The sequence below is a fragment of the Cryobacterium sp. TMT4-10 genome (genome assembly GCF_004403275.1).
GTDB lineage: Bacteria > Actinomycetota > Actinomycetes > Actinomycetales > Microbacteriaceae > Cryobacterium > Cryobacterium shii.
Genome location: NZ_SOGU01000035.1, coordinates 57,672 through 113,895, shown reverse-complemented (window position 1 = coordinate 113,895; position 56,224 = coordinate 57,672). Strand labels below are relative to the sequence as shown.

General features: G+C 67.6%; 56 protein-coding genes, 1 tRNA gene and 1 pseudogene (1 of these 58 running past the window's edge). 41 read left to right on the top strand and 17 right to left on the bottom strand.

All coding sequences use genetic code 11. The features are described 5' to 3' along the window. Nucleotides 1-39 precede the first annotated feature (39 nt). Both E3T42_RS05465 and E3T42_RS05460 read left to right on the top strand, forming a co-directional pair. Nucleotides 40-576 carry a Fur family transcriptional regulator gene (locus E3T42_RS05465; protein ID WP_134368162.1) on the top strand — a complete coding sequence of 179 codons (537 nt, stop codon included), beginning with the start codon at nt 40-42 and terminating at the stop codon, nt 574-576. Next, nucleotides 573-2,069, top strand: a complete 1,497-nt coding sequence (locus tag E3T42_RS05460) for a catalase (protein ID WP_134402615.1) — start codon at nt 573-575, stop codon at nt 2,067-2,069. Before E3T42_RS05465 ends, E3T42_RS05460 begins: the two co-directional genes overlap by 4 nt. A 130-nt stretch (nt 2,070-2,199) precedes the next feature. Here E3T42_RS05460 and E3T42_RS05455 read toward each other — a convergent pair whose 3' ends face one another. The 8 genes from E3T42_RS05455 to E3T42_RS17480 all read right to left on the bottom strand — a co-directional run bounded on the left by E3T42_RS05455 (nt 2,200) and on the right by E3T42_RS17480 (nt 10,527). Next, nucleotides 2,200-2,622: a DUF302 domain-containing protein gene (locus E3T42_RS05455; protein ID WP_134368160.1), complete on the bottom strand. Its 423-nt coding sequence runs from the start codon at nt 2,620-2,622 to the stop codon at nt 2,200-2,202. 131 nt (nt 2,623-2,753) lie between these two features. Beyond that, nucleotides 2,754-3,596 carry an SDR family NAD(P)-dependent oxidoreductase gene (locus tag E3T42_RS05450; protein ID WP_134368159.1) on the bottom strand — a complete coding sequence of 281 codons (843 nt, stop codon included), beginning with the start codon at nt 3,594-3,596 and terminating at the stop codon, nt 2,754-2,756. Between the two features lie 30 nt (nt 3,597-3,626). Next, nucleotides 3,627-3,986, bottom strand: a complete 360-nt coding sequence (locus E3T42_RS05445; RefSeq protein WP_134402614.1) for a Fe-S oxidoreductase — start codon at nt 3,984-3,986, stop codon at nt 3,627-3,629. A 221-nt stretch (nt 3,987-4,207) separates the two neighbouring features. Beyond that, nucleotides 4,208-5,656, bottom strand: a complete 1,449-nt coding sequence (locus tag E3T42_RS05440) for an NAD(P)/FAD-dependent oxidoreductase (protein WP_134368157.1) — start codon at nt 5,654-5,656, stop codon at nt 4,208-4,210. Nucleotides 5,657-5,737: 81 nt separating this feature from the next. Further along, nucleotides 5,738-6,556 (bottom strand): crotonase/enoyl-CoA hydratase family protein, encoded by an 819-nt coding sequence (locus E3T42_RS05435; protein ID WP_241975854.1) that lies wholly within the window; start codon nt 6,554-6,556, stop codon nt 5,738-5,740. 129 nt (nt 6,557-6,685) lie between these two features. Then, nucleotides 6,686-7,519, bottom strand: a complete 834-nt coding sequence (locus tag E3T42_RS05430; RefSeq protein WP_134402613.1) for an arginase family protein — start codon at nt 7,517-7,519, stop codon at nt 6,686-6,688. A gap of 120 nt (nt 7,520-7,639) precedes the next feature. After that, nucleotides 7,640-8,371 carry a PspA/IM30 family protein gene (locus E3T42_RS05425; RefSeq protein WP_134368155.1) on the bottom strand — a complete coding sequence of 244 codons (732 nt, stop codon included), beginning with the start codon at nt 8,369-8,371 and terminating at the stop codon, nt 7,640-7,642. Between the two features lie 80 nt (nt 8,372-8,451). Continuing rightward, nucleotides 8,452-10,527 carry a TPM domain-containing protein gene (locus E3T42_RS17480; RefSeq protein ID WP_134402612.1) on the bottom strand — a complete coding sequence of 692 codons (2,076 nt, stop codon included), beginning with the start codon at nt 10,525-10,527 and terminating at the stop codon, nt 8,452-8,454. Nucleotides 10,528-10,763: 236 nt separating this feature from the next. Between E3T42_RS17480 and E3T42_RS05415 the strand changes: the two genes are divergently transcribed. From E3T42_RS05415 to E3T42_RS05405, 3 genes are all read left to right on the top strand, one after another. After that, entirely contained in the window at nt 10,764-11,561 is a 798-nt protein-coding gene (locus E3T42_RS05415; protein WP_134402611.1) for a gamma-glutamyl-gamma-aminobutyrate hydrolase family protein, read from the top strand. 300 nt (nt 11,562-11,861) lie between these two features. Next, the gene (locus E3T42_RS05410) at nt 11,862-13,193 is read left to right on the top strand and encodes a M20/M25/M40 family metallo-hydrolase (RefSeq protein ID WP_134402610.1); all 1,332 of its coding nucleotides are present in this window, start codon (nt 11,862-11,864) and stop codon (nt 13,191-13,193) included. A gap of 15 nt (nt 13,194-13,208) precedes the next feature. After that, on the top strand, nt 13,209-13,610 hold the full coding sequence (locus E3T42_RS05405; protein ID WP_134402609.1) for a DUF1294 domain-containing protein: 402 nt from the start codon (nt 13,209-13,211) through the stop codon (nt 13,608-13,610). 135 nt (nt 13,611-13,745) lie between these two features. On the opposite strand, the gene E3T42_RS05400 is transcribed toward E3T42_RS05405, so the two are convergent. Further along, entirely contained in the window at nt 13,746-14,129 is a 384-nt protein-coding gene (locus E3T42_RS05400; RefSeq protein ID WP_134368150.1) for a DUF1304 domain-containing protein, read from the bottom strand. Between the two features lie 136 nt (nt 14,130-14,265). On the opposite strand from E3T42_RS05400, the gene E3T42_RS17010 reads away from it, so the two are divergent. The 3 genes from E3T42_RS17010 (at nt 14,266) to E3T42_RS05390 (ending at nt 16,131) form a co-directional block, all read left to right on the top strand. Next, on the top strand, nt 14,266-14,715 hold the full coding sequence (locus E3T42_RS17010; RefSeq protein WP_198418094.1) for a sulfatase-like hydrolase/transferase: 450 nt from the start codon (nt 14,266-14,268) through the stop codon (nt 14,713-14,715). After that, nucleotides 14,691-15,488 carry a sulfatase-like hydrolase/transferase gene (locus E3T42_RS05395; RefSeq protein ID WP_198418093.1) on the top strand — a complete coding sequence of 266 codons (798 nt, stop codon included), beginning with the start codon at nt 14,691-14,693 and terminating at the stop codon, nt 15,486-15,488. The genes E3T42_RS17010 and E3T42_RS05395 overlap by 25 nt, the downstream gene beginning before the upstream one ends. Before the next feature lie 229 nt (nt 15,489-15,717). Continuing rightward, entirely contained in the window at nt 15,718-16,131 is a 414-nt protein-coding gene (locus tag E3T42_RS05390) for a GreA/GreB family elongation factor (protein ID WP_134368148.1), read from the top strand. A 172-nt stretch (nt 16,132-16,303) separates the two neighbouring features. Here E3T42_RS05390 and E3T42_RS05385 read toward each other — a convergent pair whose 3' ends face one another. Next, nucleotides 16,304-18,322: a glucose PTS transporter subunit IIA gene (locus E3T42_RS05385; RefSeq protein ID WP_198416058.1), complete on the bottom strand. Its 2,019-nt coding sequence runs from the start codon at nt 18,320-18,322 to the stop codon at nt 16,304-16,306. A 261-nt stretch (nt 18,323-18,583) separates the two neighbouring features. Between E3T42_RS05385 and E3T42_RS05380 the strand changes: the two genes are divergently transcribed. The 4 genes and pseudogenes from E3T42_RS05380 to E3T42_RS17580 all read left to right on the top strand — a co-directional run. Further along, on the top strand, nt 18,584-19,027 hold the full coding sequence (locus E3T42_RS05380) for a VOC family protein (protein WP_134402608.1): 444 nt from the start codon (nt 18,584-18,586) through the stop codon (nt 19,025-19,027). A gap of 45 nt (nt 19,028-19,072) precedes the next feature. Beyond that, nucleotides 19,073-19,972, top strand: coding sequence for an FAD-binding oxidoreductase (locus E3T42_RS16675; RefSeq protein WP_166805306.1), 900 nt, complete (start codon nt 19,073-19,075; stop codon nt 19,970-19,972). After that, on the top strand, nt 19,941-20,672 hold the full coding sequence (locus E3T42_RS17240; protein WP_241975853.1) for a hypothetical protein: 732 nt from the start codon (nt 19,941-19,943) through the stop codon (nt 20,670-20,672). Before E3T42_RS16675 ends, E3T42_RS17240 begins: the two co-directional genes overlap by 32 nt. After that, nucleotides 20,653-21,357, top strand: a pseudogene (locus E3T42_RS17580) (class I SAM-dependent methyltransferase); the annotation flags it as partial. The gene E3T42_RS17240 and the pseudogene E3T42_RS17580, both read left to right, overlap by 20 nt. A 267-nt stretch (nt 21,358-21,624) precedes the next feature. Here E3T42_RS17580 and E3T42_RS17575 read toward each other — a convergent pair. Both E3T42_RS17575 and E3T42_RS05365 read right to left on the bottom strand, forming a co-directional pair. Next, nucleotides 21,625-22,203: a helix-turn-helix domain-containing protein gene (locus E3T42_RS17575; RefSeq protein WP_134368188.1), complete on the bottom strand. Its 579-nt coding sequence runs from the start codon at nt 22,201-22,203 to the stop codon at nt 21,625-21,627. Nucleotides 22,204-22,530: 327 nt separating this feature from the next. Then, nucleotides 22,531-22,725, bottom strand: a complete 195-nt coding sequence (locus tag E3T42_RS05365; RefSeq protein WP_134368187.1) for a nitroreductase/quinone reductase family protein — start codon at nt 22,723-22,725, stop codon at nt 22,531-22,533. Between the two features lie 180 nt (nt 22,726-22,905). On the opposite strand from E3T42_RS05365, the gene E3T42_RS05360 reads away from it, so the two are divergent. Beyond that, entirely contained in the window at nt 22,906-23,349 is a 444-nt protein-coding gene (locus E3T42_RS05360; RefSeq protein ID WP_241975851.1) for a DUF6326 family protein, read from the top strand. Nucleotides 23,350-23,460: 111 nt separating this feature from the next. After that, entirely contained in the window at nt 23,461-23,976 is a 516-nt protein-coding gene (locus tag E3T42_RS05355) for a GNAT family N-acetyltransferase (RefSeq protein WP_134402607.1), read from the top strand. Between the two features lie 52 nt (nt 23,977-24,028). Here the strand turns inward: E3T42_RS05355 and E3T42_RS05350 are convergent, their stop codons facing one another. After that, nucleotides 24,029-24,481 (bottom strand): hypothetical protein, encoded by a 453-nt coding sequence (locus E3T42_RS05350; protein ID WP_134402606.1) that lies wholly within the window; start codon nt 24,479-24,481, stop codon nt 24,029-24,031. A 234-nt stretch (nt 24,482-24,715) separates the two neighbouring features. Between E3T42_RS05350 and E3T42_RS05345 the strand changes: the two genes are divergently transcribed. The 3 genes from E3T42_RS05345 to E3T42_RS05335 all read left to right on the top strand — a co-directional run bounded on the left by E3T42_RS05345 (nt 24,716) and on the right by E3T42_RS05335 (nt 28,012). Then, nucleotides 24,716-26,569 carry an ABC transporter ATP-binding protein gene (locus E3T42_RS05345; RefSeq protein WP_134368142.1) on the top strand — a complete coding sequence of 618 codons (1,854 nt, stop codon included), beginning with the start codon at nt 24,716-24,718 and terminating at the stop codon, nt 26,567-26,569. Continuing rightward, nucleotides 26,566-27,522 carry an NUDIX domain-containing protein gene (locus E3T42_RS05340; protein WP_134368141.1) on the top strand — a complete coding sequence of 319 codons (957 nt, stop codon included), beginning with the start codon at nt 26,566-26,568 and terminating at the stop codon, nt 27,520-27,522. The genes E3T42_RS05345 and E3T42_RS05340 overlap by 4 nt, the downstream gene beginning before the upstream one ends. A 61-nt stretch (nt 27,523-27,583) precedes the next feature. After that, nucleotides 27,584-28,012 (top strand): GNAT family N-acetyltransferase, encoded by a 429-nt coding sequence (locus E3T42_RS05335; protein WP_134368140.1) that lies wholly within the window; start codon nt 27,584-27,586, stop codon nt 28,010-28,012. An 859-nt stretch (nt 28,013-28,871) separates the two neighbouring features. Here E3T42_RS05335 and E3T42_RS05330 read toward each other — a convergent pair. Together E3T42_RS05330 and E3T42_RS16670 are read right to left on the bottom strand one after the other, a co-directional pair. Beyond that, a tRNA-Arg gene (locus E3T42_RS05330) sits at nt 28,872-28,943 on the bottom strand. A gap of 141 nt (nt 28,944-29,084) precedes the next feature. Further along, nucleotides 29,085-29,723 carry an iron ABC transporter ATP-binding protein gene (locus E3T42_RS16670; protein WP_166787088.1) on the bottom strand — a complete coding sequence of 213 codons (639 nt, stop codon included), beginning with the start codon at nt 29,721-29,723 and terminating at the stop codon, nt 29,085-29,087. A gap of 70 nt (nt 29,724-29,793) precedes the next feature. Between E3T42_RS16670 and argS the strand changes: the two genes are divergently transcribed. The 10 genes from argS (at nt 29,794) to pdxH (ending at nt 42,504) form a co-directional block, all read left to right on the top strand. Then, nucleotides 29,794-31,470 (top strand): arginine--tRNA ligase, encoded by a 1,677-nt coding sequence (gene argS / locus E3T42_RS05325; protein ID WP_134402605.1) that lies wholly within the window; start codon nt 29,794-29,796, stop codon nt 31,468-31,470. A 2-nt stretch (nt 31,471-31,472) separates the two neighbouring features. After that, nucleotides 31,473-32,249 (top strand): DUF2993 domain-containing protein, encoded by a 777-nt coding sequence (locus E3T42_RS05320; protein ID WP_134367637.1) that lies wholly within the window; start codon nt 31,473-31,475, stop codon nt 32,247-32,249. Nucleotides 32,250-32,337: 88 nt separating this feature from the next. Further along, on the top strand, nt 32,338-32,625 hold the full coding sequence (locus tag E3T42_RS05315) for a hypothetical protein (RefSeq protein ID WP_134367639.1): 288 nt from the start codon (nt 32,338-32,340) through the stop codon (nt 32,623-32,625). Nucleotides 32,626-32,796: 171 nt separating this feature from the next. Continuing rightward, nucleotides 32,797-34,251, top strand: coding sequence for a diaminopimelate decarboxylase (gene lysA, locus E3T42_RS05310; protein ID WP_134367759.1), 1,455 nt, complete (start codon nt 32,797-32,799; stop codon nt 34,249-34,251). Then, nucleotides 34,248-35,585: a homoserine dehydrogenase gene (locus E3T42_RS05305; RefSeq protein WP_134367641.1), complete on the top strand. Its 1,338-nt coding sequence runs from the start codon at nt 34,248-34,250 to the stop codon at nt 35,583-35,585. Before lysA ends, E3T42_RS05305 begins: the two co-directional genes overlap by 4 nt. Continuing rightward, the gene (gene thrC, locus E3T42_RS05300; RefSeq protein WP_134367643.1) at nt 35,585-36,706 is read left to right on the top strand and encodes a threonine synthase; all 1,122 of its coding nucleotides are present in this window, start codon (nt 35,585-35,587) and stop codon (nt 36,704-36,706) included. The genes E3T42_RS05305 and thrC overlap by 1 nt, the downstream gene beginning before the upstream one ends. Further along, complete coding sequence (thrB, locus tag E3T42_RS05295; protein WP_134367645.1) at nt 36,703-37,656, top strand: homoserine kinase; 954 nt, start codon at nt 36,703-36,705, stop codon at nt 37,654-37,656. The genes thrC and thrB overlap by 4 nt, the downstream gene beginning before the upstream one ends. A 450-nt stretch (nt 37,657-38,106) precedes the next feature. Continuing rightward, nucleotides 38,107-40,665 (top strand): transcription termination factor Rho, encoded by a 2,559-nt coding sequence (rho, locus tag E3T42_RS05290; protein WP_134367647.1) that lies wholly within the window; start codon nt 38,107-38,109, stop codon nt 40,663-40,665. Then, the gene (prfA, locus tag E3T42_RS05285) at nt 40,665-41,744 is read left to right on the top strand and encodes a peptide chain release factor 1 (RefSeq protein WP_134367649.1); all 1,080 of its coding nucleotides are present in this window, start codon (nt 40,665-40,667) and stop codon (nt 41,742-41,744) included. Before rho ends, prfA begins: the two co-directional genes overlap by 1 nt. Nucleotides 41,745-41,862: 118 nt before the next feature. Further along, nucleotides 41,863-42,504 carry a pyridoxamine 5'-phosphate oxidase gene (gene pdxH / locus E3T42_RS05280; RefSeq protein ID WP_134367651.1) on the top strand — a complete coding sequence of 214 codons (642 nt, stop codon included), beginning with the start codon at nt 41,863-41,865 and terminating at the stop codon, nt 42,502-42,504. Nucleotides 42,505-42,512: 8 nt separating this feature from the next. On the opposite strand, the gene epsC is transcribed toward pdxH, so the two are convergent. Together epsC and cysK are read right to left on the bottom strand one after the other, a co-directional pair. Next, nucleotides 42,513-43,091 carry a serine O-acetyltransferase EpsC gene (gene epsC, locus E3T42_RS05275; RefSeq protein ID WP_134367653.1) on the bottom strand — a complete coding sequence of 193 codons (579 nt, stop codon included), beginning with the start codon at nt 43,089-43,091 and terminating at the stop codon, nt 42,513-42,515. Nucleotides 43,092-43,118: 27 nt separating this feature from the next. Then, nucleotides 43,119-44,057, bottom strand: a complete 939-nt coding sequence (gene cysK, locus E3T42_RS05270; protein ID WP_134367655.1) for a cysteine synthase A — start codon at nt 44,055-44,057, stop codon at nt 43,119-43,121. 134 nt (nt 44,058-44,191) lie between these two features. Between cysK and prmC the strand changes: the two genes are divergently transcribed. The 14 genes from prmC to E3T42_RS05200 all read left to right on the top strand — a co-directional run. Continuing rightward, complete coding sequence (gene prmC, locus E3T42_RS05265; protein ID WP_134367761.1) at nt 44,192-45,034, top strand: peptide chain release factor N(5)-glutamine methyltransferase; 843 nt, start codon at nt 44,192-44,194, stop codon at nt 45,032-45,034. Nucleotides 45,035-45,091: 57 nt separating this feature from the next. Then, nucleotides 45,092-45,892, top strand: a complete 801-nt coding sequence (locus tag E3T42_RS05260) for an L-threonylcarbamoyladenylate synthase (RefSeq protein ID WP_134402604.1) — start codon at nt 45,092-45,094, stop codon at nt 45,890-45,892. 3 nt (nt 45,893-45,895) lie between these two features. After that, entirely contained in the window at nt 45,896-47,119 is a 1,224-nt protein-coding gene (locus tag E3T42_RS05255) for an MraY family glycosyltransferase (RefSeq protein ID WP_134367659.1), read from the top strand. Beyond that, the gene (locus tag E3T42_RS05250) at nt 47,116-47,589 is read left to right on the top strand and encodes a hypothetical protein (protein WP_134367661.1); all 474 of its coding nucleotides are present in this window, start codon (nt 47,116-47,118) and stop codon (nt 47,587-47,589) included. Before E3T42_RS05255 ends, E3T42_RS05250 begins: the two co-directional genes overlap by 4 nt. Before the next feature lie 173 nt (nt 47,590-47,762). Next, nucleotides 47,763-48,551, top strand: coding sequence for a F0F1 ATP synthase subunit A (gene atpB, locus E3T42_RS05245; RefSeq protein ID WP_134367663.1), 789 nt, complete (start codon nt 47,763-47,765; stop codon nt 48,549-48,551). Nucleotides 48,552-48,601: 50 nt separating this feature from the next. Then, entirely contained in the window at nt 48,602-48,835 is a 234-nt protein-coding gene (atpE, locus tag E3T42_RS05240; protein WP_134367665.1) for an ATP synthase F0 subunit C, read from the top strand. Nucleotides 48,836-48,864: 29 nt separating this feature from the next. Continuing rightward, nucleotides 48,865-49,413, top strand: coding sequence for a F0F1 ATP synthase subunit B (locus tag E3T42_RS05235; RefSeq protein WP_134367667.1), 549 nt, complete (start codon nt 48,865-48,867; stop codon nt 49,411-49,413). Continuing rightward, nucleotides 49,413-50,207 carry a F0F1 ATP synthase subunit delta gene (locus E3T42_RS05230; protein ID WP_134367669.1) on the top strand — a complete coding sequence of 265 codons (795 nt, stop codon included), beginning with the start codon at nt 49,413-49,415 and terminating at the stop codon, nt 50,205-50,207. Before E3T42_RS05235 ends, E3T42_RS05230 begins: the two co-directional genes overlap by 1 nt. Before the next feature lie 87 nt (nt 50,208-50,294). After that, nucleotides 50,295-51,932, top strand: coding sequence for a F0F1 ATP synthase subunit alpha (atpA, locus tag E3T42_RS05225; protein ID WP_134367763.1), 1,638 nt, complete (start codon nt 50,295-50,297; stop codon nt 51,930-51,932). Nucleotides 51,933-52,056: 124 nt separating this feature from the next. After that, nucleotides 52,057-52,959, top strand: coding sequence for a F0F1 ATP synthase subunit gamma (locus E3T42_RS05220; protein ID WP_134367671.1), 903 nt, complete (start codon nt 52,057-52,059; stop codon nt 52,957-52,959). Nucleotides 52,960-52,978: 19 nt separating this feature from the next. Next, the gene (gene atpD, locus E3T42_RS05215) at nt 52,979-54,442 is read left to right on the top strand and encodes a F0F1 ATP synthase subunit beta (protein WP_134367673.1); all 1,464 of its coding nucleotides are present in this window, start codon (nt 52,979-52,981) and stop codon (nt 54,440-54,442) included. A 2-nt stretch (nt 54,443-54,444) separates the two neighbouring features. Next, nucleotides 54,445-54,711: a F0F1 ATP synthase subunit epsilon gene (locus tag E3T42_RS05210; protein ID WP_134367675.1), complete on the top strand. Its 267-nt coding sequence runs from the start codon at nt 54,445-54,447 to the stop codon at nt 54,709-54,711. A gap of 5 nt (nt 54,712-54,716) precedes the next feature. Then, on the top strand, nt 54,717-55,487 hold the full coding sequence (locus E3T42_RS05205; RefSeq protein WP_134367677.1) for a YaaA family protein: 771 nt from the start codon (nt 54,717-54,719) through the stop codon (nt 55,485-55,487). A gap of 57 nt (nt 55,488-55,544) precedes the next feature. Further along, a protein-coding gene (locus E3T42_RS05200) for a malate dehydrogenase (protein ID WP_241975861.1) crosses the window boundary here: on the top strand, nt 55,545-56,224 show its 5' portion. It continues 292 nt past the right edge of the window; 680 of the gene's 972 nt are visible here — the first part of the coding sequence; its start codon is at nt 55,545-55,547; its stop codon lies off the right edge, out of view.

Here is a 56,224-nt window from a genome sequence, read left to right as displayed (position 1 = left end):
TTGTTTTGAGGGAATCAAAACAACTGTTAGCGTGGAGGCATGACGGGGACAGAGGTGACGCAGGCCGGGGCGCCGGAGCCCCTCGACGCGAGCATCCGTGCGTCGAACCTCAAGGTCACCGCGCCCCGCCTGGCCGTGCTCCGGGCCTTGACGGATGCCCCGCACTCCACGGCAGAACGGCTCTTCACTGCCGTGCGGCTGCAGCTTCCCGGCACGTCCCTGCAGGCGGTCTACGGTGTTCTGGCGGCCTTCACCGCTGCCGGAATCGCGCGCAAGATCGAGCCCGCCGGGTCCTCGGCCCTGTTCGAGCGCCGGGTCGGCGACAACCACCACCACATCGTCTGCACCCGCTGCAACGCCGTGCACGATGTGGACTGCGCCGTGGGCGACGCCCCCTGCCTCACTCCCGCCAACGCGTCCGGCTTCGCCGTGCACACGGCCGAGGTCACCTACTGGGGCCTCTGCCCCGACTGCCAGAGCGAAGCGGCCGGCACCGACCCCACCCCGATCGGCGCCACGCCGGTCGACCCCACACTTACCGCACCTGCCCAGCTGTCGAACAAAGGAGCACGATGACTATCAAGCCCACCACCACGCAGACGGGAACCCCCGTCGCCAGCGACGAGCACTCCCTGACCGTCGGAACCGACGGTGTCACGGCCCTGCACGACCGGTACCTGGTCGAGAAGCTAGCCCAGTTCAACCGGGAGCGCATCCCGGAGCGCATCGTGCACGCCAAGGGCGGCGGAGCACACGGCGTCTTCGAGGTCACCGGGGACGTGTCCGCGTACACCCGCGCCGCGGTCTTCCAGCCCGGCACCACCACCGAGACCCTGCAGCGCTTCTCCAGCGTCGCCGGCGAGCAGGGCAGCCCCGACACCTGGCGCGACGTGCGCGGCTTCTCGGTGAAGTTCTACACCTCCGAGGGCAACTACGACATCGTCGGCAACAACACCCCGGTGTTCTTCATCCGCGATGGCATCAAGTTCCCCGACTTCATCCACTCGCAGAAGCGCCTGCCAGGCTCCGGCCTGCGCGACGCGACCATGCAGTGGGATTTCTGGACTCTGTCCCCGGAGTCCGCGCACCAGGTCACGTACCTGATGGGCGACCGCGGTCTGCCGCGCTCGTGGCGCGAGATGCCCGGCTTCGGCTCGCACACCTACCAGTGGATCAACGCCGCCGGTGAGCGCTTCTGGGTCAAGTACCACTTCACCTCCAACCAGGGCAACATCGAGATGGAGGGCTCGGAGGCCGAGCTCATCGCCGGCGCCGACGCCGACTACTACCGTCGCGACCTCTCCGACGCCATCGATGCCGGCGACTTCCCCTCCTGGGACGTGTCGGTGCAGGTCATGCCCTACGAAGAGGGCAAGACCTACCGCTACAACCCGTTCGACATCACGAAGGTCTGGCCGCACGCCGACTTCCCGCTGATAAAGATCGGCACGCACACCCTCAACCGCAACCCGGAGAACTTCTTCGCCGAGATCGAGCAGGCGGCCTTCTCCCCGGCGAACTTCGTTCCCGGCATCGCGGCCAGCCCCGACAAGATGCTGATGGCGCGCATCTTCTCCTACCCGGACGCCCAGCGATACCGCGTCGGCACGAACTTCGCCGAGCTGCCCGTCAACGCGCCGAAGTCGCCGGTGAATAACTACTCGCAGGATGGCGCGGCGCGCCACCACTACAACCCGCCGACCGCGCCGAACTACGCGCCAAACTCGCTCGGCGGCCCGGTGGCCGACCCGCTGCTCGCGGCGGAAGGCGGCTGGGAGAACGACGGCGAGCTCCTGCGCGCCGCGGCGAAGCTGCGCAGCGATGACAGCGACTTCGGCCAGGCCGGCACGCTGTACCGCGACGTCTACGACGACGCGGCCAAGGCACGTTTCCTGGACACGATCACCGGCGCCATCAGCGGGGTCCAGCGCCCCGAGGTGACCGAGCGGGCCATCGCGTACTGGACCAGCGTCGACGCCGACCTCGGCGTGAAGCTGCGCGCGAACCTCGCGACCTGGGCCGAAGCCGACCTGCTGGCCGAGGCCGCATCCGGTTACCCCGTCGAGTAGCGGGACCCGCGGCACCGCGGCATCCGTTCGCACGCAACGCCCGGTCTCTCTCGAGGCCGGGCGTTGCGCGTGCCCGGGGCGCCGCCCGGATGGGCACGCGGAGGGGCAGGCACGCGTGGAGTCGCCGGCTTCAGGCGCGGGCCGGGCCGCCCTGCACCGCGAGGAGGGCGGCCCGCAACCGGCTGTCCGCATCGGCCGCGACGGACGCGATCTCCGGGGCGTGGCTGAGCTGCACCATGATGGCTGGATTGATGGCTTGCACGGTGGTGGCTTCGGCGTCGGGACCGCGTCGCACGACCACATTGCAGGGGAGCAGGGCGCCGATCTCGGGGTCGGCCATGATCGCCCGCCGTGCCAGCCCCGGGTTGCAGGCGCCGAGAATCAGATAATCGCCGACCGTCTGGGCCGCGTCCGCGCCGAGTTTCTCCGCGAAGGTGGCGTGCACGTCGATTTCAGACAGCACCCCGAAGCCCTGGGCGGCGAGGGCCACCCGGGTCAGCTGGACCGCCTCGTCGAACGGTGCGTCCACCGTGATCGTGTGTGCGTAGGTCATCGTGTCCTCCTGTCGGCCGGGCCCGCGTTCAGGGTCGGGCGGCCTGTTCTGGAACCATCATGCGCGCCAGACCACCCGCGCGCCACCGCGCCGGGTGACCAACACGAATCCGGTGTGAATCGCGCGTGGATCTAGCCGGGCAGGGGCGCGGCGTGCCCGGTGACCAGGGCGGCGCTCTGCTCCCAGAGCGCCGCGGCCAGGGCAGGGTCGTAGGCCTGCTTGTTGGCCTTCTGGATGACGCGCTTCTCGTAGTACTCGCCTGACACCCAGTCGGTCCCGGGCTTCGCGGTCGCCAGCCAGACCAGGGTGTCGGCGCCCTGTTCCGCCCCGAGCAGCAGTCGCTTGAGCGGGGTGCGGTAGATCAGCCGCATCAGGGTGGTCGACCCGGTGGAGAAGCTCGTCGCGACCACGCCGGGGTGGAAGGCGGCCGTGCTGATTCCCTGGTCGTGGAAGCGGTGGTGGAGCTCTCTGGTGAAGAGGATGTTCGCGAGCTTGCCGTCGCCGTACGCCTTGTTGGCGGAGTACTTCGTCTCGGCCTGCAGATCGTCGAGGTCGATCTTTCCGAAGAGCAGGTTGGCGGCGCTGGACGTGTTGATCACCCGGGCCTGGCTGGCGACGAGCCGCTCCATTAGCAGCGTGGTCAGCAGGAAGGGGGCCAGGTGGTTGACCTGGAAGGTCAACTCGTAGCCATCGACGGTCGTTTCGCGATTGCCCATGATGCCGCCGGCGTTGTTGGCGAGCACGTCGATCCGGGGGTAGCGTTCCAGCAGCTGCGCCGCGAGGGTGCGCACCTCGTCCAGGCGGGCGAAGTCGGCGACGAAGAAGTCCGCGCCGAGCTCCGCGGCCACGGCGGCGGTCTTGGCGGGGGAGCGGCCCACGATCACGACGCGGTCGCCGTCCCGGCCGAGGGCGCGGGCGGCGGCGGTGCCGATCCCGTCGCTGGCGCCGGTGATCAGGATTGTTCGTGCGGTCATTCTGGTCCCCCTGGGTCGAGTGATTCGGTGTTACCTGGCATAGCCGCCCTTCTCGAGGCCGGCTTCGATCTCGAAGCGGTTGCGCAGCGGATTGCGGCCGGCCACCAGGTAGAGCAGCGGAAAGACCATGCCGAAGCGCTGCCACTGGCGTTTGTGCACGGCCTCGTGCTCGAGGATCGCCGTCGACACGTTCTGGTTGGTCAGGTAGCAGGCGCCGACGCAGGATCCGCCGCGGCCGAAGGTCCAGGCGGGCATCCCACGGAAGACGACGAGGCCGCCTCGGCGCTCGACCGTGCCGGTGCTCCAGATCGAACCCCAGACCAGGCCCACCGTGGTGGCGTAGAGGTAGCCGGCCCGGCTGATGGGGGAGTCGAACAGGATGCGGCGCACCCCACCAGCGTAGGCGGCCCCCGCGGCAGAAGGCTGAGTATCCGATGATCCTCGACGGTGACGCTCGACTGTGACTCCGCGGCGCAGGTTGAGCGTGGCGGCGGTGGTTCTAGCCCGCGCCCGCGTCCACAACGTGCGCCGCGACGGGCGGGAGCCTTCGGGGCACGAGGGCGAGGGGGCCGAGGGGACGGGGGACGGCGGCCGGCGGCCCGGCCCGCCGATCAGGGGCGCCCGTACTCCTCGAGCAGGCGCAGCCAGACCTCGCTCAGGGTCGGGTAGCTCGGAACGGCGTGCCACAGCCGGCGGATCGGCACTTCGCCGACCACGGCGATGGTCGCCGCGTGCAGCAACTCCGCGACATCCGGCCCGACGAAGGTGACGCCGAGCAGAACCTCGCGGTCCAGGTCCACGATGGCACGCGCCGACCCGGTGTAGTCGTCGGCGTGCACGGATGCCCCGGCCACCCAGCCGAGGTTGTAGTCCAGCACCCGGATGTGGAACCCTGCCCTCTCGGCAGCGTCCCGGGTCAGCCCGACAGACGCGACTTCGGGGTCGGTGAAGGTGACCTGCGGCACGGCCGCATGGTCGGCGGTGGCGGCGTGGGTGCCCCACGGTTGGTCGTCGACGGGCGTGCCGGCGGCCCGGGCCGCGATCACATCGCCGGCCGCCCGCGCCTGGTACTTGCCCTGGTGGGTGAGCAGGGCCCGGTGGTTGACGTCGCCGGTGGCGTAGAGCCAGGCCCCGGCCAGCTCGGGGGAGGAGCCCTGCACGAGCAGGGTGTCGTCGACCTCGAGCCAGTCGCCCGGGACGAGGCCGACCGTCTCCAGCCCGACGTCCCGGGTGCGGGGCAACCGGCCGGTGGCCACGAGCACCTCGGTCGCGGTGACCCGGGTGCCGTTGGAGAGGGTAAGGGTCACGTCGCCGTCACCGTTGCGGGCGGCCCCGGTGGTCGAGACGCCGGTGAGCACGGTGACGTCGCCGGCCCGCAGCGCCGCCGTGACGAGTTCGCCGGCGAAGGGCTCCTGTGTGCTCAGCAGGCCTCCGCGCACGATCATGGTGACCTCCGCGCCGAGGGAGGCGTACGCGGTGGCCATCTCGGCGGCGACCACGCCGCCGCCGATGATGGCCAGGCTGTCCGGGATGCCCCGGGCGCTGGTCGCCTCGCGGCTGGTCCACGGCGAGACGGAGGCCAGGCCGGGGATGTCCGGCAGCAGGGCCGCGGATCCCGTGCTGATGACCACCGCGTGCGTGGCGGTCAGCACGGTCGCCCGGCCGTCGGCGGAGGTCACGGTCACCTCGCGCACGCCGCTGAGGCGGGCGTGGCCGCGCACCAGGGCGATCCCGGCCTTCTCCAGCCAGCGAACCTGGCTCTCGTCCGACCAGTCGTGCGTGATGGCGTCGCGGCGGCGCAGCACCGCCGCGACATCCACGTCGCCGGTCACAGCCTCGACGGCCCCGCCCACACGCCGGGCTGCGGCCAGGGCGGCGCCGCTGCGCAGCAGGGCCTTCGACGGCATGCAGGCCCAGTAGGAGCACTCGCCGCCGACCAGTTCGGCCTCGACGATGACGGTGCGCAACCCGGACGAGCTGGTGCGGTCGGCGACGTTCTCACCCACGGCGCCGGCGCCGATCACGATCACGTCATAGGTGCTGCTGCTGGCGGCGGGCATCCGTCTCTCCTCGGTCAGTGGTGCGGTCAGTACTTCGGTCAGTGCGTCGGTCAGTGCGTCGGTCGGTGCTTCGGGAGCGGCTCAGCGGCCGACGAAGGTCGCGGGCTTCCGGGTCACGAAGGCTTCCATGCCGATGAGGGAATCTTCGGTCGCGGCCAGGCGGGCCAGGGCTGGCTGCAGCTCCGCCTCGGCGGCCGCGGCGCCGTCGCGCACGGCGGTGCGGGCGTTCGCGAGGGTCGCCTGCACGGCGAGCGGCGCCTGGGCGGCGACCCGCTCGGCCAGTTCCAGCGCACGGTCGAACTGGGTGCCGTCCGGCACGACCTCCTGCACGAGACCGATCCGGTGAGCCTCCGCGGCGTCGAACATGTCGCCGGTGAGGAGCCAGCGCATCGCATTGCCCCAGCCGGCGGAGCGCGGGAAGCGAATGGTGGCGCCGCCGAACGGCAGGATGCCGCGGGCCACCTCGATCTGGCCGAACCGGGTCGACTCGGCCGCGACGGAGATGTCGCTGGTGAGCATGAGCTCGATGCCGAGGGTGAGGCAGGTGCCCTGCACCGCCATCACCACCGGTTTGGACACGCTCCGCCCGTCGACCTGCCACGGGTGGATGCCGCCTTCGGGCACCATGTCGAGGCCGTCCGGCCCGATCCTCGGCCCGACGTCCGCCAGGTCGAGACCGGCCGTGAAATGGTCGCCGACGGCGTAAACGAGGCCGACCCGCAGCTCGGGGTCGCGTTCGAGCTCACCGTAGGCGAGGGCCAGCTGCTGCAGCAGGGCGAAGTCGGCGGCGTTGCGCTTCTCCGGTCGGTTGAACCCGATCAGGAACACATGTCCGCGCCGCTCCGTGATGATCCTTGGTTCGGAACCGGACTGCTCGGAACCGGAAATCTGCTCGTTCACGGATGCCTCCTTTGGCGTCGTGACGCTCGGCGCGTCGGTCCTATGCTACGGGTGTGCCGCCGGGTCGGTGAGCGCAAGGCCGGGTCAGAGCGGGTTAATGGGGCCTCGGTCGAGACCGGGCCGACTTCGTCAGCGGGTCAGGGCGCCGATGATGCGCAGGATGCTGGGGAGGTCGTCGCTGGCCGCTTCCGGTGACGACGGCGAGAAGCCGGCGATGGTGGCTCCGGCCAGCTCGAAGTTCGCCCGCAGGGCGGTGATCGCCGCGTTCAGCGCCTCGACGCTCAACCCGAACGGGTACAGGTCGGCCAGGCCGCCCAGCACGGACGGGTCCAGCACGTTCAGGTCCAGGTGCAGGTAGAACGCCGTTGCCCCGGTGGCGAGCACGGCGGCGACCAATGCATCGGGGGTGTCCAGGTCCTCGATCGGGAGGCTCACGATCCGGAGTTCCTGAATCAGGTCGGCTTCGGCCGGGTCGATGTCCCGGGCGCCGCCGATCACGACCCGCTCCAGCGGGATGCGGTCGGCGGCGCCGAGGGTCAGACCCTCGGCCCCCTCGCCGGTGATGGCCCGCAGCACCATGCCGGCGAACCCGCCGGAGGGCGAGGACTCCGGGGTGTGCAGGGCCGGGTGCGCGTCGAGCCAGACCAGGGCCAGGTGACCCGGATGCTCCCGCGCGGCGTGTTCGACGGCGGCGAGGGAGATCCCGTTGTCGCCGCCGATCGTCAGCACCGCGTCGGTGCTGCCGCGGAGCGTGGCCGCGAGGCGCTCCCGCACCGTGACCAGGGTGGAGAAGCGGTCGATGCCGGTGCCCTGCGAATCTCCGGCCTCGACCGGCACGGGAACCTCCCGGGTCGCCGACGAGGGAAGGTCGCCCCGGATCGCCTCCGCCCCGTCACTCAGGCGCATCGCGCGCGGAGAAACCGAACCCTGCCACTGCGGCACAACAACGAAGGTGGGAGCCATCTCCTCAGTATGCTCCAAGACCCTGATTCCGCGGGAGATTTCTGCGGGCACAGAGACGGGCGCCGGCGGGATGTTCCCGTCGGCACCCGGTTGCGCCCCGAGCGGAGGCCCGGAGCGTTGCTACTGCGTGATGGAGCTGGTTCCGCCGGCCTTCATGGCGGCGAGCCGGGCGTCGACCTCGGAGAGCTCGCCGAGGTCTTCGAGGCTTTCGAACTGGGCGTCCAGGCTCGATGCGGCCAGCTCGTTGGCACCGCGCACGCGGGCTTCCTCGCGGCGGATCTTGTCTTCGAAACGGCTGACCTCGCTGGTGGGATCCATGATGTCGATGCTCTTGACGGCATCCATCACCTTGGTCTGCGCCTCGGCGGTCTTCGAGCGGGCGATCAGTTCGTTGCGCTTGGAGGAGAGCTGGTTCAGCTTCTCCTTCATCTTGTTCAGGCCGTCCTTGAGCTGGGCGACGACGGCGGTCTGCGAGGCGATCTGCGGCTCGGCCTGCTTCGCTTCCTTCTCGGACTGCATCTGGCGTCCGAGGGCCACCTTGGCGAGGTTGTCGAAGCGGTCCGCGTCGGCCGCGTTGCCGGCCGAGCGCAGTTCATCCGCTTTGCGGCTGGCTGCCAGGGCCTTGCTGCCCCACTCGCTCGCCGCCTCGACGTCTTCGCGGTAATCGTCCTCGAGCAGGCGCAGATTGCCGATCGTCTCTGCGATGGCGCTCTCCGCGTCGGCGATGCTGTTGGTGTAGTCGCGCACCATCTGGTCGAGCATGCGCTTCGGGTCCTCCGCGGAGTCCAGAAGCGCGTTGATGTTCGCCTTGGCCAGCTGGGAGATGCGGCCGAAGATTGACTGTTTCGTCATTGCGGTGTCCTTTCGAATGTCCGGATGAACGGATGTTTCCATTGTGTCGGGAAGTGGTGTGAAACGGATGTGCCCGGCGCCTAGAACCTGCCCCCGCCGCCGCGGCGTGACCGGGCGCCCGCGCCGCCGAAACCGCCGGGGATGCCGAAGCCGCCGCCCCCGCCTCGGCGACCGCCCCCGCCCCCGCCGCCGAACATGCCGCCGCTCCGGCCGCCTCCGCCGCCGGACAGGATCGAGCTGATCAGGATGCCGCCGAGGATGGCGCCCATCGTGCCGTTGTCGCCGCCTCCGCCTCCGTAGCCGGCACCGCGGGCGCCCTGACCGGCGAACCCGTCCACATCGTTTCGGGCGCGGGCGATGGCGTCCGCGGCGAGGGCGTTGGCGCGCTGGGAGGCCGCGAGGGCTGCGGGAGGGTCGGTGGCCGCCGTGGATTCGGCTTCGACCAGGAGCCGTCCCGCCTCGGCCAGCCGGGTCCGGGCCTCCGCGCCGACGGCCCCGCGGCGGGCGGTGATGAAGTCCTCCGCGGCCGACACCCGGCCGCGCGCCGCCAGCAGGTTCTGGTTCAGGGCGGCCTGGGCGCGCTGGGCCTGGGCGACGGCGTCCCGCACGCCCTGCAGCGCGGCATCCATCTGGGTGTTGGCGGCGTCGAGCAGGCGCATCAGTTCCAGCGGATTGACGTGGCCGGCGCCGAGCCGGGTTGTGACCTCGGCCAGCGCCTGCTCGGCCTGCTCGATCGCTCCGGGCAGCGCGGCCGACGCGGGGGTGTCGGTCGGCAGGCCGCGCGCCGTGATGATGTCGGACTGCAGCTCGGCGACCGTGCCGGCGACGCTCTGGTCGGCCGCCTGCAGGTCGGCACCCAGCCGGTCCACCGCGTCGAGCAGCAACGTCGCCTGGTCGACGGATTCCTCGGCGGCACGGATGCCGACGGCGGCGGCGGCCGTGTCGCCGCCGGCCAGCCGCGTTCCGCCCTCGGTCAGCGCGGTCGAGGTGAACGCCAGCCGCTCCCGGGCCTCGCGGGCGTTGTCGGCGACCGTGCCCAGCACTTCCTCGGAGTAGCGGGCCCCGAGCGCAGCGAGGGCGGCCTCGGCGGACGCCACCCGGTCGGAGACGGCGGCGGCCTTCCGGGCGACGGATGCCGCCATCTCCGGCGCGTTCTTCTCCAGCTGGCGCAGCTCGTCGAAGCTGTCGGCCTGCGCGTCCAGGGCGGCGTTGGCCTGGCCGCAGAGGTCGATGATCGCGCCGTACCAGGCCCGCTTCTGCTCCTCGGAGTCGGGGATGGCGTCGTCGAGCTGCTGCTGCAGTTCGAAGGCCTGGGTGAGCTGGGCCTTCGCCGTGACCAGGGTGGCCTGGAAGGCATCCGTGGCGGCGGCGCCGTACTGGGCGATCGCGAAGCCGAGTTCCTGCTCACTGGAACGGATCGCGTCGTCGGTCTGCACCAGGGTGCTCGCGGCGCGCCGTTTGAGTTCGGGGGTCGGCAGCGCCGGGAGCCCGGTCGCCGGAGCGCCCCCGGCGGACAGGGCGCCCTTGCGGCGGCCGCGGAGGACGAAGTACAGCACCAGGCCCACGATCAGGAGCACGATCACGGCGATGACCACGAACGCCAGGACGAGGAAGCCGCCGCCCCCGCCGGCCCCGCTGCCGCCGGGGGCGCTACCCGGCGTGATCGCGGGCGCGGTGACCGGTTGGCCCTGCAGGCTGGCGGCGAGGCCGTCGGCGGCCCCGATGGCGGCTCCCGCCCAGTCGTTCTCGCGCAGGGCCGGTTCGATGGCGACGGTCTCGACCTCGGTCAGCTGGGCATCCGTCAGGGCGAAGTCGGGTGCGACCGACAGCTGGTACTCCCGGTCGCCGGTGGCGACGGCCAGCAGCACGTCGTTCGTGCCCAGCCCGTTGTTGTCGGCGGTCTTGTCGGCCCACTGCGTGCGGTCTGAGACGCCGGTGAAACTGTCGACGTAGACCACGAAGAGGTCGGTTCCGGTGTCGGCATACAGCTTGTCCAGGGCCGCGGTGACCTCGTCGCTGCGTTCGGTGACGGCACCCGCCGGGTCGGCGATGTGGCTGGCCCCGAACGTGACCGGGTCCTCGGCCCACGCGACCGTGGGAGGGGCGCAGACGCAGGCCGCTGCCACGACTACCGGGATCAGCCACCGTGACCGCATGGGCCCACTTCCTCACACAGTATCGATGCTCAGGGGTTCCTTTTTCGAGCATAGAGCGGTGTGCGGGGCGAGTCCACCGTGCGCGGCGCGCTGCGGGTGCGCGGCCGGTGCGCGGTTGCGCGGGCTGCGTTGCGCCCGGTCTGTTGCGCCCTGTTACGGCTCCGCGGGGCCCGCGGGCGGGTTCCCTGCAGACTGGTGCGACACCCCACCCCCGGAACCGGCAGCGGAAGGCGACCATGACCTCAGCATTCAGCTCGCCGCCCTACCCCGCCTCCGCTCCCGCCTCCGCGCCGCGGCTGGCCGTCGTCGAAGTCACCCGTCACCGGCCCGACCTGCCCGAGTACCACGCCAAGGTGCAGGTGCTGATCGGGAACGCCGTGACCGCCGGGGAGCGCGGCGGCTGGCAGGTCACCCGGGTGGCCGCGGCCGACCTGACCACCCCCGAGCTGCTCACGGCGACGGATGCCTGCGACGCCATCCTGATCATGGGCGGTGAAGACATCGCGCCCCGGTTCTACGGCGGCTACACCGGGTACGGGGGCGAAACCCGCCACTACGAGACGGCGGATGCCGGCCAGATCGCCCTCGTGCGGCGGGCCCTGGACCGCGGCACCCCGCTACTCGGCATTTGCCGGGGCCTGCAGATCATCAACGTGGCCCTCGGCGGCACGATCGTGCAGCACATCGAGGACGGCATCCACCGCAACGTGGGAGTGCCCATCGACCGGATCCTGAGCGAGCACCCGGTTCGGCTGATCGCCGGCAGCACACTACGGGGCAGCCTCCGCGCCACCCGGATCTCGGTGCAGAGCGCGCACCACCAGTGCGTGGGCCGGCTCGGCGAGGGCCTGTCGCCGGCCGGCGTGGCCCCGGACGGTCTGGTCGAGGCCATCGAGCACGCCTCCGCCCCGATCACGGGCGTGCAGTGGCACCCCGAGGCCCCGGATTCCCCCGCCGAGCAGCTGCCGCTGCTACTGGCCGCCCTGCAGACCCAGCTGGCCCCGGCCCGCGTCGCCGAGCAGCTCGCCGCCTGAGCCCCCTCGCCGCGCACGCCACCCCGCACCCCAAGCCCCGCCCCTAACGAATTCGACGGAGATTTTGCCCCAATCGGGCCCGAACACCCCTGAAAACGCCCTTTTTCGGCAAAATCTCCGTCGAATTGGTTCGGCGCCCACCCGGCGGGCGGACCGGTGCCGGAACGGGCGCACCGGATGCCGCGCCTCGGCATGCGACGCGTCATCCGCCGGCGACGGCACCGGGTAGAGTTCAGGCACTTCCGAAAGGACCGGTCCCATCATCGAACCGAATGCCGTGCCCAGCGGCCGCACCCGCGCATGAGCGACCAGGAAGCCCTCACCCGGCAGACCATCAACCTGCTGCGCGACCTCATCCGCAACGCCTGCGTCAACGACGGCAGCCCCGATTCGGGCGGCGAGATCCGCAGCGTGCGCACGCTGGAAGGGTTCTTCGCCGGGTCCGGGCTCGACCTCGAGGTCGTCGAACCGCACCCGGGACGCGCGTCCCTGATCGCCCGCATCCCCGGCACCGACCCCACGGCGCCCTCGCTCGCCCTGGTAGGCCACCTCGACGTGGTCCCGGTCAGCGACGGCGGCTGGACCCGCGACCCGTTCACGGCCGAGATCGTCGACGGTGAAATCTGGGGGCGCGGCGCCCTCGACATGCTCTACCTGACCGCCAGCTACGCGGTCGTCACCCGCGCCATCGCGACGGGTTCGTTCCGCCCCCGCGGCGACCTCATCTTCGCGGCCGTCGCCGACGAGGAGGACGGCAGCCGGCTCGGGGTGGAATGGCTCACCGAGAACCGGCTCGACCTGATCGACGCCGACTACGTGCTGACCGAGTCCGGCGGCGCCATGGTCGGCCCCCGGCCGTTGATCTCCGCCGCGGTCGGCGAGAAGGGCATCGCCGGGCGACGCCTGGTCGTGCGCGGCACACCGGGTCACGGGTCGGCCCCGTGGGGCGCCCGAAACGCCGCCGTGATCGCAGCGGATGCCGTGCAACGGCTGGCCCGTTACCGCGCCCCGGTGCAGATCACCACCGACTGGCGGCACTACGTCGCGGCCCTGCACCTGGACGCACCGCTCGCCGAACGGCTGCTCGACCCCGCCCGGATCGATGACGCCCTGAACGAACTCGGCGTGCTGGCGGGCTTCGCCCACGCGTCGACGCACACCACCATCTCGCCCAACATCGTGCGGGCCGGCGTCAAGGACAACGTGATCCCGGCGCTCGCCACGATCACCCTCGACATCCGGGTGCTGCCCGACATCGCGGCCGCCGACGTCGACGCCTACCTGCGGGACGCCCTCGGCGACCTGGCCGACGACGTCACAATCGAGGGGGACGACTTCGCCGCCGCCACCCGGTCCCCGGTCGACACGCCGCTGTTCCACTCGCTCGGCAAGGCCGTGCGCCGCGCCTATCCCGACGCCGACCTGCTCCCGGTGCTCAGCGTCGGCGGCTCCGACGCCCGCTTCTACCGCCGGCGCGGCATCCCCGCCTACGGGTTCGCGCTGCTGAGTCGCCACTGGGACTACGGCACGTTCCGCCAGCTGTTCCACGGCAACGACGAGCGCATCGACATCGGTTCCATCGCTCTCACCGTCGCAGCCCTCGACACCGTCGTGCGCGACTTCCTCGACTGACCCGTGAATCGAACCATGCAGACCAGGCGGCGACGGATGCGCTCCCGCGCCAACTCCGGAGCCGTCTCCTACCTCGCCATCCCCGCGTTCCTGGCGATCTACCTGGTCGTCGGCCTGTACCGGCCGGTGCCGCTCTGGGTCGCCGGGCTCTACCTCGTCGTGAGCGTCGCCTGCTTCGTCTTCTACGCGGTGGACAAGTCCGCCGCACAGAACGGCCGCTGGCGGGTCTCGGAGAGCACTCTGCTCCTGCTGGGGCTGGCCGGCGGCTGGCCCGGCGCGATCGTCGCTCAGCAGACGCTGCGCCACAAGACCCAGAAGGCCAGTTTCCGCTCCGCATTCTGGGGGAGCGTGATCGTCAACGCGGTGGTCTTCGTGGCCTGCTTCTCGCCGCTGCTCTACGGGGTGCTCGCCGGCTGACAGGCTCGCTCAGTACCCCGGCTCGCTTGCGAGCCCCGCCGAGTTCGACACTTGCGGTCGAGTTCGACCGGCGTGCGAGGCGAACTCGACCGGAACGGGCGAACTCGGCGCGCGCCGGGGAGCGCGGGGCCGGTTTCAGCGCGCCAACGCGAACAGCACGAATCCGATCAGCGGCAGCGTGCCCTGGATGAGCGCCGCCCGTAGGTAGCCGGGTCCGGTCGTGGTGAGCACGGTGGCCGCGAGCACCATCGCGCCGGTCGTGAAGAGGATCAGGGCTGCGCCGGCGGCAGTCTCGCCGCTGAAGTACAGGACCAGGCCGATGGCCGCACCCACGCCGAGGAACAGATTGTAGAAGCCCTGGTTGTAGGCCAGGGAACGGGTGGTGTCGGCATCCGCCTGGCTGGTCAAGTTGAAGCGTTTCCAGGTGGCCGGTCTGGTCCACCAGACGCTCTCCATCAGGAAGATGTAGCCGTGCAGGATGGCGGCGAGGGCGACGAAGACGCCGGCAAGGATGCTCATCCGAGCGGCCTAAGGGGACGAGGCCGCCGCCGGTCCAGAAGCGCCGTAACCACTTGACACCTTTTCCCCGCGTGCAACCCTGCTAGATGTCTCAGTCTTGGCGCCGCGCCTGGTCTCGAGCGACCTGGAGGATGTCATGGGAATTGTGGAATACGAGCCCGGAACGCCGTTCCCCGGCGTGATCGGCCGAACGGCCGACGAGTCGAGTCCGGCCTGGCCGGCGCCCATCCGGGCGAAGAAAGATGCCCCGAACGTGCTGACCATCGTGCTGGACGACACCGGCTATGGCCAGCTCGGCTGCTACGGCGGCCCGATCGCCACACCGAACTTCGACGCCCTCGCGGCATCCGGGGTGCGGTACAACAACATGCACACGACGGCGCTGTGCTCGCCGAGCCGTTCGTGCATCGTCACCGGGCGCAACCACCACAGCAACGGCATGGCCGCGATCACCGAGCTCGCCTCGGGGTACCCCGGCTACGACGGGGTCATCCCGTTCGAGAACGGATTCCTCTCCGAAATGCTGCTCGAGCAGGGCTACAACACCTTCATGGTGGGCAAATGGCAAATGGCAAATGGCACCTGACGCCGAGCAACCAGGAGACCGCCGCCGGTCCGTACACCCGGTGGCCGCTTGCCCGGGGGTTCGAACGTTTCTACGGCTTCCTGGGCGGCGATACCAGTCAGTGGTACCCAGACCTGGTCTACGACAACCACCAGGTCGACCCGCCGAAGACCCCGGAGGACATGGTCCCCACCCTGCTCGACCTGCTCGAGGTCAAGCCCCCGGCCACCAGCAGGGGCGTCACCCAGTCGCCCCTGCAGGGGGTGAGTTTCGTCGACACGCTCAACGACCAGTCGGCGCCCACCCGGCACCACACCCAGTACTTCGAGATGCTCGGCCACCGGGCGATCTACCATGACGGATGGCGCGCCGTCTGCCCCTGGCCTGGCCCGTCGTTCGCGGAGGCCGGGATGCCCTTCGGTGAGTCCATCACCGCGGAGAAGCTGTCCGAGCTCGACGCGACCGGCTGGGAGGTCTACCGGGTGGCGAGCGTCCCGGCGGAGCCAGGTTCGCGGCGCACCCTGTGGACGCCGGCGCAGCATAGAACGTGCGCCGGCGCCCATAAGGTGCGCCGTGACACCGCCGCGAGCAAAAGCCCGCGCGTCCGGCACAGCGGAGTGGCGCACACTGGATGGATGACAGAAATCGGGTTCGACGGTGATGGGCTGGCCTGTCCCGCCTGCGGCGTCGAGATGACGGAGGACGGCGTGGACACCGCCGAGGGGCTCGAGTCCTGTCATCGCTGTCCGCGATGCCGCCTGGTGGTCGTCGTGCCCGGCCTCTGGTCGACCTGAGCCAAATCTCCGCCGAGCCGTGACTTTCGCCCCCTTCTCTTAAGCTTTAAGGAGATCTGCTCACGGCTCGGCGGACCCGACAGGGGTGCTGCGGCCCAACGGCGTGCGTGAACGAACACGCCCACTCAGGCCGATTCCGCCTGGATCACGCCTCACGCGAGTAGCCTGTTGCATTCATCATTGCGCGGAGCAATGGCCGTTCGCGAAGTTCGAAGTTACGGAGCAACCCATGACCGCCGAATCAGTCTGGATACCACCCAACGCGCTCGCTCACTTGACGGAGGAACTCGCGCGCCTGGCCACCCACCCCAATCCCGACCGCGCCACCCTCGAGCGGGTGCGCGAACTGCGCAAGACCCTCAGTCAGGCAGAAGCCTCGATCAAACCGGATGACGGCCTGGTGGAACCCGGGATGAGGATCACGGCGATGATCTCCGGGGACACCCGCGCCACGGTCTTTCTTCTCGGCCAACGGGAACTCGTTGCACTCGACCCTAACGTGGGAGTCGATGTCTACTCCCCGTCGTCCCCGGTCGGCCAGGCCATCATCGGAAGCCGGGTCGGCGACATCGTCACCTACGACACCCCGGCCAGAGCCGGCATTCAGATCGAGATTCTGGCGGCCGCTCCCTACAAAGGATAGTCGGAGAGAAAATCCACAGGCGCGGGCGGCCGTTCCTGACCGAGCCGGCCACATTCATCCGTGGGCTTGAGTCTGAAGCGCCTGTCGCGGAACCACCGCCGGTCTAGACAGCAAAAGGTGGGCAGAGAATTCTCTGCCCACCTTTTGACTGGGGGTGTCCTACTGAGTTGTCTTACTTGGCAGCGACCGTGATGAGCGGGGCTCCGGCCGTCACCTGACCAGAGGATACCTCGTCGATCGAGCCGAACTTGCGGGGGTTCGTCACCAGGACCGGGGTCACCAGCGAGTAGCCGGCATCCTCGATCACCTTGCGGTCGAAGGTCACCAGCGGAGTGCCCGCCTCAACCCGGTCCCCCGCGGCTACCTTCACGTCGAATCCCTTGCCGGCCAAGTTCACGGTGTCGATGCCCACGTGAATGAGCAGTTCCACACCGCTGTCGAGCAGCAGGCCGAAAGCGTGACCGGTCGGCTGAGCGACGACGACCTTGCCCGCAGCGGGTGCATAGACGGTGTCCTCGGTCGGATCCACTCCGACTCCGATTCCGACGATGCCCTTGCTGAACACGGGGTCGGGAACGTCGGCGAGCGGAACCACGATACCGGCGACCGGTGAACCGATCGTTGCCAGCAGGGTGGCGACTGCGGTCGCCGTGCCGGTGCCACCGGCAACAACCGGTGCTGCAGCGTTCGAGGCAAATGCCGCGTCTTCATTCGACTCAGCGGCCAGGGCGATCGCAGCGGAAGCTTCCGCCTTCTGCTCGGGAGTCTTGTAGCCGGAGATGATCACGAGGACCATCGCGGTGATGAAGGATGCAGCGACGGCACCCGCATAGAGCGGGATGTTGTCGAACGCGGGGATGGTCAACAGCGAGGTGAAGACGAATGCGCTTGTCTTCACGCCACCGCCGAGGCCGATGATGACGCCACCGACGAGGCAACCGACGAGCATGCGCGGGTAGATGCGCTTGAACCGCAGGTGGATTCCGTAGAGCGACGGTTCAGAGATGCCACCGAGGAGGCCGGCCGCGAGCGCGCCCGTTGCCGTCTGCTTCATCAGGCGGTCCTTTTCACGGATGGCGAGGAACAGCACGCCGGCAGTTGCGCCGAAGCACGCGAAGTTCCATGCACCCATGGGGCCCTGGATGAAGTCATAGCCGAGGGACTGGATGTTGAGAAGCATGATCGCGTTCAGGGGCCAGTGCAGGCCGAGCGGAACCATGAACGGGTAGGCCAGCGGAATGACAACCGCGAAGATGAACGGCGAGAAATCGTTGATCGACTTGAGGAAGTTACCGAGACCGGCACCGCCGTAGACGCCCATCGGGCCGATCAGGAAGGCGGTCAGCGGGATCATGATCAGCATGCTGAGGAACGGCACGAAGATCAGCTGCACGCTGGACGGAATGATCTTCTTGAGACCCTTCGTCAGTAGACCGAGCACAGCGGCCATCATCAGCGGCGGGAAAACCTGCGAGCTGTAGTCTGTGACGGTCAGCGGCAGTCCGAAGATCTGAACGACGGATGCGTGGCCGCCGAAGACGGATTCTGCACCTGCCGTCTGTCCCAGAGCGGCGAAGCCCGGCAACATGACGACGGCCATGATTCCGAATCCGACCCAGGGGTCGGCGCCGAGCCGCTTGGAAGCGTTGTAGGCAACCATGAGCGGCAGGAAGACGAAAACGCCCTGCCACATCAGGTTGATGAACTGCCAGGACGGGTCGAGGGTCACGCCCGGGGCGTTCCAGGCCGGAATGACGCCGAGGGTTGCCATCAAGGCCATGAACGTGATGAACAGGGATGCGCCCAGCAGCGCGCCCAGGATCGGGCGGAAGGAGTCGGACAGGATCTCGAAGAAGGTGTCGAGCGCGGCGAATTTTCCGCGGGGGCCCTTCGCGCGCTCCGCGGCCTTCACATCGGCAATGCTGTCGCCCGTGCCGTGATTCTTCATCTCGGGAAGCGCCATAATGTCGTTGTAAACGGTCTCGACTGCTCCGCCGATGACAACCTGGTAGCGGTTGCCCGTCTGCGGAACCGCACCCAAGACCAGGGGTATCGCCTCAACGGCCGCTTGATCGATCCCCGATGCGTCCTTCAGCGTGAAACGCAGTCGGGTGGCACAGTGGGTGAAGCCGACGATGTTGTCGGCCCCTCCAATACTATTAATTATGTCTGCAGCGGGTTTCGATGCCACCTGGGGCTCCTTAGGGTGTTGACGCGAGAGATGTGATTCCCGCATGGTGCAGCTCTGCACGACGGTTCTGGCGAGCAGAGCAGATCGTGTCGAGTAACACGTATCATTAGCAATGGTAACGGTTTATTCGCCTACCTGAGAATTTCCCTTGTCAAGGCCTTGTCGATTGGAAGTCGTGGGCGCGGGTCTCGGCCAGAGACACGGACGAGCTCCGGGTCGCAGAAAACGCGTGCGATCAGGACGGCATGACACCATAACTGGATGACTACCGGGATAGACCCAGGGCTGGTGCCGGAACTTTTTGTGCGGAACATTAAAGCCAGCATCGGATTCTGGTGTGCGCTCTGTGGCTTCGAGATTAGGTACGACCGCCCGGACGAAAGCTTCGCGTACATCACCCTGGGAATGGCCCACCTGATGCTCGAACAGGCCGACGTCGGGAGAAGCTGGATCACGGGGCCGCTCCAGGTCCCTTACGGACGGGGCGTCAACTTTCAGGTGGCCGTGCCCGACGTCGAGCCGATCCTGGCGGCATTGCGCGAAGCCGACGTCTCGCTGTTCATGCAGCCCGAGACCAAGTGGTACCGCATGGCCGACCAGGAAGCCGGTGTGCGTCAGTTCCTCGTCACCGATCCCGACGGATACCTGATTCGGTTCCAAAGTTCAATCGGCCGGCGCGGCCGCACTGACGGAGGACTAGCTTGAACGCGTGTCCCCTTCCGCGATCGACGCACCGCTCACGCTGCCGGCGTGGAGCGCCTTCTGGAGAGCTATCGAGCGGTGCCGCCGACGGCGTCCGTTCGACTCGCCAAGCCCACCTCGAACCTGTTCCGGTCACGCACGAAGCCGAACGCCAGGGGCCTCGATACCTCGGGTTTGACGGAAGTGATCGCGGTGGACCCGGATGCGCGCACGGCCGACGTGAGCGGCATGTGCACCTACGAGAGTCTCGTCACTGCGACTCTGATTCACGGGCTGGCGCCGCTGGTCGTGCCGCAGCTGAAGACGATCACCCTCGGCGGCGCGGTCACCGGCCTCGGTATCGAGTCGACCTCGTTCCGCAACGGCTTGCCGCACGAGTCCGTGCTGGAAATGGACATCCTCACCGGTGCGGGTGAAGAGGTCACCGCCTCGCCCGACGAGCACGCAGACCTTTTCCGCGCCTTCCCGAACTCTTATGGCACCCTCGGCTACGCGGTGCGCTTTCGAATCGAGCTGGAGCCGGTGGCGCCGTTCGTCGAGCTCCGGCATCTGCGGTTCCACGCGCTCGCTGACCTCGTCGCGGCGACGGATGCCATCATCGCAACCGGTGTGCTGGACGGAGCTCGCGTGGACTACCTCGACGGAGTGGTGTTCAGCGCCGAAGAGAGCTGCCTCTGTGTGGGCACGCAGACCGCGGCGCCCGGGCCGGTGAGCGACTACACCGGCCAACAGATCTACTACCTCTCCATCCAACACGATTTCGGCATCAGGCACGACCGGCTCACGATCCACGACTATCTGTGGCGGTGGGACACGGACTGGTTCTGGTGTTCGGAGGCGTTCGGCGCCCAGCGGCCACGCATCCGAGCGCTCTGGCCGCGCACGCTTCGGAGCAGCGGTTTCTACTCGAAAACTGATGCGCTACGAACAACGATTCCACATCGGTGATCGCATCGAGCGCCTCCACGACCGCCCGCCCCGTGAACGCGTCGTGCAGGACGTCGAGGTGCCGATCGAGCGATGTGCAGACTTCCTCGGCTGGTTTCTCGACACCGTGCCGATCCAGCCGATCTGGTTGTGCCCTCTGCGGTTACGCGGCCACAGCGGCTGGCCGCTCTACCCGATCCGGCCACAGGAGACCTACGTCAACGTCGGCTTCTGGTCCACGGTGCCGAGAAACCAGACGAGGAAACTCACCCTCTCCGAGATCCTGGAGATCCTCACCGGCGGGCAGCTTCCACTCCGATTCACCGCCTACGACGGGAGTTCGGCGGGCCCGCCCGACGCCCCGCTCGGACTGGAGCTGAGAACGCCGCGGGGTACTTACTATCTGGCAACCGGCCGCGGAGACCTGGGCCTGGCCCGCGCGTACATCGCCGGGGACCTCGAGGTCCACGGGGTGCACCCCGGCGACCCCTACGAACTCCTCAGGGCCCTCGCCGGCGACCTCGTCTTCAAGCTGCCGCCGCCGCGAGTGATGGCCACCATCATCCGTTCCATCGGTCTGGAGAACCTGCGCCCGATCGCGCCGCCCGCCCAGGAAGGGCCGCCGCGCTGGCGCCGCGTCGCCGGGGGGACTGCGGCACAGCAAGACCCGGGATGCCGAGGCCATCCACCACCATTACGACGTGTCGAATACCTTCTATGAGTGGGTGCTCGGGCCGTCGATGACCTACACCTGCGCGTGCTACCCGCGCCCGGACGCATCGCTGGAGGAGGCGCAGGAGAACAAGTGCCGGCTGGTTGTCGAGAAGCTGCGGCTGAAGCCCGGTGATCGGCTGCTCGACGTCGGGTGCGGCTGGGGCGGCATGGTGCGCTATGCCGCTCGCCGAGGCGTCGAGGCCACCGGCGTGACGCTGTCGGAACAGCAGACCGCCTGGGTGCAGCGGGCCATCGCCGCAGAGGGCCTGACAGGTCTGGCCGAGGTCCGGTTCGGCGACTACCGAGACATTCAAGAGACCGGTTTCGACGCCGTGTCGTCGATCGGGCTGCTCGAGCACATCGGTGTGCGCAACTATCCGTCGTACTTCGATTTTTTGCAGTCACGGATGCGTCCCGGCGGCCTGTTGCTCAACCACTGCATCACCCGGCCGGACAACCGATCCGAAGCGTCCCCTCGCGGGTTCATCGACCGCTACGTGTTCCCGGATGGCGAGCTCACCGGCTCGGGCCAGATCATCAGCGCCGCGCAGGATGTCGGGCTGGAGGTGATGCACGAGGAGAACCTGCGCACCCATTACGCGATGACACTACGCGACTGGTGCACCAATCTGGTCGAGCACTGGGATGAGGCGGTCGCCGAGGTGGGGCTGCACACGGCGAAGGTGTGGGGCCTGTACATGGCTGGGTCGAGGCTCGCCTTCGAGACCGGTGGGATCCAGCTTCACCAGGTGCTGGCGGTCAAGCCGGATGCCGGTGGCGGCGTCGACCTGTTGTCCGTCACGTTGAATGACGATGAGGCTTCATCCAGTTTGACGATGAGTTTTGGGGGTGTGGTCGGCACGGTGACGTGGTGGTCGTCAGCGGTGACGGCGGGGATCGTCGTGGTCGTCACGATGACGGCGGTGTTCGGGCACGCGAGAGCGCCCCAGCGCTGGATCTCAGGTGCGCAAGGGTGGGGGCAGGAGCCGGCCTCGGGTGAACATGCCGATCAGCGTCCACACTGGCAGCGGGGAATCCCAACGCTGCTGGCAGGCCAGCGCCGCGCCGGCGAGGAGATTCAGTGCGTCCCCGAGCGGAGTCGGCCAGACCAGGTCGCGGTTCAGGATGTCAGGATCGGCACGGTACGCGTGCTGCACGCCCTGTTCCTGCAACCAGTCGGCGTGTGGTTCCCGCGCCCGCCGCAGCCAGCGGCGCACCGTGGAGACCGGGCGGCCCAGCTGGGCCGCGATCGTGCGGTGCCCGTCGCCGCGGGCCTTCGCAGCCAGGGCCGTGCCGATCACCTGGGCCGTGTCTGCCCGGCGCAGAACCAGTCCGGCGGGCAGCAGCACGTGCGTGGCCGCGCAGGAGAAGCAGCGGGCACGGCGGGGTCGCACCGTGACCGGTGCCTCGCCGAGGCTGCGCACCCTGCGGATGCGGCCATACCCGTGCGGGCGTAACGCCCCGGGACAACCGGGACAGCCCAGCTGCCCCGCGTCGAGCAGGGCCTCGGCCTGCTCCGGCGAGGCGACCACGATCATCGCGTCCGGCTCCATTCTGCTGCCACAAGGTCATGCCAGCAACTCTTGACTACCACACCCGGCCGGGGAAGGGGCCACCTCGTGTTGACGATGTGGCGGCCGCCGTCACCGCGCCGACCAGCCCGGCCAGGCTCAACGCGACGACCCCGGCCCGAGCCTTCCTCCGAGACCATCGCTGCTCGTCACGATGACGCCGCCGACGTCGACAACCCCATCGTCACCCACCGCGACGCACAACCCCGGCCTCATCGTCACCCACGGAGACGTACAACACGTCGACCTGCCGCTGCGGCCGTGGTGGACGCCCTAGTCCGCCAAGGGAGTCGCTCACGTCACCGGTTCGAAGACCTCCACGGCCGTCTCCGTCGGCCTACGACGGGCGTACCCGTCGAGGTCCTTGTCCAGCGACCGCCACCGGGCCCATAGCCGGTCCCGCTCCGCTCCCGTCGCGGCGTGGGCGACGACCTGCCGTTTCCCGTCGGCGAGCTGGACCCGAGCCTTCGGATGCGCCTGGAGGTTCAGCCACCATGCGGGATAAGTGGCTTACGCCCCGGCCGTTTGAAACCTCCACGGCGGGACCCTTGTCCCCTCGCCGAGCACTCGTCCTTGTGAGACCATGCAGATGGCCGCCCTTGAGGCAACCCTCGGGGCGACTCTTCGGGCGTCGCCGCCCGTGGTGCCCAACGAGAGGATCAGATCCCCGTGACCACGACATCAACCAGGCAGTACCGAGATACCAAAGTCGATGTGAAACTCGTGCTCTGCGCTCTGTGGATCGCGATACTGTTCGTGTTCGCCTACGTGGATATCTTCGGGTTTCTCCGCGCTGATGTTCTCAACGCTGCGCTGGATGGCAAGGTGGCGACCACGGGATTCGCGATCAACCAGGTATTCCTCATCTTCACCCTGATCTACATCCTGCTTCCGGCCCTGATGGTGGTCCTGTCACTCGTGCTCAAACCACGAGTCAACCGGACCGTCAACATCGTCGTTAGCGTCCTCTACATAATCACCATCATCGGTTCGACCATCGGCGAAACGTGGTTTTACTACTTCCTCGGTAGCTTCATCGAAGTGATACTCCTCGTCGCCATTGCCCTGACCGCCTGGAAGTGGCCGCCACCTGAGATCGCACCCCGACGCTAAGCCGCTCGACGCGGACTCTGGCACGCCCCAGATCGAGCCGGCCCCACTCGCGAAGCGCCTCATCGTGATTGTCGTTCCTCACGCCGTCGCACCAGTCGGTATGGTCGGGGCATGACTATCGAGCTGCTCGCCGTATCCGCCGACGACTGGCGGGCCTGGCGGTCGGTGCGGATCGCGGCGCTGACCGACGCGCCCGGCGCCTTTGGCTCACGCCTGCAAGACTGGGCAGACGCGCCGGATGGCCGCTGGCGTGAACGCCTGTCGATCCCGGGATCGATCAATCTCCTGGCCGTCGACGTCGACGGGAGCGCTCCTGTCGGCATGGCCACTGGTACCCCGGCCACGGACCGCGGCAGCCGCGCCGAGCTCATCTCAATGTGGGTCGACCCCGCCGTTCGCAGTCGTGGTGTCGCCACTGCGCTCATTACTGCGATCGCACGCTGGGCAGCGAGCACTGGCGCGGCGACGCTGGCCCTGTCCGTGAGGCCGAACAATGTCGAAGCCCGACGAGCCTACGAAAGAAACGGTTTTACCGTCTCCGACGAACTCGGCGATCTGCTCCCGGGTGGCCAGCGGGAGCTCGTCATGCTCCGCGATCTCAGCCTCGAGCGCACCGTGAGCGACTAACGGCAGCTGCCGAACACGATTCGAGGTATCCGGAGACTGGATCTGCACGGGTTCACGAGAGGGTTGCGTTCGATGATCTCGGTTCAGGCGGTAGAGGAGCACGGTGGACGGGCCGTGCGAGGATCAGAACGCTAATGAGGGCAGTAGCGGCAATTGGTACCGCCAGGAAGTAGCTCAGTTGCGGGAAAAGTGTGTTTCCCGCGAAGAAGGTGAGGCCCCCAACCAGAGCCGCCGGGATGGCGACCAGAATGCAGGCCCATAGCGGGACGCGCATCAAGCGCGCCCAGCCCGCACCGACGAATAGGCCGATCGAGCCGCCAAGAATCAGCAGGTTGCCCGTCCGAGCTTCCGCGAGTTCCTCCCCGGTGGGTTCGAAGTGGAGCGTCATGTGTGCACCGCGACCCAACAGCACAGTACAGGAAACGACGAGGGCCGACCACGGAATGAGGATCCCTGCCCAGGCCATGACTGAGCCCGCGTACCAGCGTCTGACCTGGATGTCCATGCGTTCAGGGTATCGACGACAGAGATATCCGTGCGTGTAATTTGGGCCGCATATTTCGAACCTTCAGCGGGGACCCACTGTCGGCGGGGTGCTTGTGGAGCACTCGGGGAATTGCCATTACACGGGCGATGTGGGCCGGGGTTGGACGATCCGGACGATCCGGATAACTTCAGAGCGGAGGAAGTCTCATTTTATTCGTTCTGGGTGGGCAGGTTGCTAAGAAGGAGGCTCCTCGTGTTTATCCCCTTGTGGCGGTTCCGGCATTCCATGGCGCCGAGAGCCTGGGCGTTGACCGGGGGCGTCGGCCTCGTTATTCTGGCTGCGGTCATGCAGGTGGCGTTGCCCTGGCCCTTGAAAGTAGTCGTGGACAACGTCCTCCAATCCTCGGGCAAGCCCCCGGAGAACGCCCTGCTGCGGGTCTTCGGCGCCGAAGGGATGGACCGCCTGCAACTGCTGACCGTCGCACTCGCGGGGCTGCTGGTGTTCACCCTGATCTACGCCGGCGCCAGCTACCTCGGGTCACGGCTGTTGAATGGCGTCGGGGAGAGGATCACGGCCAGCATCCGGGTTGACGTGTTCGCCCACCTTCAGCGATTGTCGCTGTCTTTCCACGACAAACAACGCCTGGGCGACCTGGTCACTCGAACGACGACGGACGTTGACTACCTGCGCACCATGATCATCTCGATGATGGCGGTGCTCGTGCCCAACGTCCTGATTCTGGGTTTCATCGCGACCATCTGTCTGGTCGTGGACCCTGCCTTCGCACTGATTGCGCTTGCCGTCGCGCCACTCCTGTTCGCCACGGTGCTGGTCTATCGGCCGCGAGTGAAGTCAGCCTCACGGGCGGCACGAAGCAAGGACAGCGATATCGCGTCAGCAATGACGGAGACCTTCTCCTCGGTGCGGGCAATGCAGTCATCAACCAGCGAAGGGCGCCATGAGGCCGACTTCCGGGATCGGAATATCGCACGGATGAACGCGGGCCTGCGGCTGGTCAGACTCCAATCGGCGCTCTCACCACTGGTGGATGTCATCGTTGTCCTCGGAACAGTCCTCGTTCTCTGGGTGGGTGTGGGCCGGGTGCTGGACGGCACGATGACGCTGGGTTTGCTGCTGGTCTTCCTCGCCTATTTAAAGGCGCTCTACGATCCGATGAAGGAACTGGCCAAGCTGACCACGGTCATCAGCCGGGGTCAGGTGAGCGCAGAACGGCTGCTCGAGATCCTCAGCACGGCCCCGGCAATTGTGGACCGCCCCGGCGCCAGGCCGGCCCCGCGGCTGAAAGGCGCGGTCGAGCTCAGGGAGGTGAGCTTCGGCTACGCCGGTTCCGAGATTCTGCACGCGATCAACCTTCGGGTTGAGCCCGGCCAGATGGTCGCGATCGCCGGGCCGACCGGCGCGGGAAAGTCAACGGTTGTCAGTCTGATTCCGCGCCTGTACGACGTCACCCACGGGTCCGTTCTGCTGGATGGCATCGACGTCCGGGACCTGCAGCTCGCGACGGTTCGGAAGCAGATCTCCATGGTTCTGCAGGACTCGATCCTGTTTCGAGGCACCATCTACGACAACATCGCCTACGGCGCGGACCACCCCACTCGCGAGCAGGTGCTCGCTGCCGCGGAGGTTGCCAACGTCGACGAATTCGTCCGAACGCTGCCGCTGGGCTACGACACCCCCGTGGCCGAGCGGGGGGTGAGCCTGTCCGGCGGCCAGCGCCAGCGCATCGCGATCGCCCGTGCGCTGGTTCGCGACACACCTATCGTGATCCTTGATGAGCCGACGTCGGGCTTGGACGCGATCTCCGAACAATACGTCATGCGGGGCCTCGACCGGCTGATGATTGGCCGAAGCGTGATTGTGATCGCCCATCGGCTCTCCACTCTCCGTCGCGCGGACGTCATCCACGTTCTTGACCACGGTCGGATCGTCGAAACAGGCAGTCATCGTGAGCTGGTCGCCGCCAACGGCCTCTACAGTCGGCTCGACGGGATTCAGCACGCGCCTGACATCCCTCGGCTGGTGAAGCCGTTGCCGACCGCGGTTGGTATGACACCGTTGTCAACTGAATTTGGAACAGGACCATGAGCGGCTCAGGCACGATGGATCGAACGTGGACGAGGACCTCGGGCGCCCTTCCCTGGCGCATCGGCCCGGACGGCAATCTGGAGGTCCTCCTTGTGCACCGGCGCAGCCGCGACGACTGGTCGATCGCCAAAGGCAAAGCGGAACCCGGCGAGTCCGATCAGGACTGTGCTCTCCGCGAAGTGCGTGAGGAAACCGGATTCGACTGCCGGCCGGGTGCGGAACTGCCCAATATCGTCTACCTTGATCGACGGCGGCGAGTCAAGACTGTCCGTTTCTGGGCCGCCACAGTCCAGGCCGGTGTCTTCACGGTCAACGACGAGGTGGATGCCGCCCGCTGGCTCACCCTGCCGGTGGCCGTGCGCACGCTGACACAGGCGAGGGAACGATCCGTTGCCCTGGCCCTCGGCTTTATGCTGGCCGGGCATCTGGGCATCTCGCCCGTTCCAGCCAAGGAGCGGATGCTGCTGCTTGTGCGGGGTGCCGCGGCGATGCCGCGAGAAACGTGGAGCCTGGCCGAGGAGGACCGGCCCCTCGCGCCGGAGGGCAGGGCCATGGCGCTCTCGCTCCGGGCGCTTAGCGCGTTTTTTGAAATTGACCGGATTCTCTCCGCGCCCGCCGCGCGGTGCATCGAAACGGTTGAACCGCTTGCGCGCAGCGAAATTCTCCGAGTGGACGTCTCTCCCCATCTGTCCGACGGGCCGATCGACAGGGCAATGGAACTCATTGAGGACGCCCGCGGCACCGGCACCGTTCTCTGCACGCATGAGGAGGTCGTTTCGGGGATCCTCACCGAGCTGGCCAGGCAGGACCACACGAGGGTGGAACCGCACCCTGGCCGTCGGCGCGGCTCCGTGTGGGCTCTCATGGGCGACCACGCGCGCTACACGTCCGCGTACTACCTCCCGCTGCCGGAATTGAGCCGCATCGGTGGTGAACTGAAGGTTCTGCGGTGAAACTCGGCACCGCCCGGCGATTGGTCGGGCCCAGTCCGCCTGATACCGATTAGATGGGGGGATGGATTCGAAGTATCGGTTCTCAGCCGACGTTGCAGATATAGACCGTGACCAGGTGCACCGCTGGATCAGCGGCCAGTCTTACTGGGCTCCCGGGAGGTCACGTGCCAGGCAGGATGCAGCCATAGACGGCTCACGAAACTTCGGCGTCTACGACACTGAATCGAAGAGGCAAGTCGCCTACGCCCGGGTCATTACGGATGGAGTGACTTTTGCATGGCTCTGCGATGTGTTCGTCGACCCCGAGGTTCGCGGCCTCGGCATTGCCGGGGTCCTCATCGCGGGAGTCCTGGAAGTGTGCGAGCCGCTCGGTCTGCGGCGCATCGCTCTCTCGACCGATGATGCGCACGGCTTGTATTTCAAGTCCGGGTTCACCGCTTTGGGTATCCCCGAGACGTGGATGGAACGCATCGGCAACTTGAGCGCTTAGTCATCGGCAGACCAGAAACGCCACGGCTTCGGGTTGAGAACTCACCGATGCCGGCCCGCCAGGTTGGGTGTTGCGAGGGAACCAGGAACGCGTCAACTACTTCATAGTCCGACTGTCCTACCCGGCACGCCGCTGGACCCATCTGGTGGGCCAGCGACGCATTCCCCAGATCGTGCAGGATCTTAACTTGCCCGCACGGTTACCTTTCCCGACCAATTGGCGTTGATGATTACGCTCCCAAGGGTTTCTGTGGAGTCCTCGAAACGGCCATTGTGGCTAGAACCATCAGTCGGTGCGGCCTCGTTTGGACATCAGTAACTCCGCGGCCGGCACGTAGAACAGGACAGGCACCAGCCGGGCGACGCTTGTCAGCCACCCCGTCGGAGAGAGCGGTCCCTCCGCAGGCACTACCGCGAAGCCGCAGAGCAGGGATGTGATCGCACAAAGAACAGCAATCCAGCCTAACCACTCGGGAAAGGCCCGGCGGGTGAGTGGGAGGGCGGCCGATCTCCCCGCAGTGCTCGGTGAGCCAGGGCGGTAGCTGTGCACGAAGCTATGAGACTCAGCGTCCGCGAAGTGATGAGATTTAGTGTCCACGATGTCACGAAATATCACACCAACTCGCCGGACTGCCGCTACCATCAAGCGCTACTCGCCACCTTCGCCATCGGCGCCTCTACTGGATCCCTGCGCGAATCTGACGCACCTAACGATCGAGTGATCGGTTTGGCTTCCAGCGGAAGTCGCGGGCCGATGGCGCGGCTACGCGCGGCCTGCAAAGCCGAAGTTGTTCCGATTTGATCGCGGTTGTCCGAACTAGGTGGCAAAAGTCCGAACTAGCGTGTCACACGACACAATGTGCCCCCAGGCAGATTCGAACTGCCGCCCCTGCCTCCGGAGGGCAGTGCTCTATCCCCTGAGCTATGGGGGCCAGGGAAAACACTAGGTTATCAGCATCTCGGAGCCCGATGTGCCGCATCGAGTTCCACGGATGCGTCCGAGCCCGCCCGGCATGCCGCCCGAACTCGACCGAAAGTGTCGAACTCGGCGGCGGTCGAGCCGGTCAAGCCGGTTACTGCAGGTTGGCCAGTGCCGCGGATACGACCTTCTCGGCGTCACCGGGCTCACCGAATACCGGCGAACTCAAGGTTACCCAGTAGGTCTCTGTGAAGACCTGCACCTCGCCCTTGCCGCCGGAGGTGCCGAAGTAGCCCTCCACGGCGGGCGGGGTGCCGTAGGTCGGCACGATCTGCCCGGCGGAGGCGGCCGTGTTCTTGAGCTGGTTCAGGAGCACGTCGTTCGGCTGAGCCACCGAGATCTCGATCATTTCGCCGCTGGTCTGGTTGAGCAGGCCGCAGGCGAGTCCGTCATACTCGACGGCCTTCTTAGCGAGAGCACCGCCCGGTTTGAAGTCGGGCGCCGTTCCGTAGTTCGGGTTGAACTCATACACATCGTCGAGCGTGAGCACCTGGTCGCAGGCGAGCGTGACCGGGGTGCCAGAGGGGGTCGGCGTCGGCGTCGGGGCAGCCGAAGGAGTCGAGGTCGCCGCCGCGGTCGCCGACGCCGTGGCTGTGGCTCCGGGGGTCTTCGCCGGCGCGGAATCTGAGGAGCAACCGGTCAGCGCCACCAGCGCGACCGTGCCGGCGGCGAGGAGCAGGCCGGCACGCAGGCGCCGCTCCTGACGGAACGTGGGCGCAAGAAAGTCATTCACGGGTTGACTTTACCAAGACGGATGCCCGCAACCCGGCCGGTCAGGACCGCGCCGGGTAAGATCGGTCTTTGTGACTCCCGCTGAGCTTTCCCAATCCCTGTTCGACCTCATCCTCCAGTTGAGCGAGCGTCGACGCGCGGCCGGAACCGAGGTGGCCGACCTCGGCCTGACCGTGGCGGACGTCACCCTGGAACGGCCGAGGAACCGCGACCACGGCGACTGGGCCTCCAGCATCGCGATGAAGATCGCCAAACCCCTCGGCGCCAGCCAGCGTGAAATCGCCGCGGAACTCGCCGCCGGCCTCGAGCAGCTTCCCGACATCGCATCCGTCGACGTGGCCGGACCCGGCTTCATCAACATCCGTCTCGAGGCGGCCGCGGCCGGCGCCCTGGCCAGGACCATCGTCGAGGCCGGCCCCGCCTACGGCACCGGACACCTGTACGACGGCATCAGGATCAACCTCGAATTCGTCTCGGCGAACCCCACCGGCCCCATCCACATGGGCGGCGTGCGCTGGGCGGCCGTGGGCGACAGCCTGGCCCGCGTGCTGCAGGCCGAGGGCGCGGATGTCACGCGCGAGTACTACTTCAACGACCACGGCTCGCAGATCGACCGCTTCGCCCGCAGCGTCCTCGCCGGCTACCACGGCGAGGCCACCCCGGAAGACGGCTACGGCGGAGCGTACATCGGTGACATCGCCGACCAGGTGGTCGCGAAATACGAGGGCGACATCGCAGTGCTGGCCCGCGACGAGCAGCAGGAAGTCTTTCGCAGCGTCGGCGTCGACCTGATGTTCACCGAGATCAAGGAAAAGCTGCACGGCTTCGGCGTCGACTTCGACGTGTACTTCCACGAAGACTCCCTGCACGAGTCCGGCGCGGTCAACCGTGCGATCGAGCGGCTGCGTGAACAGGGCCATATCTTCGAAGAAGACGGGGCCATCTGGCTGCGCACGACCACCTTCGGAGACGACCGCGACCGGGTCATCATCCGTTCGAACGGGGAGCCGGCCTACATCTCCGGTGACCTCGGCTACTACCTCGACAAGCGCGAACGCGGCTTCGACCAAAACCTGATCATGCTCGGCGCCGACCACCACGGTTACGTCGGCCGCATGATGGCGATGGTCGAGGCGTTCGGTGACGTGCCCGGCGTCAACCTGCAGATCATGATCGGCCAGATGGTCAACCTGCTGCGCAACGGCGAACCGGTGCGGATGAGCAAGCGGGCCGGCACCATCGTGACCCTCGACGACCTCGTCGACGCCGTCGGCGTGGACGCCGGGCGTTACTCCCTCGTGCGCTCCAGCAGCGACACCCAGCTCGACATCGACCTCGACCTGCTCGGAAAGCGCACCAACGAGAACCCGGTGTTCTACGTGCAGTACGCCCACGCCCGCACCTGCTCGGTGGCCCGCAACGCGGCCGCCGCCGGTGTGGAACGCACGGCGTTCGCGCCCGAGCTGCTCACCCATGAGAGCGAGTCGGCCCTTCTCGGCGTGCTGCAGGAGTACCCGCGGGTCGTGGCCCAGGCCGCGGAACTGCGGGAACCACACCGCATCGCCCGGTACATCGAAGAGGTCGCCGGCTACTACCACCGCTGGTACGACAACTGCCGGGTCATCCCGCTCGGTGACGAGCCGATCACCGACCTGCACCGCACCCGGCTGTGGCTGAACGACGCCACCGGCCAGGTCATCCGCAACGGCCTCGGCCTCCTCGGCGTCGCCGCCCCGGAGCGCATGTAACCGTGGACGCGAGTGCCAGGAGAACACGGCGCCGCGGCCTCGGCGCCCAGATCGTGGTCGGTCTGAGCCTGCTCGGGCTGGTCGCGGCCTTCTTCTTCGTCGACGCCGGGATGCGCGGCTACGCCGAACGCCAGGTGAAGCAGGAGATCGCCTCGAACCTGCCGAAGACGGTGACCGGCGACGTGTCCGTGTCCATCGGCGGGCTGTCGGTGATCTGGCAGTACCTGGCCGGCAGCTTCGACCGGGTCGACCTGAAGTCCTCGGCGCTGAGCGTGGACGGCGTGCCGGCATCCGTGCATGTGGTGGCGACGGATGTCCCGCTCGACCGCTCCCGCCCCGTGGGCGACGTGCGCGGCATCGTCGACCTCGGCCCGGCCGCCCTGAACACCCTGCTGAGTGACTCGCTGCTCAGCGGGGCGGCCGACGCCGGCCTCGAACTCGGGCAGGACGAGGTCAGCTACACCGGCAGCATCGACCTGCTCGGCTTCCCGATCGACTACCGGGCCACGGCCAGCCCGACCGTGGACGCCGGCTCCGTCCTGCTCAGGCCCACCGGCGCCCGCATCACCTCCGGCGCCGGCGGCTTCGACGTCGGCGACCTGCTCTCCCAGGTGATGGGCGAGAAGCCGGTCCGGATCTGCGTGGCCTCGTACCTGCCCGACGGAGTCACCCTGTCCGGTGTCACGGTCACGCCGGAGCGGGCCCGACTCACCCTCCAGTCGAGCAGCCTGACCCTGAACCGCGCATCGCTCACGACCCTCGGCAGCTGCGCGGGCTGAAGTCCCCCATATTGAGGCCTGACAGTTCGGGCCGACCGCCGTACCCTTGGTATACCCGCTGATCGCGTTCCTTGGTCGAGGAGGCATCATGACCCTGCTTCGCATTCAACACCCCGTGCCCGACTACGACCGTTGGAAGCGCGCCTTCGACCTGGATCCCGCCGACCGCAAGGCATCCGGCGTCATCCGCTACACGATCCTGCGGTCCCGGACGGATCCGAAGTTCCTCATGATCGACCTCGAATTCGCCACGCCGCTCGAAGCCGAGAAGCTGCTTCTGAAGATGCGCCGCCTCTGGAGCACCAGTGGGTCCAGCGTGATGAGCGACCCCGAGGCGTGGATCGTCGACATCGTCGAAAGCGTCGAACTCGGCTGATCGCCACACGAAGACACGCGATTCGGCGCGGACCCGGGGCGTTCGCTAGAATCTTGGCAGGTCCCTCGCGTACAGACGCAGGCATCCTTTCACTGGCTTCAGGGACCAACCCGGGTTCGCTCGCCACTCAGTGAGACACCCACTCGACTCTTTCCCGTGAGGTTTTCACCCGTGGCCACCAACCCGCTCGCCCCCGACTGGCTCGGCCTTCCCGACGACGCCAACGCGCTCGCCCGGGGCCTCTGGCCGGCCACCCTCCTGCGTGCCCCCGAGGGCGAACTCGTCATCGGCGGCGTTCCCGCCTCGGCCCTGGCCGCCGAATTCGGCACACCCCTGTATGTGGTCGACGAGACGGATGCCCGCGCTCGCGCGGCCACCCTGCGCGAGGCATTCGAGGCCGAGTTCGCCCGCATCGGCACGACCGTGCACATCTATTACGCCGGCAAGGCGTTCCTCTCCACCGAGGTCGCCCGCTGGATGCTGGCCGAGGGCCTCAACATCGACATCTGCAGCGGCGGGGAACTCGCGGTCGCCCTCGCCGCGGGAACGCCGCCGCACCGCCTCGGCTTCCACGGCAACAACAAGTCCCTGACCGAGATCGACGACGCCTGCCGCCTCGGAGTCGGCACCATCGTGATCGACAGCCCGGTGGAGATCTCCCGGGTCGCCGAGGCCGCCGCCCGGCACGGCGCCCGCCAGACCGTGCGCCTGCGGGTGAACAGCGGTGTGCACGCGCACACGCACGACTTCCTCGCCACCGCGCACGAAGACCAGAAGTTCGGGGTCGCGCTCGAAGACGCGCCCGCACTGGTGGCCCGTATCCGCGCCGAACCGAGCCTGCGCTTCCTGGGTCTGCACTGCCACATCGGCTCGCAGATCTTCGGCGCGGACGGCTTCGCGGAGTCCGCGTCCCGGCTCCTGGCCGTGCACGCCGACCTGCTGGCCGGCGGGCCCGTGCCCGAAATGAACCTGGGCGGCGGCTTCGGCATCGCCTACACCTCCGCCGACACGCCCACCCCGATCCGCGAGCTCGCGGCCCGCCTGGCCGACATTGTCGCCGCGGAGTGCGCGGCCCGCGGCATCCCGGTGCCCGTGGTCGCGTTCGAACCGGGCCGCGCCATCATCGGCCCGGCCGGAGTCACCCTCTACGAGGTCGGCACCACCAAGGCCGTCAACCTGGGCGGCAACACGCGCCTGTACGTCAGCGTGGACGGCGGCATGAGCGACAACGCCCGCCCGGCCCTGTACGGCGCCGACTACACGGTGCGCCTGGCCAATCGTTCCTCGCAGACCGACCCCGTGCTGGTGCGCGTGGCCGGCAAGCACTGCGAGAGCGGTGACATCGTCGTCGACGCCGACTACCTCCCGGGTGACGTGGCCCCCGGCGACCTGGTGATGGTGGCCGCGACCGGCGCCTACTGCTGGTCGCTGTCGAACAACTACAACTTCGTCGGCCGGCCCGCCGTGGTCGCGGTGGCCGGCGGCATCCCACGGATGCTCGTGCGCGGCGAGACCGTCGCCGACCTGCTCGCCCGCGACACGGGGTTCTCACCGGCGGCCGACCCCGCCGACACCCGACCGAAGTCACCGAAGTCACCGAAGTCACCGAAGGAACCCGCCCGATGATCGAATACCGCAATCTGCGCGTCGCCCTCCTCGGTGGCGGTTCCGTCGGCGCCCAGGTGGCCCGGCTGCTGCTCGAGCACGGCGAGGAACTCGCCAACCGGGTGGGTGCGAGCCTGGAGTTGGTCGGCATCCTCGTGCGCGACCTCGACGCCGAACGCACCGTCGACCTGCCGCGCGAGCTCTTCACCACCGACGCCGAGACCCTGATCCTCGGCGCCGACGTCGTGATCGAGTTGATGGGCGGCATCGAGCCGGCCCGCAGCTACATCCTGATGGCGATCAACTCGGGCGCGGATGTCGTCACCGCCAACAAGGCGCTGCTGGCCACGCACGGCCCCGAACTCTTCGCTGCCGCCGCCCAGGTCGGCGCGCAGCTCAACTACGAAGCGGCCGTGGCCGGCGCCATCCCGATCGTTCGCCCGCTGCGCGACAGCCTCGGCGGCGACCAGGTCAACCGCATCCTCGGCATCGTCAACGGCACCACCAACTTCATCCTCGACCGGATGGACGTCGAGGGCGACACCCTCGAGGACGCCCTCCGCCTCGCCACCGAACTCGGCTACGCGGAGGCCGACCCGACCGCCGACATCGAGGGGTTCGACGCGGCGCAGAAGGCGGCCATCCTCGCCAGCCTCGCCTTCCACACGACCGTTCCGCTGGAATCGGTGCACCGCGAGGGCATCACGGCGATCACCCCGGCGCAGATCGAATCGGCTCGGAAGGCCGGCTACGTCGTGAAGCTGCTCGCCATCTGCGAACGCCTGGTCGACCCGGAGACCGGACTGCCCGGCGTCTCCGCCCGGGTCTACCCGGCCATGGTGCACCGCAATCACCCGCTCGCCGCCGTGCACGGCGGCAACAACGCGGTCTTTGTCGAGGCGGAGGCCGCCGGCAGCCTCATGTTCTACGGCGCCGGCGCCGGGGGAGTGGAGACAGCCTCCGCCGTGCTCGGCGACCTGGTGTCCCTGGCCCGGCGGCACATCGCCGGCGGCCCGGGAGTGGCTACCTCCACCCACGCCGACCTGCCCGTGCTCGACATCGGCAGCATCGCCACCCGCTACGCGGTCACCCTGGAGGTCACGGACGAGCCCGGCGTCCTCGCCGCCCTGGCCAGCGTGTTCAGCAACCACGGTGTGTCGCTGGCCCTGGTCGAGCAGTCCATGACGCAGGCCACACCGCGCACCGCGAATCACGCGGCCGTCCCGTCCACGGCTACCCTAGTGATCGGAACGCACGAGGCCAGGGAGTTGGCACTGGCCGCCACCGTGCGCGATCTCGCGGCCCACAAATTCGTCACCAATGTCGCATCCGTTTTGAGAGTTGAAGGAGTCTGATGTCCAGCGAACGAGAGTCCCTGCCGAACACTGCCGTGAAGACGGCTTCACGGCAGTGGCGCGGCGTGCTGCGCGAATACGCCGACCGCCTGAACATCACGGATGCAACGCCGATCATCACGCTCGGCGAGGGTGGCACCCCGCTCATTCCCGCTCCCGCGCTCTCCGCCCGCACGGGTGCGAAGGTCTGGGTCAAGTACGAGGGCATGAACCCGACCGGTTCCTTCAAGGACCGCGGCATGACCATGGCCATTTCCAAGGCCGTGGAGGATGGCGCCAAGGCCGTCATCTGCGCCTCCACCGGCAACACCTCCGCCTCGGCCGCCGCCTACGCGGCCTACGCCGGCATCCAGGCCGTCGTGCTCGTCCCCGAGGGCAAGATCGCCATGGGCAAGCTCAGCCAGGCCATCGCGCACAACGCGCAGCTGCTGCAGGTGCAGGGCAACTTCGACGACTGTCTCGACATCGCCCGCGACCTGTCCGCGAACTACCCCGTGCACCTGGTCAACTCGGTCAACCCCGACCGCATCGAGGGCCAGAAGACGGCGGCCTTCGAGGTCGTCGAGGTGCTGGAAGACGCCCCGGACATCCACATCGTCCCCGTCGGCAACGCCGGCAACTACACCGCGTACACGCGCGGCTACACCGAGGAACTCGAGCGCGGCGCCACCACGAAGCTGCCCCGGATGTTCGGATTCCAGGCTTCCGGCAGCGCCCCGATCGTGCTCGGCCACCGCGTCGACCACCCGGAGACCATCGCCAGCGCCATCCGCATCGGCAACCCCGCATCCTGGGACCTGGCCCTGGCCGCCCGCACCCTGACCGACGGGTACTTCGGCGCGATCAGCGACGAGAAGATCCTCGAGGCCTACCGCATCCTCTCCGCCGAGGTCGGCATCTTCGTCGAGCCCGCCTCCGCGATCAGCGTCGCCGGCCTGCTCGAGCGGGCCGAGGCCGGACTCATCCCCGCCGGCTCGACCGTGGTGCTCACCGTCACCGGCCACGGCCTCAAGGACCCGCAGTGGGCCCTGCGCACGGCGGATGGCTCCGACGTGAAGCCGACCATCGTGCCGGTCGACACCGCCGAAATCGCGAGCGTCCTCGGGCTGGTTCAGAAATGACCATCGCCGAGGCCGTCTCCGGCCGGTCGGCGCTGGCCGGTCGCTCCGTCACGGTGCAGGTCCCGGCCACCACGGCTAACCTCGGCCCGGGTTTCGACACCCTCGGCCTGGCCCTGGCGCACTACGACCACCTCGATGTCAGCGTTCGGGACGAACCCGGCGTCTTCGTCGAGGTGCAGGGCGTGGGCGCGGGAGAGGTGCCGACCGACGAGACCAACCTCGTCGTGCGCGCCATCATCCACACCTTCGCCGCCTACGGCCAGGAGCTTCCGGGCCTGAACCTGGTCGCGCACAACGTCATCCCGCACGGGCGGGGCATGGGCTCCTCGGGCGCCGCCATCGTGTCGGGCATCATGGCCGCCAAGGGCCTGCTCGAGGGCATCGTCGATATCGACGCGGAGGCGCTGCTCGCCCTCGCCACTGAGATGGAAGGCCACCCGGACAACGTCGCGCCGGCGCTCTTCGGCGGTCTCACCATCGCCTGGATGGCCCCGGAGGGACCGCGGCACAAAAAGCTGATGGTGCACCGCGGCGTCAAGCCGCTCGTTTTCGTGCCCGAGCACGCCATGTCCACCGCGCTGGCGCGCAGCCTGCAGCCGGAAACGGTGCCGCACGAGGACGCCGTCTTCAACGTGTCCCGGTCGGCCCTGCTGATCGCCGCGCTGATCCAGAGCCCGGAACTGCTGCTGGCAGCCACCGAGGACAAGCTCCACCAGAGCTACCGCGCCGCCGCGATGCCCGAGACCAGCCGTCTGATCACGCTGCTGCGCGACCACGGCTTCGCCGCCGTCGTCTCCGGCGCCGGTCCGTCGATCCTCGTTCTGGCCAGCGACCCGGGCCAGCGTCTCGTGGCCGCGGATCTGGTCGCCGCCGAGTCGGAGACGCCGTGGCAGGCTCTCATGCTCGCCGTCGACTCCCTGGGCGCGACGGTCACCCGCACCGACGCCTAAAGCCCCGCGCCTCCGTCCCGCACCCCACGTCCAACCTTCGTCCGAGCGCCTTGAACCAATTCGACGGAGATGTTGCTCTAGATAGGCGATTTTCGGGGTTTTGACTCTGATTTGGGCAAAATCTCCGTCGAATTCGTTCCGGGCGGGGAGGCTCGCGGGAGCAGGGGGTGCGGGACGGGGTAGGAGACGCCGGGACACGCCGGAGCTCCGCGTGTCCGCGCGATCTGTCGGTTCTGCTAGAGTCAAGGGGTACCCGATGGACACGCTTAACGCGCGAGTCCCTTCTCCGGTGCATTCCCTGTAACTCACTGCTATCGCATCATCTATGCGTAGCTGTGTGTGTTCACTTCAATCCACATCATTTTGGGATTGGACCACCCGCAGCGCGTGAGACGCTGCAACAGCTTCCCTGGTACGCACGTATGTCGCCAGGGGAAAGGACAATTTTTCGTGACTGACGTCAACCTTCGTACCCTCGGTACGGATTCCTCGCGCCTCTCCACCCTTCGCGTTGCCGAGCTTCAGGCTCTGGCGCTCGAACTGGGCATCCCGGGCGCTTCCAAACTCCGTAAGGGAGAGCTCGTGGACGCTATCACTGCGGAACAGGCTCGGAACACCCCCGCGGCTGAGTTCGCCCCGGACGCCCCAGTGATCTCCGGTCCCCCGGTTTCCTCCGACTCCGCCGGTGCCGCGGGCGATTTCGCCGCGCCGGCCGCCGACGCTGCCGTTGCCACGGCACCGCGCAAGCGGGTCTCCCGCCGCGCCACCACCGCGACCGCGGCACCAGCCGTGGCGCACGTCAACGCTGACGGTGACCTGGGCATCGGCATCATCGTCGCGGACTCCACCACCAAGCGCCGCACCACGGCCCCCACCACGTATGCCGGCCCCTCCGCCGACTCGGTGACGACCGAGCCGACCACCCCGGCCGCCGAAAAGCCCGTTCGCCAGGCCCGCAAGCGTGCCACCTCCGTCACGGTCAAGGCCGCCGCTGCCGCCGAGGCCGCCACGGAGACCGGCGCCGCCGAATCCGCCGCACCTGAGACCGCAGCAGTGGCGACCGGCACGGTGGAGACCGCGGCCTTCCAGCCTGAGGCCGCCGTCGAGGCAGCCCCGGAGACTGCGGCTGAAGCACCCGCCGAAGCCGAAACGGCGACCGGCTCCGGCCGTTCGCGTCGCAGCAGCTCGCGCGGCGGAGCCCGTAACGGGACCGCCCGCAACGCCATCGACGCCCGCAGCAGCATCGACGCCCGCAACACCGCCGATGAGCTCGCCGCCGAGGCTCCGAACGTCATCGAGCAAACCACGCCTGCCGAGCCGGCCGAGGTCGAAAAGGCCGAGGCGACCGAGCAGGTCGAAGAGACCGAGCAGGCCGAACAGCCCCGTCAGGGACGCAACCGCAACCGCAGCCGCGGCGGCGACCGCAACCAGGGCGCCGACCGCAGCCAGGGTGGCGCCGAGCGCGGCGAGGACACCGGACGCCAGCAGAACCAGCGTCAGGCCGGCAACCGCCAGCAGAACCAGGACAATCAGGCCGACCGCGGCCAGGAACGTCAGGCGCAGGGCCAGGACCGTCAGGGACAGGACCGTCAGGACCGACAGGGTCAGGGTCAGGGACAGGACCGTCAGGGTCAGGACCGTCAGGACCGTCAGGGCCAGGACCGTCAGGGTCAGGACCGTCAGGGCCAGGACCGTCAGGGCCAGGACCGTCAGGGTCAGGACCGCAACGTCGGCCAGGACCGCAACGGCCCGGACGACGACCTGAACAGCCGCAGCAACCGCAACCGTTTCCGTGACCGCAAGCGTCGCGGCGTGACCACGGGCGACGACTTCGAGCCGGAGCTGAACGACGACGATGTGCTGATCCCGGTCGCGGGCATCCTCGACGTGCTCGATAACTACGCCTTCGTGCGCACCTCCGGCTACCTGCCGGGGGCCAGCGACGTCTACGTGTCGCTCGGCCAGGTCAAGAAGTACAACCTGCGCAAGGGTGACGCCGTTGTCGGTGCCATCCGCCAGCCGCACGAGGGTGACCAGAGCGGCCGCCAGAAGTACAACGCGATCGTCAAGGTCGACTCCATCAACGGCCTGACCGTCGAGGAAGCCGCCAACCGGGTTGAGTTCCAGAAGCTCACCCCGCTCTACCCGCAGGAGCGCCTGCGGCTCGAGACCGAGCCGGGGAAGCTCACGCAGCGCATCATCGATCTCGTCGCCCCGATCGGAAAGGGCCAGCGCGGCCTGATCGTCGCACCGCCCAAGGCCGGCAAGACCATCGTCATGCAGCAGATCGCCAACGCCATCGCCACGAACAACCCCGAGGTCCACCTCATGGTCGTTCTCGTCGACGAGCGTCCCGAAGAGGTCACCGACATGCAGCGCACGGTGAAGGGTGAGGTCATCGCCTCCACCTTCGACCGCCCCGCGGAGGACCACACCACGGTCGCCGAGCTCGCCATCGAGCGCGCCAAGCGCCTGGTCGAACTGGGCCACGACGTCGTCGTGCTGCTCGACTCGATCACCCGCCTCGGCCGTGCGTACAACCTCACCGCGCCGCCCTCGGGCCGCATCCTCTCCGGCGGTGTCGACGCCTCCGCGCTGTACCCGCCCAAGCGCTTCTTCGGCGCCGCGCGCAACATCGAGAACGGTGGCTCGCTCACCATCCTCGCCTCCGCTCTGGTCGAGACCGGGTCCAAGATGGACGAGGTCATCTTCGAGGAGTTCAAGGGCACCGGCAACATGGAGCTCCGCCTGTCGCGCCAGCTGGCTGACAAGCGCATCTTCCCAGCGGTGGATGTCAACGCATCCGGCACCCGTCGTGAAGAAATGCTGATGAGCACGGATGAAGTCAAGATCACCTGGAAGCTGCGCCGCGCCCTCGCCGGGCTCGAGCAGCAGCAGGCGCTCGAGGTCATCCTCGGTCGCCTCAAGGAGACCACGTCCAACGTCGAGTTCCTGATGCAGGTTCAGAAGTCGATGCCGACCCTCGGCGGGTCAGACAAGGATCACTGATGTTCGAGTCTGTTCTGACTCTGCTGGCTGAGCACGACGAGCTGCAGTCTCAGCTGGCCGATCCGGAGCTGCACGCGAACCCAGCCCGCTCGAAGAAGGTCAACCGCCGCTACGCCGAGCTCAGCCGCATCATCGCGGCGTGGAACGAGTGGAAAGAGATCGGCGACAACCTCGAGGCAGCCCGCGAGCTCGCCGCCGAGGACGCCGACTTCGCCGCGGAGATCCCCGGGTTGACGGAACAGCTGGAAGCCGCAGCCGAAAAGCTGCGGCGTCTGCTGATCCCGCGCGACCCGCTCGATGCCCGTGACGTGATCATGGAGATCAAGATGGGGGAGGGCGGCGCGGAATCCGCACTGTTCGCCGCCGACCTGCTCCGGATGTACCTGCACTATGCGGAATCGAAGCGCTGGAAAACCGAGATCATCGAGCAGACCACGAGCGATCTCGGCGGGATCAAGGACATCCAGCTCGCCATCAAGGGCAACTCGAGCGACCCCGCAGAGGGCGTCTGGGCGCACCTGAAGTACGAGGGCGGCGTGCACCGAGTTCAGCGGGTGCCCGCCACGGAGTCCCAGGGACGCATCCACACCTCCGCCGCCGGCGTGCTCGTCTTCCCCGAGGTCGACGAGCCCGAAGAGGTCGAGATCAACGCGAACGACCTCAAGATCGACGTGTACCGGTCGAGCGGCCCCGGCGGCCAGTCGGTCAACACGACCGACTCCGCCGTGCGCATCACGCACCTTCCGACCGGCATCGTCGTGGCCATGCAGAACGAGAAGAGCCAGCTGCAGAACAAGGAAGCCGGCATGCGCGTTCTGCGTGCCCGCGTTCTCGCCCGGCAGCAGGAAGAGATCGACGCGGCAGCCAGCCTCGTGCGCAAGGGGCAGATCCGCACCATGGACCGGTCCGAGCGCATCCGCACGTACAACTTCCCCGAGAACCGCATCGCGGACCACCGCACGGGCTACAAGGCCTACAACCTGGACACCGTGATGAACGGCGCCCTGGAGGCCGTGATCGATTCCTGCATCACCGCCGACGAGGCCACTCGCCTGGCCGAGATCGGCGACCACGACTAGATCTCAGAATGATTCGCACGAGATCAGAGGCTTTCTGTGGCCCCGTCCCTCCTAGGCTGGAGGGGCAGGCCGGGGAGCTTTCGCATTCTGCCGGCCCAAACCGAGGGCGAGGATGCCGATGGAATCCCTGACGAGTCACACCGACTACGGCGCGGTGGGCCTGAACAAGTCCGGGGTCGACCCCGACCCGATGATCGAGTTCGCCGCGTGGCTGGCGGCCGCCGAGCAGGCGGGGCTCTACGAGCCGAACGCCATGGTGGTCGGCACCGTCGACCCGGACGGCCGGCCGAGCAGTCGCACGGTGCTGCTCAAGGGCCTCGACGGGAGCGGATTCGAATTCGTCAGCAACTACGGTTCCCACAAGGGCCGGGCGCTGGCCGCCAATCCGGGCGTCTCGCTGTTGTTCCCCTGGTTCGCGATGCAGCGCCAGGTGATCGTCTACGGCACGGCCCACCCCACGGATGCCGCCACCAGCGACGCCTACTTCGCGCGCCGACCGCGGGCCGCCCGCATTGCCGCTGTGGCCAGCGACCAGTCGCAGCCGATCGCGAGCCGTGCCCTGCTCGAGGAACAGGTGCGCCGGGTGGAAGCGCGCTACCCGGGCGACACGGACATTCCCCGGCCGGACGACTGGGGCGGCTACCGGGTGACGCCGCACGCGATCGAGTTCTGGCAGGGGCGAACGTCGCGGCTGCACGACCGCCTGCGCTTCACGGCCGCCGCCGCGGGCGGCTGGACCCTGGAGCGGCTGCAGCCCTAGCGGCAGCGTCAGTCGTCGGTGAGCGGCAGTCCCCTCGCGCTCTCGATCGTGTCGGGCCTGGCCGGCTGCACGGTCGCCGGAATTCCGAGGAGCACGGACTTCGCCGGGGCATCCCGCGTCACCACAGCGTTGGCGCCGACGGTGCTCCAGGCGCCGAGCGTGATCGGGCCGAGGATCTTGGCCCCGGCGCCGACCGTCACGCCGTCGTGCAGGGTCGGATGCCGCTTCTCGCCACGGGCCACCCCGTGACGGGATTTTCCACCGAGCGTGACGCCGTGGTAAAGCATGACGTCGTCGCCGATCTCCGACGTTTCACCGATCACCACTCCCATGCCGTGGTCGATGAACAGCCGTCGCCCGATCCGGGCGCCCGGGTGGATTTCGATCCCGGTCAGGAACCGGGTGAACTGGGACAGCAGCCGGGCCGGCAGCCACAGCCCGGCCGTCCAGAGCCGGTGCGCGACCCGATAGGACCAGACCGCGTGCAGGCCGCTGTACGCGAGGAACACCTCGATGTTGCTGCGGGCCGCGGGGTCGTGGGCGCGCGCCATCAGCACGTCTTCCCGGATGCTCGACAAGACTCCCATCGGCTGCTTCCGCCGCCCTCTTCTCGCCTAGTCCAGCAGGTCTTCGTAGAGAACGGTCGAGATATACCGCTCGCCGAAGCTCGGCAGGATTGCCACGATGGTCTTGCCAGAGTTCTCGGGCCGCTTGGCCTGCTCGAGGGCCGCCCAGACCGCGGACCCGCCGGAGATGCCGGAGAGGATGCCTTCGTCGGTCGCGAGGGCACGCGCCGTGGCCAGCGAGTCGGCCAGGGTGACGTCGGTCACCTCGTCGTACACGGTGGTGTCGAGGACCTTCGGCACGAAGTTGGCACCGATGCCCTGGATCTTGTGCGGCCCCGGCTTGCCGCCGGTGAGGATGGGGGAGTCGATCGGTTCGACCCCGACGACCCGAACGGAGGGTTTGCGCTCCTTGAGCAGCTGACCGGTGCCCGTGATGGTGCCGCCGGTGCCGATGCCCGCCACCAGGATGTCCACGGCGCCTTCGGTGTCGTCCCAAATCTCCACGCCCGTGGTCGCGCGGTGGATGGCCGGGTTGGCGGGGTTGTCGAACTGACGGGCGAGGATCGCCCCCGGCGTGCCGGCGGCGATCTCTTCCGCCTTCGTGACGGCGCCGCGCATGCCTTCTCCACCGGGCGTGAGCACGATTTCCGCGCCGTAGGCACGAAGCAGCACGCGGCGCTCCTTGCTCATGGTCTCCGGCATCGCCAGGATCACCCGGTAACCGCGGGCCGCCCCCACCATGGCCAGGGCGATGCCGGTGTTGCCGCTGGTACCCTCGACGATGGTGCCGCCCGGGGCCAGTTCGCCCGACGCCTCGGCGGCGTCGACGATCGCGATGCCGATCCGGTCCTTCACACTGCCCGAGGGGTTGTAGAACTCCAGCTTCACCAGCACGGTCGCGTCCAGGCCGGCGGTGAGCCGGTTCAGTCTGACCAGAGGGGTCCCGCCGACGGCAGCGGTGATATCGGAGTGAATCTTTGCGGGCATCGGTGAGCGCCTTTCGATCGGTTTTCAGGACCTCGCCCAGCCTAGGGCCACGGCATTGGGCGAGCGAGTGCATTACATTCCAAAGAGTGACAACTCCGCCAAGCGACCATTCCATTCCCGCCGCCGTCGACGAAATGCGCGACCTGGCCATCCGTTCACTCTCCGCGGCCGGGATTTCCGACGCCGAGGTGGACGCCGATCTACTGATCGGCCACGTCCTCTCCCAGAGCCGGGGGCAGGTGCAGGCCGCCGGCATCCTGCGCACCAGCCTCAGCGAGACGGATGCCGCGGCCATCCTGGAACTCGTTCACCGCCGCTCTCTGCGCGAGCCGTTGCAGCACATCACCGGCCGTGCCCCGTTCCGCTCCCTCGAACTGAACGTGGGACCCGGAGTGTTCGTGCCTCGGCCCGAGACCGAACAGGTGGCGCAATTCGCCATCGACGCCCTCCGTTCCCTGCCCGACCCGGAACCGATCGGCGTGGACCTGGGCACCGGCAGCGGCGCGATCGCGCTGGCCATGGCGGTCGAGGTGCCCCACGCCCGCGTCTGGGCGGTGGAGAACTCTCCGGATGCGTTCCCGTGGACCACCCGCAACTTCACCGAGGTCGGTGCCGACAACGCCACCCTCGTGTTCGGCGACCTGACCGACGCGCTGGCCGAACTCGACGGAACCGTCGCCGTGGTCATCTCGAACCCGCCGTACATCCCCGCGGACGCCATCCCGCGCGACCCGGAGGTGCGCCTCTTCGACCCGGCCCGCGCGCTGTTCGGCGGCCGGGACGGCCTCGACGTCGTGCGACACGTGTCCCGCACGGCCCTGCGCCTGCTGCGCCCGGGCGGGGTGCTGGTGATCGAGCACGGCGAGTTGCAGGGCGCCGAAATCCGGGCCCTCCTGGCCGCCGACGGCTGGCGTGCCCCCGCCACCCACCGCGACTACACCACCCGCGACCGCGCGACCACCGCCCTGCGACCCTGAGGTCGACGAGGCGGGCTGCCAGCCTCCCGGGAGGTGGCTGCACTAGAATCGGTCGAAATGACACGCATCTATGACTGCTCGGTTGACTCGGAATACGCAGCCGGCATGAGACTCGCACGATCGGCCATCGGCCGTGGTGCGCTCGTCGTCATCCCCACCGACACCGTCTACGGGCTCGCCGCCGACGCCTTCAGCCCGGAGGCCGTGCAACGGCTCCTCGACGCCAAAGGGCGGGACCGCACCTCGCCGCCGCCCGTGCTCATCCCCGGCATCCCCACCCTCGACGCCCTCGCGCAGGACGTCCCTCCGCCCGTACGTGAGCTCGTCGCCGCGTTCTGGCCCGGCGGCCTGACCGTCGTGCTCACCGCCCAGCCGTCTCTGGTCTGGGACCTGGGCGAGACTCGCGGCACGGTTGCACTGCGGATGCCGAGCAACCGGGTCGCCCTCGACCTCCTGGCCGAGACGGGACCCCTGGCCGTGTCATCCGCCAACATGAGCGGCCTTCCCGCCGCCATCGACGCGATCGGCGCCGAAGACATGCTCGGCATCAATGTCGCCGTCTATCTCGACGGGGGAGTCGCGGGCCTCGACTACGAGCCGATCGGCGACCGCGCCGGAGACACCTCGTCGACAATCGTGGATGCCACCTGCTACGGCTCCAACGGAGGCAAGGTGGTCATCGTGCGCAACGGCGTGATCTCGCGGGCGGCGATCGAAGCCGTGATCGGGGACGCCCTTGCCCCGGTCGGGTTCGCGCCCCCCGCCGCTGCTTCGGAGCCCGCCGCCGAGCCCGCCGCCGAAGCGTCCACGGCGCCCGCCGGCGACACCGCACCCGACCCGGCCGCAGACGCGGGCTAATCGATGACCGTCTTCGTTCTGCTGGCCCTCGTCTCGGCCTTGATCACCTTCGGGTTCTCGATCCTCGTGCTCAAACTGAGCCACCGCTACAAGCTGTACCCGAAGATCCGCGAACGCGATGTGCACACCCGGCCCACGCCCCGCCTCGGCGGCATCGCCATCTTCCTCGGCATCGTCGGCGCCTTCGGGGTGTCCTACCTGATCGCCGCCGCATTCGCCCCGCTCCGGCTCATTTTCAGCGACCCGCAGCAGATCCTCGCCATCCTCGGAGCCGCCCTGCTGATCGTCCTGCTCGGCGTGGCCGATGACCTCTGGGACCTCGACTGGATGACCAAGCTGGCCGGCCAGTTCATCGCGGCCGGGCTCGTCGCCTGGCAGGGCGTGCAGGTCCTGTCGCTGCCGATCGGCGGGCTGACCGTCGGGTCGTCCTGGATGTCCATCCTGATCACCGTGATCGTGATTGTGATCGTGATGAACATGATCAACTTCATCGACGGGCTCGACGGCCTGGTCGCGGGGGTCGCCCTGATCGCGAACGGCGTGTTCTTCGTCTACAGCTACCTGCTCGTGCGGGACACGTCTCCGAGCAACTACTTCAACCTGGCCTCCCTGATCGCCGCTATCCTGGTGGGGGCCTGCGTCGGGTTCCTGCCGCTCAACTGGCGTCCGGCGAAACTATTCATGGGCGACGCCGGCGCGCTGCTGGTGGGCCTGCTGATGGCCACCTCCGCGATCGCGATCACCGGTCAGGTCGACCCCACCGCAGTCAACCGGTCCCAGCTGTTCCCCGCCTTCATCCCGATCATCCTGCCGGTCGCGATCCTGATCATCCCGCTGCTCGACTTCGGCCTGGCCGTGTTCCGGCGGGTTCGGGCCGGGAAATCGCCCTTCAGTGCCGACCGCAAACACCTCCACCACCGGCTCCTCGACATGGGGCATTCCCACCTGCATGCCGTGCTCATCTTCTACGGCTGGACGGCGGCCGCATCCGTCGGCTGCCTGCTCTACTTCGTACTGCCCGTGTACTTCGGCCTGCCCACCTGGTACGCCACGATCTTCCTGATCTTCGCACTGCTGGTCTGCACCCTTGTCACGCTGGCTCCGCTCAGCCGGCGCAAGGCCGTGGAGGCCGCCAGTCAGCTTGCGAGCCCGGCCACCCAACCAGTCGAGACCGCCCGATTCGACCCTCTCGATGAGGCGGCGACGACGGCCGAGGAGAACGTATGAGCACCATGGCACCCCGTCCGGCCCAGCCCACTTCGATTCCAGTGTTCCGCCGCATCCTCGTCTACGGCAGCGTCCTCGCCGCCGGCATCGCCGTCGTCGGGGCCGTGGTCGGCGGTCTGGCCGCGGGGGCCGAGGGCGTCGTGAGCGCCCTGATCGGAACCCTGCTGTCGGTGGTCTTCATGGGGATCACGGCCGGCAGCATCCTGGTCGCCAATCGTTTCGCCGGCACCGCCGCGGCCATCGGCGCGTTCTTCGGAATCGTGATGGGAGGCTGGCTGGTCAAGTTCGTCGTCTTCCTGGTGCTGATGGTGCTGCTCAAAGACCAGCCCTGGATCCAGCCGGTCGTGCTGTTCCTCAGCATCATCGCCGGAGTCGTCGGTTCGCTCCTGGTCGATGTTTTCGTGCTGATGAAGAGCCGAATGACGTACGCCAGCGACATCACCCTGCCGACGGCGGCACACGACGACTGAGCGCGGGCTCTCGATTCGGTCTCCCGGCCTTTTCTTGCTAGGGTAATGACCGATTCGTCCCGTGTTGTTTCTGCCTTCTTGCAGAACAATCCGGCCACACATTCGTCATCGCGAGAGCAGAGCTTCTTGCCCCGAAACAGGAGAAAGCGCTGCTAGAAACCGCCGTAAACCTGATGATTCCGTTTGCCACCGATGAGGGTGGCTTCCACGGTCCGACGATTGGTGAATTCTTCCCCGAAGCGATCTTCTTCGCCGGGACGCCATTCGAAATAAATCGCATCATGCTCATCCGCTTCCTGGCAGTCGCCGCGCTGCTGCTAATTTTCTGGATCGGCACGCGCCGCATGAAGGTCATTCCGACCCGCATGCAGAGCGTCGTCGAGATGGGCCTGGACTTCGCCCGGGTCAACATCGCCGAAGACATCCTCGGCAAGAAGGACGGTAAGCGTTTCCTGCCGTTGATCACGACCATTTTCTTCATGGTCCTGTTCCTCAACATCACCGGCCCGATCCCGTTCCTCAACATCGCCGGAAGCTCCGTCATCGGAGTTCCGCTGGTGCTGGCGCTGGTGGCTTACAGCGCCTTCATCTACGCCGGCGTCAAGAAGAACCCGGCGAACTTCTTCCGGAACGCCCTGTTCCCACCCGGAGTTCCGCCGTTCCTCTACATCATCGTGACGCCGATCGAGTTCATCTCGACGTTCCTCATCCGCCCGGTCACTCTGACCCTTCGGCTGCTGATGAACATGATCGTCGGCCACCTGCTCCTGGTGCTGTTCTTCAGTGCGACGCAGTTCTTCTTCTTCACCGCCACCGGCGGGTTCAAGTTGTTCGGTGCGGGCACCCTGGTGTTCGGCTTCGCGTTCACACTCTTCGAAGTGCTGATCGCGCTGCTCCAGGCCTACATTTTTGCCCTGCTCACCGCTGTCTACATCCAGCTCGCGCTGGCTGAGGAGCACTAAACCTCGAATCCGGCATTCGCTGTATTCGTCACTACGGAAGGAACCATACGTTGGACGCAACAACCGTTCTCGCGGCAATCAACGGAAACATCGCGACTGTCGGTTACGGCCTCGCCGCAATCGGCCCGGCAATCGGCGTGGGCATTGTCGTCGGCAAGACCATCGAGGGTGTTGCTCGTCAGCCCGAACTGGCCGGCCAGCTCCAGGTCCTGATGTACATCGGCATCGCCTTCACCGAGGCGCTCGCCTTCATCGGTATCGCCACCTACTTCATCTTCGTTTAGTCCTCTTTTCTCTCTAGTCAGGAGGCACGATGTTTAACGCAGTGATTGCAGCTGCTGCTGAGAAGGCGGAAAATCCGCTTCTCCCCGCGGTCTACGACATAGTCTGGTCCTCGCTCATTTTCGTGGTCATTCTGTTCTTCTTCTGGAAGCTCGTGCTTCCGAGGATGCAGAAGCTTCTCGACGACCGCGCAGAGGCCATCGAGGGCAACATCGCGAAAGCGGACGATGCCCAGCGCAAGGCCGAAGCTGCTCTCGAGCAGTACACGGCCCAGCTTGCTGACGCTCGCGCCGAGGCCGGCCAGATTCGCGAGCACGCTCGCATCGACGGCCAGAAGATCATCAACGAGCACAAGGAACAGGCCCTGGCCGAAGCCGCTCGCGTGACCACCAGCGCCAAGGCTCAGATTGAAGCAGAACGTCAGGCGGCAGTCGTGTCCCTTCGTTCCGAAGTGGGCACCCTGGCCATCGACCTCGCATCCGGTGTCATCGGCGAAAGCCTGACCGACGACGCGAAGGCCACCGCCATCGTCGACCGTTTCCTGGCCGACCTTGAGGCCTCGGAGAAAGCAGCTAAGTAATGGGAAGCGCCACCAGAGAAGCTTTGGCCTCGTCGCGGGCGGCATTGGCTGCCCAGGGCAGCACGGCCGATCTGGCGACGGGCGAGAGCCTGTTGAACGCCGGTCGCGTGATCGGTGACTCCTCGCAGCTCCTGTCCGCTCTGGTCGACCCGGCAGCGGATGCCGCGGCGAAGGCGGCGCTCGTTCGCGCCGTGTTCGCCTCGGCCCTGACCCCCACGGCACTGGAGCTTCTCCAGTCCGTCGCTGCGACTCGCTGGTCGAGTCACAGCGACCTGCTGGCCGGGGTCGAGGACCTCGGGTTGCGTTCGATCGCATCCTCGACCGACGACGGGATCGTCGAGGCCGAGCTGTTCGCCTTCGGCAGCGCCGTCTCGTCCAACGCGGAGCTCGAACTCGCTCTGGCCAGCAAGTTGGGAAAGGCGAGCGCCAAAGTCGGCCTCGTCAACTCCCTGCTGGGCGGCAAGGTCACCGAACAGACGCTGTCGATCGTGCGGCACCTCGTGCAGCAGCCTCGCGGCCGCCGCATCGGCGAGTTGCTGCGCTACGCGGCATCCGTCGTCGCCGACCAGTCAGGGGCCTCGATCGCCACGATCACGTCCGCCGCAACGCTCGCGCCCGAACAGGTGGAGCGCCTCCGCACGAGCCTCACCGCTCGTTACGGTCGTCGGCTCACGCTCAACCAGGTCGTCAACCCGGCTCTGGTCGGGGGAGTCCATGTTCAAATCGGTGACGACGTCATCGATGGCAGCATCGCCACCCGCCTGAAAGACCTCCGAAGCAAGCTCGCTGGCTGAGCGTTCAGCCAGTAACACACACACCTCGGGACGGCAGCGTCCCGTGCACGACAGAACCTGTACATCCGGTACAGAAAAGGGAAGATGATGGCAGAACTAACGATCAGCCCCGATGAGATCCGCGACGCTCTCCAGGACTTCGTCAAGTCCTACGAGCCGAACAAGACCGCAACGACCGAGGTTGGCTACGTCACCACGGCCGGCGACGGGATCGCACACGTCGAAGGCCTTCCCAGCGTGATGGCGAACGAGCTCATCAAATTCGCTGACGGCACCCTGGGCCTGGCCCAGAACCTCGACGAAGACGAGATTGGCGTCGTCGTGCTCGGCGAGTTCACCGGCATCGTCGAGGGCATGGAGGTGCACCGCACTGGTGAGGTTCTCTCCGTACCCGTCGGCGACGGCTACCTCGGCCGTGTCGTCGATCCGCTCGGTGCTCCCATCGACGGCCTCGGCGAGATCAAGACCGAGGGCCGTCGTGCCCTCGAACTCCAGGCTCCCGGCGTCATGCACCGCAAGTCGGTTCACGAGCCGATGCAGACCGGCATCAAGGCGATCGACGCCATGATCCCGATCGGGCGCGGACAGCGTCAGCTGATCATCGGTGACCGCCAGACCGGCAAAACGGCCATCGCGATCGACACGATCATCAACCAGAAGGCCAACTGGGCTTCGGGCGACGTCAACAAGCAAGTTCGTTGCATCTACGTCGCCATCGGCCAGAAGGGTTCCACGATCGCCGCCGTCAAGGGCGCGCTCGAGGACGCCGGCGTGATGGAGTACACGACCATCGTCGCGTCCCCGGCCTCCGACCCCGCCGGCTTCAAGTACCTCGCCCCGTACACCGGTTCGGCCATCGGCCAGCACTGGATGTACGCCGGCAAGCACGTCCTCATCATCTTCGACGACCTGTCCAAGCAGGCCGAGGCCTACCGTGCGGTCTCGCTGCTGCTGCGTCGCCCGCCGGGGCGCGAGGCATACCCGGGCGACGTGTTCTACCTGCACTCCCGTCTGCTCGAGCGTTGCGCGAAGCTCTCCGACGAACTCGGCGCCGGATCGATGACCGGTCTTCCGATCATCGAGACCAAGGCCAACGACGTCTCCGCGTACATCCCGACCAACGTGATCTCGATCACCGACGGCCAGATCTTCCTGCAGTCCGACCTGTTCAACGCCAACCAGCGTCCCGCAGTCGACGTGGGCATCTCGGTCTCGCGAGTCGGCGGTGACGCTCAGGTCAAGTCGATCAAGAAGGTCTCCGGAACTCTCAAGCTCGAACTGGCCCAGTACCGCTCGCTCGAGGCCTTCGCGATGTTCGCGTCCGACCTCGACGCGACCAGCCGTCGCCAGCTGGCCCGTGGCGCCCGTCTGACCGAACTGCTCAAGCAGCCCCAGTACTCGCCGTACCCGGTCGAAGATCAGGTCGTCTCGATCTGGGCCGGCACGAACGGCAAGTTCGACGAGGTTCCGGTCGAGGACGTTCTGCGTTTCGAGCGCGGGCTGCTCGACCACCTGGGTCGCACCACCGAGGTCCTCAAGACGCTGCGCGAGACGAACATCCTCGATGACGCCACCGTCGCGACGCTCGAACTCGAGGTCGACAAGTTCAAGCAGGGCTTCCAGACCGGCGAGGGCAAGCCACTCGCCTCGGTCGGCAAGGAAGAATTCACGGCCATCGCCGTCGAAGACGTGAATCAGGAAAAGATCGTCAAGCACCGACGCTAAGCGCCCCGGTCGCGTTCCCCACCGGGTCTGAACGAACAAAACTCGTTCGGACCAGGGGGAGCGCGGCCAGGCTCGCACGGCCACCGCACCACCCCACCCACTGACAAGGAAGCACAGGAGACACATGGGAGCGCAACTTCGGGTCTACCGGCAGAAGATCAAGTCTGCCCAGACGACTAAGAAGATCACTCGGGCCATGGAGTTGATCTCTGCCTCGCGCATTCAGAAGGCCAAGGCCCGCGTCGCGGCGTCGACACCGTTCGCCCGCGCGATCACGCAGGCGGTCTCCGCCGTCGCGACGTACTCGAATGTCGCTCACGTGCTCACGACCGAGCCGGAGAAGATCGAACGCGCAGCGGTCGTCATCTTCGCGTCCGACCGTGGCCTCGCCGGGGCGTTCAGCTCCCAGGTGCTGCGTGAAGCCGAGTCGCTGAGCGAACTGCTCCGTGGCCAGGGCAAGGACATCGTCTACTTCCTCGTCGGACGCAAGGCGGTCGCGTACTTCAGCTTCCGTCGTCGCCCGTCGGAACAGGTCTGGACAGGTTCGACCGACCAGCCCGACTACGAGACGGCGCGCGAGATCAGCGACGCGCTCCTCGAGGCCTTCCTCCGGGAAGCGGACGACGGCGGCGTGGACGAGATCCACGTGGTGTTCAACCGTTTCGTGAGCATGGTCACCCAGGTTCCCCAGGTTGTTCGGCTCCTTCCGCTCGAGGTCGTCGAGGGCGTCGAGGAACCCGGTGAAAACCAGGTTCTCCCGCTCTACGAGTTCGAGCCGGACGTTGAAACGGTGCTGGACTCGCTCCTGCCCGTCTACATCGAGAGCCGCATCTTCAACTCCATGCTGCAGTCCGCTGCAGCCGAGCACGCCGCGCGTCAGAAGGCCATGCAGTCGGCCTCCGACAACGCGGACAAGTTGATCAAGGACTTCACCCGGCTGTCCAACAACGCCCGGCAGACCGAGATCACCTCGCAGATTTCCGAGATCGTGGGTGGAGCCGACGCGCTCTCATCCGCCAAGAACTAAAACCAGAGAAGAGAGAGCAATGACTGACACCATATCCGCGCCAGTCCACGCACCGGTGGATTCCGTCGCCGTTGGCCGGATCGCCCGCGTCACGGGCCCGGTCGTCGACATCGAGTTCCCGCACGACTCGATCCCGGGCATGTACAACGCACTGAAGACGACCATCGTCATCGATGATGTGACCACCGTCATCACGCTCGAGGTCGCCCAGCACCTCGGCGACGACCTCATCCGCGCGATCGCGCTCAACCCGACCGATGGTCTGGTCCGTGGCCAGGAGGTCCGGGACACCGGTTCCCCCATCACTGTCCCGGTCGGCGACGTCACCAAGGGCCGCGTCTTCAACGCCATTGGCGAGGTGCTCAATGCGGAGCCCGGCGAAAAGATCGAAATCACCGAGCGCTGGCCCATCCACCGCAAGCCGCCGCCCTTCGACCAGCTGGAGTCCAAGACCCAGCTGTTCGAGACCGGCATCAAGGTCATCGACCTTCTCACGCCGTACGTTCTCGGTGGCAAGATCGGACTCTTCGGTGGAGCCGGCGTCGGCAAGACCGTCCTGATCCAGGAAATGATCCAGCGCGTCGCGCAGGACCACGGTGGAGTGTCCGTGTTCGCCGGTGTCGGGGAGCGCACCCGTGAGGGCAACGACCTGATCCACGAGATGGAAGAGGCTGGCGTCTTCGACAAGACCGCCCTCGTATTCGGCCAGATGGACGAGCCGCCGGGAACGCGTCTGCGCGTCGCCCTGTCGGCCCTGACCATGGCGGAGTACTTCCGTGACGTGGCCAAGCAGGACGTGTTGCTCTTCATTGACAACATCTTCCGCTTCACCCAGGCCGGTTCCGAGGTGTCGACCCTTCTGGGCCGCATGCCGAGCGCCGTAGGTTACCAGCCGACCCTGGCAGACGAGATGGGCATCCTCCAGGAGCGCATCACGTCGACCCGTGGCCACTCGATCACGTCGCTGCAGGCCATCTACGTTCCTGCCGACGACTACACCGACCCGGCGCCGGCGACGACCTTCGCCCACCTCGACGCCACCACCGAGCTGTCGCGCGAAATCGCGTCGAAGGGGCTCTACCCGGCCGTCGACCCGCTCACCTCGACCAGCCGCATCCTCGACCCCCGCTACCTGGGCGCCGACCACTACACCACGGCCGTGCGCGTCAAGGCGATCCTGCAGAAGAACAAGGAACTCCAGGAGATCATCGCGATCCTGGGTGTTGACGAACTCTCCGAGGAAGACAAGGTCACCGTCTCCCGCGCGCGCCGCATCCAGCAGTTCCTGTCGCAGAACACCTACATGGCCAAGAAGTTCACGGGTGTCGAGGGCTCCACGGTGCCGCTCAAGGACACCATCGAGTCCTTCACCGCCATCGCCAACGGCGACTTCGACCACGTGGCCGAACAGGCCTTCTTCAACGTCGGTGGCATCGCCGACGTCGAAGAGAAGTGGGCGAAGATCCAGAAAGAGAACGACTAGTCATGGCCGGGACCCCGCTCACGGTCAGTGTCGTCGCGGCCGACCACGAGGTCTGGTCCGGCGAGGCCAGCATGGTGGTCGCCCGCACCGTGGAGGGCCAGATCGGTATCCTTCCCGGGCACGAGCCCATGCTGGCGATCCTTGCCAGTGGCGAGGTTCGGGTGACCCTGAGCGGCGGTGAGAAAGTCGTCGCCGAGGCGGCGGACGGCTTCCTGTCGGTCGCCAACAACGTGGTCACGATCGTCGCACGCAAGGCAGAGCTCGTTTAGTTCGCTTGCTGATCCTGCTGCCGCCGTCCGAGACAAAACGTCTCGGTGGCATCGAAGTACCGCTTGACCTGCAGTCCCTCCAGTACCCGTCGCTTGCATCCAAGCGGCGGGTACTTGTGCGTTCGCTCCGCTCGCTCGCCCGGCATCCGGATGAGATGATGGCGGCCTTGAAGCTGGGCCGCACCCAGTCCGCCGAGGTCGGACGGAATCTGGCGCTGTCATCGTCACCGACCATGCCGGTGCTGGACCGCTACACCGGGGTGCTTTACGACGCCCTCGACGCCGGCACCCTGTCGCCGGCCGACCGCGACTGGGCCCGGCACCACGTGCTGGTGCACTCCGCACTGTTCGGGCCGGTCGGCGCGCTGGACCTCATTCCGGCCTACCGCCTCTCGTGCAGCTCGAAGCTGCCCGAGATCGCCCTGAAGAAGCACTGGGCGGAGTCAATCGCGCGTGTGCTGGCCGAGTCTGAGGGGCTCCTGCTCGACTTCCGCTCCGCGGGCTATGTCGCGCTCGGGCCCGCGCCGGTGCGTCCCGGCTCCGTCTATCTCCGCGTCCTCGCCGAGACTGCGGACGGCCGCACGCGCGCCCTGAACCACTTCAACAAGCAGGCGAAGGGCCGCTTCACCCGGGCCCTCGTGCAGCACGGCGAGTCCTTCACGACGCTCGACGCGTTGCTCGGGTGGGCGGCCGGGGCGGGCTTTGTTCTGCGCCCCGGATCGGTCGGGGAACTCGACCTGGTCGTCGACCAGTCGATTGCCGCCGCCACGGTCTGAAAGCGGCCCCACCGACGGGCATTCCGGCCCTAGGCTGTGACCGTGCCCACACCACCTATGAACGTCACCGTCACCGGCGCCGGCGGCCAAATCGGCTACGCCCTGGTCTTTCGGATTGCGTCAGGCGCCCTGCTCGGCCCGACCACACCGATCAACCTCACCCTGCTCGAGATCCCCGGGGGACGCGCCGCCGCGGAGGGCACAGCCCTCGAGCTGCAGGACTGCGCGTTCCCGCTGCTGCGGTCGGTCACCGTCACGGAAGACCCGGTCCGCGCCTTCGACGGGGTCAGCATCGCGCTGCTGGTCGGTTCCCGGCCCCGGGCCGTCGGCATGGAGCGGGTGGCTCTGCTCGAGAGCAACGGTCGCATCTTCGGGCCGCAGGGGCTCGCGCTCAACGAGGGCGCGGCATCCGATGTGCGCGTCCTGGTCGTGGGCAACCCCGTGAACACCAATGCCCTCGTTGCCAGCGCTTTCGCTCCGGACATTCCGGCGGAACGCTTCACGGCCATGACCCGGCTGGACCACAACCGCGGGCTCGGCCAGTTGGCCGCCCGGCTGGGCGTGCCCGTTCCCGAGATCGACGGACTCACCGTGTGGGGGAACCACTCCGCCAGCCAGTACCCGGATGTCTCCCACGCGACCGCGGGCGGGCGCCCGGTGTCCGGCCTCGTGGACGAGGCGTGGCTGACCGGGGAGTTCATTCCCCGGGTCGCCAACCGCGGTTACGAGATCATCCA

Coding starts and splice junctions, on each gene's coding strand:
- E3T42_RS05465 (WP_134368162.1), top strand. CDS start 40: ATGACGGGGACAGAGGTGACGCAGGCCGGGGCGCCGGAGCCCCTCGAC.
- E3T42_RS05460 (WP_134402615.1), top strand. CDS start 573: ATGACTATCAAGCCCACCACCACGCAGACGGGAACCCCCGTCGCCAGC.
- E3T42_RS05455 (WP_134368160.1), bottom strand. CDS start 2,622: ATGACCTACGCACACACGATCACGGTGGACGCACCGTTCGACGAGGCG.
- E3T42_RS05450 (WP_134368159.1), bottom strand. CDS start 3,596: ATGACCGCACGAACAATCCTGATCACCGGCGCCAGCGACGGGATCGGC.
- E3T42_RS05440 (WP_134368157.1), bottom strand. CDS start 5,656: ATGCCCGCCGCCAGCAGCAGCACCTATGACGTGATCGTGATCGGCGCC.
- E3T42_RS05430 (WP_134402613.1), bottom strand. CDS start 7,519: ATGGCTCCCACCTTCGTTGTTGTGCCGCAGTGGCAGGGTTCGGTTTCT.
- E3T42_RS05425 (WP_134368155.1), bottom strand. CDS start 8,371: ATGACGAAACAGTCAATCTTCGGCCGCATCTCCCAGCTGGCCAAGGCG.
- E3T42_RS17480 (WP_134402612.1), bottom strand. CDS start 10,527: ATGCGGTCACGGTGGCTGATCCCGGTAGTCGTGGCAGCGGCCTGCGTC.
- E3T42_RS05415 (WP_134402611.1), top strand. CDS start 10,764: ATGACCTCAGCATTCAGCTCGCCGCCCTACCCCGCCTCCGCTCCCGCC.
- E3T42_RS05410 (WP_134402610.1), top strand. CDS start 11,862: ATGAGCGACCAGGAAGCCCTCACCCGGCAGACCATCAACCTGCTGCGC.
- E3T42_RS05405 (WP_134402609.1), top strand. CDS start 13,209: ATGCAGACCAGGCGGCGACGGATGCGCTCCCGCGCCAACTCCGGAGCC.
- E3T42_RS05400 (WP_134368150.1), bottom strand. CDS start 14,129: ATGAGCATCCTTGCCGGCGTCTTCGTCGCCCTCGCCGCCATCCTGCAC.
- E3T42_RS17010 (WP_198418094.1), top strand. CDS start 14,266: ATGGGAATTGTGGAATACGAGCCCGGAACGCCGTTCCCCGGCGTGATC.
- E3T42_RS05395 (WP_198418093.1), top strand. CDS start 14,691: ATGGCAAATGGCAAATGGCACCTGACGCCGAGCAACCAGGAGACCGCC.
- E3T42_RS05390 (WP_134368148.1), top strand. CDS start 15,718: ATGACCGCCGAATCAGTCTGGATACCACCCAACGCGCTCGCTCACTTG.
- E3T42_RS05380 (WP_134402608.1), top strand. CDS start 18,584: ATGACTACCGGGATAGACCCAGGGCTGGTGCCGGAACTTTTTGTGCGG.
- E3T42_RS17240 (WP_241975853.1), top strand. CDS start 19,941: ATGCGCTACGAACAACGATTCCACATCGGTGATCGCATCGAGCGCCTC.
- E3T42_RS17575 (WP_134368188.1), bottom strand. CDS start 22,203: ATGATCGTGGTCGCCTCGCCGGAGCAGGCCGAGGCCCTGCTCGACGCG.
- E3T42_RS05355 (WP_134402607.1), top strand. CDS start 23,461: ATGACTATCGAGCTGCTCGCCGTATCCGCCGACGACTGGCGGGCCTGG.
- E3T42_RS05350 (WP_134402606.1), bottom strand. CDS start 24,481: ATGGACATCCAGGTCAGACGCTGGTACGCGGGCTCAGTCATGGCCTGG.
- E3T42_RS05340 (WP_134368141.1), top strand. CDS start 26,566: ATGAGCGGCTCAGGCACGATGGATCGAACGTGGACGAGGACCTCGGGC.
- E3T42_RS05335 (WP_134368140.1), top strand. CDS start 27,584: ATGGATTCGAAGTATCGGTTCTCAGCCGACGTTGCAGATATAGACCGT.
- E3T42_RS05315 (WP_134367639.1), top strand. CDS start 32,338: ATGACCCTGCTTCGCATTCAACACCCCGTGCCCGACTACGACCGTTGG.
- E3T42_RS05305 (WP_134367641.1), top strand. CDS start 34,248: ATGATCGAATACCGCAATCTGCGCGTCGCCCTCCTCGGTGGCGGTTCC.
- thrC (WP_134367643.1), top strand. CDS start 35,585: ATGTCCAGCGAACGAGAGTCCCTGCCGAACACTGCCGTGAAGACGGCT.
- thrB (WP_134367645.1), top strand. CDS start 36,703: ATGACCATCGCCGAGGCCGTCTCCGGCCGGTCGGCGCTGGCCGGTCGC.
- prfA (WP_134367649.1), top strand. CDS start 40,665: ATGTTCGAGTCTGTTCTGACTCTGCTGGCTGAGCACGACGAGCTGCAG.
- pdxH (WP_134367651.1), top strand. CDS start 41,863: ATGGAATCCCTGACGAGTCACACCGACTACGGCGCGGTGGGCCTGAAC.
- epsC (WP_134367653.1), bottom strand. CDS start 43,091: ATGGGAGTCTTGTCGAGCATCCGGGAAGACGTGCTGATGGCGCGCGCC.
- cysK (WP_134367655.1), bottom strand. CDS start 44,057: ATGCCCGCAAAGATTCACTCCGATATCACCGCTGCCGTCGGCGGGACC.
- prmC (WP_134367761.1), top strand. CDS start 44,192: ATGCGCGACCTGGCCATCCGTTCACTCTCCGCGGCCGGGATTTCCGAC.
- E3T42_RS05260 (WP_134402604.1), top strand. CDS start 45,092: ATGACACGCATCTATGACTGCTCGGTTGACTCGGAATACGCAGCCGGC.
- E3T42_RS05255 (WP_134367659.1), top strand. CDS start 45,896: ATGACCGTCTTCGTTCTGCTGGCCCTCGTCTCGGCCTTGATCACCTTC.
- E3T42_RS05250 (WP_134367661.1), top strand. CDS start 47,116: ATGAGCACCATGGCACCCCGTCCGGCCCAGCCCACTTCGATTCCAGTG.
- atpB (WP_134367663.1), top strand. CDS start 47,763: ATGATTCCGTTTGCCACCGATGAGGGTGGCTTCCACGGTCCGACGATT.
- E3T42_RS05235 (WP_134367667.1), top strand. CDS start 48,865: ATGTTTAACGCAGTGATTGCAGCTGCTGCTGAGAAGGCGGAAAATCCG.
- E3T42_RS05230 (WP_134367669.1), top strand. CDS start 49,413: ATGGGAAGCGCCACCAGAGAAGCTTTGGCCTCGTCGCGGGCGGCATTG.
- atpA (WP_134367763.1), top strand. CDS start 50,295: ATGGCAGAACTAACGATCAGCCCCGATGAGATCCGCGACGCTCTCCAG.
- E3T42_RS05220 (WP_134367671.1), top strand. CDS start 52,057: ATGGGAGCGCAACTTCGGGTCTACCGGCAGAAGATCAAGTCTGCCCAG.
- atpD (WP_134367673.1), top strand. CDS start 52,979: ATGACTGACACCATATCCGCGCCAGTCCACGCACCGGTGGATTCCGTC.
- E3T42_RS05210 (WP_134367675.1), top strand. CDS start 54,445: ATGGCCGGGACCCCGCTCACGGTCAGTGTCGTCGCGGCCGACCACGAG.